Origin of the sequence: Croceicoccus bisphenolivorans, assembly GCF_001634625.1 — a bacterium.
GTDB lineage: Bacteria > Pseudomonadota > Alphaproteobacteria > Sphingomonadales > Sphingomonadaceae > Croceicoccus > Croceicoccus bisphenolivorans.
The window spans coordinates 281,947-330,541 of sequence record NZ_LRSE01000002.1; the positions used below are offsets into that span (position 1 = coordinate 281,947).

41 protein-coding genes (1 of these 41 cut by a window edge) are annotated in these 48,595 nt (G+C 64.2%); 26 read left to right on the forward strand and 15 right to left on the reverse strand.

Annotated elements, in window-relative coordinates; all coding sequences use genetic code 11:
- The 9 genes from A7A77_RS02975 to A7A77_RS03015 all read right to left on the reverse strand — a co-directional run.
- Nucleotides 1–638 carry the 5' end (the start) of a hybrid sensor histidine kinase/response regulator gene (locus A7A77_RS02975; RefSeq protein ID WP_066553260.1) on the reverse strand. It extends 1,240 nt beyond the left edge of the window, so 638 of the gene's 1,878 nt are visible here — the first part of the coding sequence; its start codon is at nt 636–638; its stop codon lies beyond the left edge, outside the window.
- Nucleotide 639: 1 nt separating this feature from the next.
- Nucleotides 640–1,686, reverse strand: coding sequence for an adenylate/guanylate cyclase domain-containing protein (locus A7A77_RS02980; RefSeq protein WP_066553263.1), 1,047 nt, complete (start codon nt 1,684–1,686; stop codon nt 640–642).
- Entirely contained in the window at nt 1,686–2,045 is a 360-nt protein-coding gene (locus A7A77_RS02985; protein WP_216635536.1) for a truncated hemoglobin, read from the reverse strand. The genes A7A77_RS02980 and A7A77_RS02985 overlap by 1 nt, the downstream gene beginning before the upstream one ends.
- Before the next feature lie 80 nt (nt 2,046–2,125).
- A complete protein-coding gene (locus A7A77_RS02990) occupies nt 2,126–3,289 on the reverse strand; it encodes an NAD(P)/FAD-dependent oxidoreductase (protein ID WP_066553267.1) in 1,164 nt (387 codons plus the stop codon).
- 15 nt (nt 3,290–3,304) lie between these two features.
- Nucleotides 3,305–4,558: a flavin-containing monooxygenase gene (locus A7A77_RS02995; RefSeq protein ID WP_066553270.1), complete on the reverse strand. Its 1,254-nt coding sequence runs from the start codon at nt 4,556–4,558 to the stop codon at nt 3,305–3,307.
- Nucleotides 4,559–4,751: 193 nt separating this feature from the next.
- A complete protein-coding gene (locus tag A7A77_RS03000; protein WP_066553281.1) occupies nt 4,752–5,342 on the reverse strand; it encodes an OsmC family protein in 591 nt (196 codons plus the stop codon).
- Nucleotides 5,343–5,494: 152 nt separating this feature from the next.
- Nucleotides 5,495–6,367, reverse strand: a complete 873-nt coding sequence (locus A7A77_RS03005; protein WP_066553550.1) for a transglutaminase family protein — start codon at nt 6,365–6,367, stop codon at nt 5,495–5,497.
- 4 nt (nt 6,368–6,371) lie between these two features.
- A complete protein-coding gene (locus A7A77_RS03010) occupies nt 6,372–8,870 on the reverse strand; it encodes a circularly permuted type 2 ATP-grasp protein (protein ID WP_066553283.1) in 2,499 nt (832 codons plus the stop codon).
- Between the two features lie 14 nt (nt 8,871–8,884).
- Nucleotides 8,885–12,250: a transglutaminase family protein gene (locus A7A77_RS03015; protein WP_066553285.1), complete on the reverse strand. Its 3,366-nt coding sequence runs from the start codon at nt 12,248–12,250 to the stop codon at nt 8,885–8,887.
- A gap of 85 nt (nt 12,251–12,335) precedes the next feature.
- Between A7A77_RS03015 and A7A77_RS03020 the strand changes: the two genes are divergently transcribed.
- Nucleotides 12,336–15,923 (forward strand): hydantoinase B/oxoprolinase family protein, encoded by a 3,588-nt coding sequence (locus tag A7A77_RS03020; protein ID WP_066553287.1) that lies wholly within the window; start codon nt 12,336–12,338, stop codon nt 15,921–15,923.
- On the opposite strand, the gene A7A77_RS03025 is transcribed toward A7A77_RS03020, so the two are convergent.
- Nucleotides 15,915–16,796 (reverse strand): LysR family transcriptional regulator, encoded by an 882-nt coding sequence (locus A7A77_RS03025; RefSeq protein WP_156500345.1) that lies wholly within the window; start codon nt 16,794–16,796, stop codon nt 15,915–15,917. The two genes, A7A77_RS03020 and A7A77_RS03025, sit on opposite strands and share 9 nt — an antisense overlap.
- A 79-nt stretch (nt 16,797–16,875) precedes the next feature.
- Here A7A77_RS03025 and A7A77_RS03030 point away from each other — a divergent pair, with 79 nt between their 5' ends.
- Genes A7A77_RS03030 through A7A77_RS03040 form a run of 3 tightly spaced genes read left to right on the forward strand, consistent with a single transcriptional unit; the run spans nt 16,876 to nt 21,505 of the window.
- Nucleotides 16,876–18,039, forward strand: a complete 1,164-nt coding sequence (locus A7A77_RS03030; protein ID WP_066553294.1) for an isovaleryl-CoA dehydrogenase — start codon at nt 16,876–16,878, stop codon at nt 18,037–18,039.
- Complete coding sequence (locus tag A7A77_RS03035; protein WP_066553297.1) at nt 18,036–19,637, forward strand: carboxyl transferase domain-containing protein; 1,602 nt, start codon at nt 18,036–18,038, stop codon at nt 19,635–19,637. The genes A7A77_RS03030 and A7A77_RS03035 overlap by 4 nt, the downstream gene beginning before the upstream one ends.
- A gap of 5 nt (nt 19,638–19,642) precedes the next feature.
- Entirely contained in the window at nt 19,643–21,505 is a 1,863-nt protein-coding gene (locus tag A7A77_RS03040; protein WP_066553553.1) for an acetyl/propionyl/methylcrotonyl-CoA carboxylase subunit alpha, read from the forward strand.
- Nucleotides 21,506–21,568: 63 nt separating this feature from the next.
- On the opposite strand, the gene A7A77_RS03045 is transcribed toward A7A77_RS03040, so the two are convergent.
- Nucleotides 21,569–22,228, reverse strand: a complete 660-nt coding sequence (locus A7A77_RS03045) for a TetR/AcrR family transcriptional regulator (protein WP_066553299.1) — start codon at nt 22,226–22,228, stop codon at nt 21,569–21,571.
- 124 nt (nt 22,229–22,352) lie between these two features.
- Here A7A77_RS03045 and A7A77_RS03050 point away from each other — a divergent pair, with 124 nt between their 5' ends.
- From A7A77_RS03050 to A7A77_RS03065, 4 genes are read left to right on the forward strand one after another with little or no spacing between them, the layout of a single operon-like run.
- On the forward strand, nt 22,353–24,716 hold the full coding sequence (locus A7A77_RS03050; protein ID WP_066553556.1) for a TonB-dependent receptor: 2,364 nt from the start codon (nt 22,353–22,355) through the stop codon (nt 24,714–24,716).
- 34 nt (nt 24,717–24,750) lie between these two features.
- Complete coding sequence (locus A7A77_RS03055) at nt 24,751–25,638, forward strand: alpha/beta fold hydrolase (RefSeq protein ID WP_066553302.1); 888 nt, start codon at nt 24,751–24,753, stop codon at nt 25,636–25,638.
- A complete protein-coding gene (locus A7A77_RS03060; protein WP_066553304.1) occupies nt 25,635–26,918 on the forward strand; it encodes a spinster family MFS transporter in 1,284 nt (427 codons plus the stop codon). The genes A7A77_RS03055 and A7A77_RS03060 overlap by 4 nt, the downstream gene beginning before the upstream one ends.
- Before the next feature lie 42 nt (nt 26,919–26,960).
- Complete coding sequence (locus A7A77_RS03065; RefSeq protein WP_066553311.1) at nt 26,961–27,539, forward strand: nucleotidyltransferase family protein; 579 nt, start codon at nt 26,961–26,963, stop codon at nt 27,537–27,539.
- Nucleotides 27,540–28,075: 536 nt separating this feature from the next.
- On the opposite strand, the gene A7A77_RS03070 is transcribed toward A7A77_RS03065, so the two are convergent.
- Entirely contained in the window at nt 28,076–28,726 is a 651-nt protein-coding gene (locus A7A77_RS03070) for a hypothetical protein (RefSeq protein ID WP_216635537.1), read from the reverse strand.
- 48 nt (nt 28,727–28,774) lie between these two features.
- Here A7A77_RS03070 and A7A77_RS03075 point away from each other — a divergent pair, with 48 nt between their 5' ends.
- The 3 genes from A7A77_RS03075 to A7A77_RS03085 are packed head-to-tail and all read left to right on the forward strand — an operon-like array spanning nt 28,775 to nt 30,394.
- Nucleotides 28,775–29,521 (forward strand): TlyA family RNA methyltransferase, encoded by a 747-nt coding sequence (locus A7A77_RS03075; RefSeq protein ID WP_066553314.1) that lies wholly within the window; start codon nt 28,775–28,777, stop codon nt 29,519–29,521.
- Nucleotides 29,522–29,570: 49 nt separating this feature from the next.
- On the forward strand, nt 29,571–30,074 hold the full coding sequence (locus A7A77_RS03080; RefSeq protein WP_066553317.1) for a TspO/MBR family protein: 504 nt from the start codon (nt 29,571–29,573) through the stop codon (nt 30,072–30,074).
- A gap of 26 nt (nt 30,075–30,100) precedes the next feature.
- A complete protein-coding gene (locus A7A77_RS03085) occupies nt 30,101–30,394 on the forward strand; it encodes an accessory factor UbiK family protein (protein WP_066553320.1) in 294 nt (97 codons plus the stop codon).
- 18 nt (nt 30,395–30,412) lie between these two features.
- On the opposite strand, the gene A7A77_RS03090 is transcribed toward A7A77_RS03085, so the two are convergent.
- Nucleotides 30,413–32,065, reverse strand: coding sequence for an FAD-binding protein (locus tag A7A77_RS03090; RefSeq protein ID WP_066553563.1), 1,653 nt, complete (start codon nt 32,063–32,065; stop codon nt 30,413–30,415).
- A 309-nt stretch (nt 32,066–32,374) separates the two neighbouring features.
- On the opposite strand from A7A77_RS03090, the gene A7A77_RS03095 reads away from it, so the two are divergent.
- The 4 genes from A7A77_RS03095 (at nt 32,375) to A7A77_RS03110 (ending at nt 36,622) form a co-directional block, all read left to right on the forward strand.
- Nucleotides 32,375–34,858: a TonB-dependent receptor gene (locus A7A77_RS03095; RefSeq protein WP_066553323.1), complete on the forward strand. Its 2,484-nt coding sequence runs from the start codon at nt 32,375–32,377 to the stop codon at nt 34,856–34,858.
- Between the two features lie 127 nt (nt 34,859–34,985).
- Nucleotides 34,986–35,510, forward strand: coding sequence for a nuclear transport factor 2 family protein (locus A7A77_RS03100; protein WP_066553326.1), 525 nt, complete (start codon nt 34,986–34,988; stop codon nt 35,508–35,510).
- A 16-nt stretch (nt 35,511–35,526) separates the two neighbouring features.
- On the forward strand, nt 35,527–36,279 hold the full coding sequence (locus A7A77_RS03105) for an SDR family NAD(P)-dependent oxidoreductase (RefSeq protein WP_066553329.1): 753 nt from the start codon (nt 35,527–35,529) through the stop codon (nt 36,277–36,279).
- Nucleotides 36,280–36,286: 7 nt separating this feature from the next.
- Entirely contained in the window at nt 36,287–36,622 is a 336-nt protein-coding gene (locus A7A77_RS03110; protein ID WP_066553332.1) for a DMT family transporter, read from the forward strand.
- A 44-nt stretch (nt 36,623–36,666) separates the two neighbouring features.
- Here A7A77_RS03110 and A7A77_RS03115 read toward each other — a convergent pair whose 3' ends face one another.
- A complete protein-coding gene (locus A7A77_RS03115) occupies nt 36,667–37,752 on the reverse strand; it encodes an acyl-CoA dehydrogenase family protein (RefSeq protein ID WP_066553335.1) in 1,086 nt (361 codons plus the stop codon).
- Between the two features lie 140 nt (nt 37,753–37,892).
- Here A7A77_RS03115 and A7A77_RS03120 point away from each other — a divergent pair, with 140 nt between their 5' ends.
- The 4 genes from A7A77_RS03120 to A7A77_RS03135 are packed head-to-tail and all read left to right on the forward strand — an operon-like array spanning nt 37,893 to nt 40,743.
- Nucleotides 37,893–38,663 carry a helix-turn-helix transcriptional regulator gene (locus A7A77_RS03120; protein WP_066553336.1) on the forward strand — a complete coding sequence of 257 codons (771 nt, stop codon included), beginning with the start codon at nt 37,893–37,895 and terminating at the stop codon, nt 38,661–38,663.
- 38 nt (nt 38,664–38,701) lie between these two features.
- Complete coding sequence (locus A7A77_RS03125) at nt 38,702–39,064, forward strand: poly(R)-hydroxyalkanoic acid synthase subunit PhaE (protein ID WP_066553337.1); 363 nt, start codon at nt 38,702–38,704, stop codon at nt 39,062–39,064.
- A 6-nt stretch (nt 39,065–39,070) separates the two neighbouring features.
- Nucleotides 39,071–40,162: an alpha/beta fold hydrolase gene (locus A7A77_RS03130; RefSeq protein ID WP_066553340.1), complete on the forward strand. Its 1,092-nt coding sequence runs from the start codon at nt 39,071–39,073 to the stop codon at nt 40,160–40,162.
- Nucleotides 40,162–40,743 carry a GNAT family N-acetyltransferase gene (locus tag A7A77_RS03135; RefSeq protein ID WP_066553343.1) on the forward strand — a complete coding sequence of 194 codons (582 nt, stop codon included), beginning with the start codon at nt 40,162–40,164 and terminating at the stop codon, nt 40,741–40,743. Before A7A77_RS03130 ends, A7A77_RS03135 begins: the two co-directional genes overlap by 1 nt.
- Before the next feature lie 30 nt (nt 40,744–40,773).
- On the opposite strand, the gene A7A77_RS03140 is transcribed toward A7A77_RS03135, so the two are convergent.
- A complete protein-coding gene (locus A7A77_RS03140; protein ID WP_245638372.1) occupies nt 40,774–41,625 on the reverse strand; it encodes an esterase/lipase family protein in 852 nt (283 codons plus the stop codon).
- 151 nt (nt 41,626–41,776) lie between these two features.
- Here A7A77_RS03140 and A7A77_RS03145 point away from each other — a divergent pair, with 151 nt between their 5' ends.
- Genes A7A77_RS03145 through A7A77_RS03175 form a run of 7 tightly spaced genes read left to right on the forward strand, consistent with a single transcriptional unit; the run spans nt 41,777 to nt 48,546 of the window.
- Entirely contained in the window at nt 41,777–42,169 is a 393-nt protein-coding gene (locus A7A77_RS03145; protein WP_066553347.1) for a Zn-ribbon domain-containing OB-fold protein, read from the forward strand.
- The gene (locus tag A7A77_RS03150; protein WP_156500349.1) at nt 42,166–43,314 is read left to right on the forward strand and encodes a thiolase family protein; all 1,149 of its coding nucleotides are present in this window, start codon (nt 42,166–42,168) and stop codon (nt 43,312–43,314) included. Before A7A77_RS03145 ends, A7A77_RS03150 begins: the two co-directional genes overlap by 4 nt.
- A gap of 1 nt (nt 43,315) precedes the next feature.
- Nucleotides 43,316–44,524 (forward strand): acyl-CoA dehydrogenase family protein, encoded by a 1,209-nt coding sequence (locus tag A7A77_RS03155; protein WP_066553355.1) that lies wholly within the window; start codon nt 43,316–43,318, stop codon nt 44,522–44,524.
- A gap of 21 nt (nt 44,525–44,545) precedes the next feature.
- Nucleotides 44,546–45,517, forward strand: coding sequence for a thiamine pyrophosphate-dependent dehydrogenase E1 component subunit alpha (locus A7A77_RS03160; protein WP_066553358.1), 972 nt, complete (start codon nt 44,546–44,548; stop codon nt 45,515–45,517).
- A gap of 17 nt (nt 45,518–45,534) precedes the next feature.
- On the forward strand, nt 45,535–46,548 hold the full coding sequence (locus A7A77_RS03165; RefSeq protein WP_066553567.1) for an alpha-ketoacid dehydrogenase subunit beta: 1,014 nt from the start codon (nt 45,535–45,537) through the stop codon (nt 46,546–46,548).
- Nucleotides 46,549–46,561: 13 nt separating this feature from the next.
- Entirely contained in the window at nt 46,562–47,998 is a 1,437-nt protein-coding gene (locus tag A7A77_RS03170; protein WP_066553361.1) for a 2-oxo acid dehydrogenase subunit E2, read from the forward strand.
- An 11-nt stretch (nt 47,999–48,009) separates the two neighbouring features.
- Nucleotides 48,010–48,546, forward strand: a complete 537-nt coding sequence (locus tag A7A77_RS03175) for a VOC family protein (protein ID WP_066553364.1) — start codon at nt 48,010–48,012, stop codon at nt 48,544–48,546.
- The last annotated feature ends 49 nt before the right edge of the window (nt 48,547–48,595 follow it).

Genomic DNA, 48,595 nt, shown 5'->3' on the forward strand with positions numbered 1-48,595 from the left:
GGGCGTACGCCATCGACCACCATCTCGTCCACGCGCCCCTGCGGCAGCAGCGCGGTGATGAAATCGGCGCGTTCGGCGCGGCTGGCAAAGTGCGCGGCTGCGTCGCGGCCCGAACCGAACAGTTCGCGCGCGGCGGGGGAGCGGTAGATGACCTGCGCATCGTCCACCCTGCTCATCACGAGGTTTGCGGGGCACGAATCGAGCACGTGGCGCAGCACGGCGTCCGCCTCCCGCTCGTTCTCCTCCGCGCGGCGGCTGTCGGTTACGTCGGCCTGCGTCAGGATGAAGCCGCCGGTGGCCGTCTGGCGCAGGGCGACTTCGTGAAGACCGCCCCCTCTCATCTCGAAGGTGAAGGGCGGGGCGGGGCGTTCGCCATCGCCAAGCCGGCCTTCCATCCACTGCAACCGTTCCCTGATGGAAGGCGCGACGCAGCCGCGCGCGACGAGTTCGACGAGGAAACGGTCCCACTCCAGCCCCGGTACGATCAGATCCCCGAGTGCCGAGTTCAGCGTACGGAAGGTGGCATTGGCGCGCAGCAGGCGTGCATCGGCATCGAAGATCGCAAGACCGCCCGGCAGCGCGTCGATCACTTCGGCCAGCAGGTCCCCGCTCTGCGCGGCAGGATCGGCCCCGGCCATGTCAGGCCCCCGAACCGGCATCCATCGTGGCCGAAAGCGCGAAGATCGGCACCGGTCCATCGCCCAGATCCGCCTCGCCATTGGCGGTCAGTGCGAACTTGTCGCCCAGTGCCTCTGCCACATGCGCGTCGCAGGCGATGCCCATCGGCGCGGCGTGCTGGCGCAGGCGGCTGGCGTCGATGACTGCGGGGCCGAAGACGTCGTAGATGTATTTCTGCACGCCGACGACAGAACCGATGACTGAGCCGGACGAAACGCCGATCCGGCATTTCCAGTCGAGCGGGTGGCTGCGGTTCCTCTGTTCGAGATAGCGCACGAAGCGCATGGCGGTGCTGGCGATGGCGGCCACGGCATTTTCCGCCGGATCGGGCATGCCCGCGACGGTGATGTATGTGTCGCCCACGGTCTTGATCCGCTCGCACCCGAACTGGTCGCCGATGCGGTCGAACGCGGTGTAGATGTCGTTTAGTTCGGATACGACGACACCGGGGTCCTGCCCGCCGACGATCTCTGCAAACCCTGCGAAATCGAGTGCAAGCACCGCGACTTCGCCATAGTGGCGCGGGGTCACGACACCGAAGGTCTTGTACTCCTCGTAAACGGAGCGCGGCATCATGTTGAGCAGCAGCTTTTCGACCTGCTCCTTCTCTCGCTTGATCTCGCGCGTGTTGCGCTCGACCATCATGGAGTAGGAATCGATCATCGATTCCAGTTCCTTGATCCGGCTGACGTTCTGGCACACCAACACCGCGATTTCCTGCCCGTTGTCGAGCGCGCGGTTGGCGGTCATCGCGACAGACATCGTGCGGCGCTTCAGCCGGAAGCTGTTTTCCGTGGAATAGCGGCCCTCACCATCCAGCGCGGTGCGCATCGCATCGGTGTCGAGCGTTGGGAACAGCTCTGCAATCTGTTGGCCAACCGCGATGTCGCCGAACCATTCCTTGAACGTGTCGTTGAAGAAGCGGAAACGCAGTTCGCCAAGGTCGAGCAGCGCCACGCCGACGCCGATGGCGCGCAGCAGCTGTTCGTTGATCGCCTCGATCGACATCAGCCGTTCACCACCAGATCGCGCCGCGCGGCAAATTCGCCGACGACGGCATCGGCGTGTTCTTCGGCCACGCCGTGATCGGTCAGCGTTTCGCGCAGGATCACGGCCAGTTTCGCAAAATGGTCGCCGGTGATCGGCAAGTGATCGTGCATCTTGCGGATCTGGTCGTCGGTGTACGATGCCGGCCCGCCCATCAGGGAGGATACGAACTTGGTCTGGTGGTCGATCACGCGGGGCATGGCGACATCGTCGAAGAACGGGCCGATGTCGTCATCGTCCAGCAGGCGGTCGTACAGGTCCATGACGATGCGGCTGACCGCCGAGAATCCGCCGTACTGTTCGTAAAGCGTCTTTTCCAAAATGAAGTCTCCCCAACGCGCCCCGATGGCGACAATGCGCAAGCGCGATTGCACTGGCAAGTCCCGATGGCGCGCGACCGTCATGCGGCGATGGCCATCGCGTGAAGATTCTCGGCGATCCAGGCATGGTTTGCCTTCATCGTGCGGTTGAGCTTGTCGTGCAGCGCCATCAACTCGTCCAGCGTCCATTCGAACGATCCGATCCGGTCGCTGATCGTCAGCATGTCGCCCGAAATCGCATCGCGCGTTGCGGCGTAGTGATCGGTGCAGCCCATGACTATGGCATCGGCAAGGACCTGCGCATCGCGCAGCGCATCGGATATGCCGTGGGCCGTCAACGGATCCTTGAAATATCCCGCATCGCCGACAAGCGCCCAGCCGTCGCCGCAGGCGCGGCGCAAGTAGCCGGGTTCGCCGGGGAAGCCGACGGGGCGGGTGGCCATGGCGGCTTCTGCTGTCTCGGCAGCAAGGCCGGGCATCTTCGTAGACAGCGCATCGCGAAAGCCTTCACGGCTGAGCGCGGTGCGGAACGTGCGCGTTTCTGTGCGGGGGAGCGACAGGAAGACGCAGGAATGCCCCTCGTTCGTGGGGATGATCCCGCCCGCAGCACCTTCGGCCCAGAACCAGCGGAAGCCGCGATTGGGCAGGCCGTCTGCATAGGCGTAGACGCACATGGAGGCATGGTGCGCACGCTTGATCGTGGCCGCGCCAGTCAGCTTCGCGACTGTGGAGTGGCGTCCGTCTGCGCCGATCACGATGCCGGCGGCAACTTCGTGGGTGCTGCCCGTCCGGTCGCGTAGCACCGCGCCGGTCACCCCGCCGTGCGGGCCGCGTAGCAGATCGACCAGTTGCGCGCCGTAGTGCAGGTCCACACCCGCCTCCACCGCGGCATCGGACAGGATTGCGTCCAGCGCATAACGGCGCGGGGCATAGAGCGCACTGGTGCCGTGGCCGGGCTTGATCGCGATGTCGATCGGTTCCTCTCCTTCATAGAGGAAGCTGGTGGTGGTGACGGGTTGCGCGCCGCTGGCGACGACTTTGCCGATCAGGCCCCAGTGCGAAAGCTGCATGACGGCAGCGCGCATCAGGGCGTGGGTTGACATCGTATCGGTGCCGTGTGCGCCGCGATCGATCAGGAGCACTTTCGCTCCCTGCCGCGCAAGCAGCATGGCAGTGGCGGCTCCGGCGCAGCGGGCACCGACAACGATGGCATCGTAGCGGTTCTGGATGGGTGTGGCGAACATCGTGGTTTCCTTCGATCAGGCCGCAACCGGCAGGGTCGCGCCAAGGTGGCGGGCAACGTGCGGGGCAAGCGCTTCGGCATCGCGGCCCACACCGTCGATGAAGGTGGAGGCGCGGTGGCGCATGAACGGCAGGCCGAGCGCGTAGACGCCGGGCACGCGGGTCACGCCGCCGTGATGGACGATCTCTCCCGCGCGGCTGAGAACGGGGACATGGAGCCACGGGTAGTTGCGGCGAAAGCCCGTGGCCCAGAGGACGGAAGCGATGCCATGTGCGCGCAAGTTCATGGCCTCTGGCGTTTGCGGCAGCGGGGCGGGCGTGTTCCATGCCTGCGGTTCGACGGGAGCGTTGGTGCGCGTGGCGGCGATATGCGCGTCGATCCGGGCCAGCAGCGTGTAGCGACGGCGTTCGGCGGCGGCGCATTCATCCGCCAGCGTATCGGCGAAACCGACGGTGGTGTCATGCGCGGCGATGGCGCGGCCGGTGACAGTCACGCCCTCTGCGGAAAGGCGGTAGAGATCGATATCGCGGCCCGAACCGTCGCCCACCAGTTGCAGCGAGGGTTGCGAGGCGAGCGAACGGGCGCTGCGGCCCAACGGGCGCGGATCGTGCAGGAACCCGCTGGCATCCAGCCAGTCGAACAGGTCGCGCCCGCGATAGTTTCGCGGTGTGCGCACATGGCTTCCGGCAGACAGCACGACGCGACGGCCGGAACGGGCAATCTCGCGCGCCAGCTGCACGCCGGTGGCCGATGCGCCAACGACGAGGACGCCGCCCTGCGGCAGTTCGTCGGGCGTGATGTAGCGGTCCGGCGTCAGCTGGAAGATCGAGCGGCCCAGCTTCGCGCCCGAGGCAGGCACCGATGCCCTGTCGCAGGCGCCGGTCGCGATCACGACCGAACGGGCCAGCCAGGTGCCCGTTGTCGTCGCGACGCGAAACAGGCCCACGATGCGTTCGACCGCAAGGACCGAAGTGCCGGTCACCAGCGGAACGGTGCTCGCCTTCGCATAGGTTTCGAGGCGGGTTACCAGATCGGAAGCAGAAAGGAACCCGTCCGACCGGCTCGCCAGCGAACGGCCCGGCATGCGGGTCATCCAGCCCGGCGTCAGCAGGCGTAGCGAAGGCCAGCGTTCGGACCGCCAGCGCTCGCCGATGCGGCCGCGTTCGATCACGACATGGTCGATACCCGCCTGCGACAGGCAATAGCTCATTGCGAGGCCGGCCTGGCCGCCGCCGATGATCAGACAGTCGATATTGCAGGTGCGGGTCATTGGTCGTGTCCTTCGTAAGGTTCGCCAAAGGGATCTACGCATGCCCTGTATCGGGAATGTGCCGCGCGAAGCGGTTTTGCGTTTCAATTGTTTCCGGCTGTGGGAAGGGAGCCACCAAGGAAAATGCCCGCCAGTCCGTGGGGGACCGGCGGGCATCCTTACCCCGACTTGTTCAGGGGCGGGGGTAGAGGGCTCAGGCGGCAATCGCCTCGACAGTGACCGGAACGCCGTTGGTCAGCACGTCGAACACGGCGGATCGGGCGACCGACTGGTGCACGATCTTTTCCAGCGTGGCGGCATCGGCGTCACCGTCGATGCGGAAGGTGGCACGCACGCCGGCAAAGCCGTTGCGCACGTTCGGATCGAGGCCGAGAATGCCGCATAGGTCGATGTCGCCTTCGATCGTGCAGTCGACCGCGTTCAGCTTCACCTGGCGCATGGCGGCGATGTTGCCGATGCCGGCGGTCAGGCAGCTGGCGAGCGCGGCCAGCAGCAGCTCGACCGGGGTCGCGGCATTGTCCTTGCCGCACAGGACGGCGGGGTGGTCGCCTTCGACCGTGTGGTCGCCCTCGCGTTCCTGTTCGCCGCAGGCACCGTAGAAGCCGTTCATGGTAACGCGGCTGTGGGTGCCTGCCAGCCACTGGCCGTTGGCGCGGAAAGTGAACTGCGCGATGTCGCGGTTGTCGTCGACAGCGCCGAGCGTTGCGGTGAAGGTCGGCACGTCGACGCCGTTCATGGCGATGCGTTCGGCTTTCGGGGCGGTCTTTTCGATGGTCTGGGTCATTGCATTTACTCCGGGTGAAACAGGGTTGAGAGTTTCGGCGCGAGAGCCTCTTGCCCTTGCGATGACCGGTTTCTGGTCTTCCCGTGTTTCACCCGGATGCCGCGAAGCGCCCGATCATGTTTCAATTGTTGCGGCCCGCGCGCGGGCGGGTTTCAGCCTTCCTCGGCAACGTCGACGGAGAAGGCCATCGTCTGGAACCCCGATCCGGTGAACACACCGTCGATCGGGGCGACATCGGCATAGTCGCGCCCCATCGCGACCACGACATGGCTTTCGCGGGCAAGGCAGTCGTTCGTGGGGTCAAGCCCGATCCAGCCGATCTGCGGCCCGCACCACACCGCGACCCATGCGTGCATAGCATCGGCGCCGACCAGCCGTTCCTGTCCCGGCGGGGGCAGGGTGCGCAGGTATCCGCTGATGTAGGACGCCGGAATGCCATTGCCGCGCAGGGCGACGATCATGACATGGGCGAAATCCTGACACACGCCCGACTTGCTTGCGAATGCCTCTGCCGGGGCGGTCTGGCTGTCGGTCGCGGTGGTGTCATAGGCGAATTCCGCGTGGACCTTGCTGCACAGCGCCTGTGCCGCTTCCAGTACCGGCCGGTTGCCATCGAGCAGCGGCGCGGCCCAGTCGGCGATGGCCGTGTCGGGCACCGCGATGCGCGAACCGAACAGGTAGGGTGCGGGCGATTGCGGCCCCAGCTCCCGCGCCAGCATCGCCGCATCGCGGGTTTCGGCGATCGTGGGGCTGGTTTCTGGCACGGGCGGGGGCGTGACCGCGACGTGCATGGTGTTGTCGACCGTCACTTCCTGCACGCCGCCGCGAAACGACATGGTGGTGACATTGACGACATAGGGGCCAAAGGCATCGGTCCGCTCTGTCGGCAGGGGCGTGATCTGCAGGTTCTGGTCAACCAGTTCCTGCCCCGGCCAGATCACCGGCGTCAGGCGCACGTTCAGGCGGGCAAGCGGCACGCCATTGCCATAGGACAGGCGTGTCTGGTGATGGATGCGATAGATCATCGGTTCAACCGAGGAACGGCGCTCCATCGGCATCGGGCAGCATCTCGCCCAGGAAATAGCGGTTGCCGATCTCGTCCGACAGGTGGTTCAGCCCCTTCATCCACTGGTCCAGCGTGGCCGGTTCCAGCGTGGGGGCGTCGGCCGCCTCCAGCCATGCGCGCAGCGAACGGGCAAGGCGCATCGGCGTTTCGGTCATGCCATCATCCCGCGTGTTCGGCAGCTGCTCCAGATGGGCGATGATCTGGTCGATCTGGAAAGCCAGCCCGCGCGGTTGGGCCGGATCGAGCAGGACCATGTCCAGCACTGGCGCGATAAACGGCATGGCGAGATAGCGGCTACGATAGGCGGCGTGCGCGTCAACGAGATCCAGCAGGGCGGCAAGGTCCTCTGCGCTGGCCTCTCCCGGCACCAGTGCCCGGGTTGCCTGAATGATCATGGATGCCCGCTCTATCCGCAGGCCCATCTGCTGGAAGTGCCATGCCGGGCCGCGGCTCATCGTATCGGCCAGCAACCGGCCCAGCGCGGCAAACCGCTCGACCAGAAGATCGCATGCCGCGCCCAGCGAATCGGCATCGGACCCGCAGGCGGGCAGCGGGCGGTTGACGATGCGCCAGATGTCGTGGGTCAGCCTGTCGCGCAGCAGCAGCGACAGCTTGCGACCCGATGCCAGCAGCGAAGCGACGGAGCCGGGCATGGCCAAGTCGCTCAGTGCGGTTTGCGCGATGTCGGGCGTCAGGCGCTGTTTGCCGGCCTCTGCCGGATAGGCCGCACCCAGCCTTTCGAGCAGTGCCGTGATGCGGTTGGCCGAGGTAGTCGTTCCGGTCGGCTGCGTTGCATGGCCCGTCGCGTGGCCGGTATCGAGCAGGACGCGCACCAGTCGGGTCGTCTGGTTGCCGCGTTCGGCATAGCGGCCGAGCCAGAAGAGGTTGTCGGCGGCCTGGCTGGGCAACACGCCAAGTTGCCGGCTGATCGTCGGCGGATCGAGCGAGGGGGGGTGGGAGTGCCGGTCTGCCCGTACCGGATCGATCACGCAGATGTCGGCGGAGCGTTCGTTTTCGCCAATGAGGGGCGCGCGCAAGTTGCCGTGTTCGGAAATGCGGGCAAAGCCGCCGGGCAGCACGGTCCATTCGCCGGATCCGTCGCGGGCAAGGAAGACACGCATGGTGAAGCCGCGCGCTTCCAGCCGCTGCCCCTCGACCACCGGCGTGGTGGAAATGCGCACGATTTCCTGACCGACATAGTCCATCGGGCGGCGTTCGATGGATCTGACTAGCATCTCCCGCTCTGCAGGGGCCATTTGCGACACGACGCGGGAACGCCCGTCCTCCAGCCCGCCGACCGGCAGGCGAAAGGCGGGGCTGACCACCAGATTGTCGAGATTGCCGAGGACGGAGCCTCGTTCCTTCGGCTGTCCGCACCACCATGTCGCCGCGTTGGGCAGCTTCAGCGGCTCGCCAAGCAACTTGCGGCACAGGGCCGGCAGGAAGGCGGACATGACCCGCGCCTCCACCACGCCCGCGCCGGGCCAGTTCGCCATCACGAGATCGCCGCTGGCACAGGCCTTCAGCAAGTTGGGAACACCGATGCGCGAGCGGGCGTCGAAGGCCAGCGGATCGATGTCGCGCGCGTTGATCCAGCGCCACAGGGCATCAATACGCTTCAGCCCCGCGATGGTGCGGACATAGAGCCGCCCTTCGTTTTCGACGAGGTCGCGCCCTTCCACCAGCGAGAAGCCGAGATGGCGGGCAAGGTGTGCCTGTTCGGGGTAGGACTGGTTGAACCGGCCCGGTGTCAGCAGCCCGATGCGCGGATCGGCACGCTTGCAACTGGAAGCGATACCGTCGCGAAGGCCGTTGAAGAAATCGATGATCCGGCGTGAATTGATGTCGGCCAGCAGGCTGCCGGTCGCGCGGCCCAGCGCTATGCGGTTTTCCAGCGTATAGCCGATGCCAAGCGGCAGGCGAACGCGGTCTGACAGGACACGCCATTCGCCATTGGGACCGCGGGCAAGGTCGATCGCGCAGATTTTCAGATACCGCCCGCCCGTCGGCGGCAGGCCGACCATGCGGCGCGCGAAATCCGCGCTGCCCGATACGGCTGCGGCGGGCAGGTGCCCCTCTGCGATCAGGTTCTGCGCGCCGTAGATATCGGCAACCACCGCTTCGAGCAGGCTTGCACGCTGGATCAGGCCCGCCTCTATCCCGGACCATTCCTGTGCCCCGATCATCACCGGCAACGGAGAGAGCGGCCACGGGCGTTCGTCGACATCGCCCGTCAGGCGGAAGGCAAGGCCGAGGTCGCCGACTTGCCGGTCCATCCATTCCTGTGCCTGCGCGATGCCGCCGGGAAGCCGGGCAATCCCCGCGGCAAAACGCCGCCATGCCTGCGCCACGTCTTCCGGCGCGGAGGCATAGATGTCCGCCGCGCGGCTTTCCGGCGCGTAATAGGCCATCGGATCCGTCGCCGGATCGGGGCCGAATAGATCCTGGTCCACTGTGGCCATCAGGCCGGTTTCCCTTAGTGCAGCCCTGCCGGGCGGCGCAGATCCAGTGTCATCGGAAATTCCCCTCCATGTTCTTCTGCCGGGATATCGACCCGGCCCGGCGTATGCCCGTGGTCCTGAAAGCGCGCCTTGCGGCGGCTCTCGGCCTCGTAACTGTTGACCGGAACATCATCATACGCGCGTCCACCCGGGTGTGCCACATGATAGACACAACCCCCCAGCGAGCGATTGTTCCACGTATCGAAGACATCGAAGGTGAGTGGTGCATCCGCCCCGAGCAATGGATGAAGGCACGACGGCGGCGCCCATGCCTTGTAACGCACGCCGCCCACGGCCTCTCCGGGACGGCCCGTGGGGTGCATGGGTACGCGCCTGCCGTTGCAGCCGATGACGTGGCGGCCGGGAACCAGACCCTTGGCCCGCACCTGCAACCGTTCGGTGCTGGAATCGACGTAGCGTACCGTGCCGCCGATCGCGCCGGTTTCGCCCAGCACGTTCCACGGTTCAAGCGCATGACCCACTTCCAGCACCACGCCGCCGGCTTCGATCGCGCCGTGGGTGGGAAAGCGGAACTGGCGCTGGGCTTCGAACCATTGCGGGTCGAAGTCGTAGCCCGCGTGCCGCAGGTCCGACAGCACTTCGAGGAAATCTGTCCAGCAATGGTGTTCGAGCAGAAACCGGTCATGCAGCGCAGTGCCCCAGCGTACGAGGCTGCCGTCCTGCGGTTCACGCCAGAACCATGCGAGCAATGCGCGGAGCAGGAGTTGCTGCGCCACGCTCATCTTCGCGTCCGGCGGCATTTCGAACCCGCGAAACTCGACAAGGCCGAGGCGCCCCGTCGGACCGTCGGGCGAATAGAGCTTGTCGATGCAGATCTCGGTACGGTGGGTGTTGCCCGTCACGTCGACCAGCATGTTGCGGAACAGGAGGTCCACGACCCACGGGAACCTAGGCGGTTCGCCCGGCGGCGGCACTTGCGCCAGCGCGATTTCCAGCTCGTAAAGACTGTCGTGCCGCGCCTCGTCAATGCGCGGGGCCTGGCTGGTCGGGCCGATGAACAGGCCTGAGAATAGGTAGGACAGCGAGGGGTGCCGCTGCCAGTAGAGCACGAATGACTTCAAGAGGTCCGGACGGCGGATGAAGGGGCTGTCGGGGAAAGTCGCCCCGCCCATGACGAGGTGGTTGCCCCCGCCAGTGCCGACCGAACGCCCGTCGACCATGAACTTGTCCGCCGTGAGCCCGACTTCGCGGGCGTCTTCGTAAAGGCCCTCGGTCACGTCGACCAGTTCGCGCCACGAACCGGTGGGGTGGATGTTCACCTCGATTACGCCGGGATCGGGCGTGACTTTCAGCACTTGCACGCGCGGGTCGGGCGGGGGCGGATAGCCCTCGATCCGCACCGGCATCTGCAGCTTTTCGGCCACGGCCTCGATCTCGGCCACGAGTTCGAGGAAATCCTCCATCGATTCGAGCGGGGGCACGAAGACGGAAAGGTAGGTTCCGCGCGGTTCCACGGTCATCGCGGTGCGAACCGCGCCCGCGATGATTTCCTGTTCCACGCGATCCTGCTGCGCCGCGCCTGCGGTTTCGACCCGTTCGAACCGCTGGTCGCCGCCGCCCGCGGTCATACGCTCCGCATCGTCGCTGCCCTTCCGCGACGCCTGCTGGCGATAGTCGGCCAGCGGGGCTTGCACGTCGGTTTCAACACGCGGGTGGGTATAGGGATAGTCGGACTTGGAAACGTGGGGCAGCGAGCCCAGCGGCAGGCGATAGCCCAGCGCGGAATCGCCGGGCACGGCAGTCAGCTTGCCCTTGCGCACGGTCCACTGTTCGGACTTCCAGCGGGGGCCTTTCGCGGGCTCGGCCTGCCATTTCTGGATCGGCAGGACATAGCCGACGGGCTTCGACAACCCGCGTGTGAAAGTGCGGACGATGCGTTCGCGTTCTTCGGGATCGTCGATCTTGGGGTCGCCCGGTTCGACGTTGATTGGCAGTTCGCCCTCACGCTCGATCCACTTTTCGGGGTCTTCGAACACCGGCTGGACGTAATCGCCCTCGACGCCGAGCTGGCTGGCCGCCTCGGCAAGGAACTGGCCCGCCGATGCGGCGTCCAGCGTCGCTTCGGCATCCTCGTCCGGGTCCATCGCGATCAGGTCGGGATTGGACCAGAGCGGCTTGCCGTCTTTCCGCCAGTAGAGCGTATAGCCCCAGCGCGGCAGGCTTTCGCCCGGGTACCACTTGCCTTGTCCGTGGTGCAGCAGCGCGCCGGGTGCGAACCGCGTGCGCAGCTTGCGGATCAGCTTGTCGGCATATTTCGCCTTCGTCGGTCCGACGGCGTCGCCGTTCCATTCGCCAGCCTCCGGATCGTCGGCGGCGACGAAGGTCGGTTCGCCGCCCATCGTCAACCGGCAGTCCTGCGCGACCAGATCCTCGTCCACCTTGTCGCCCAGCGCCAGCAGCGCTTCCCAGCGGTTGTCGGTGAACGGCTTGGTGATGCGAACCGCTTCGTGCACGCGGTCGACATTCATGGCGAAGCTGAAATCGACCTCGGCCGGTTCGGCCATGCCCGTGATCGGCGCGGCGGAACGGTAGTGCGGCGCGGCGGCGAGCGGAATATGCCCTTCGCCAGCGAAAAGCCCCGATGTCGGGTCCAGCCCGATCCAGCCTGCGCCGGGCACATAGACCTCGCACCATGCGTGAAGGTCGGTGAAGTCGGCTTCCGGTCCCTTCGGTCCTTCCACAGGCTCCACGTCCGCCTTCATCTGGATCAGGTAGCCGGACACGAACCGCGCGGCATAGCCAAGGCGGCGCAGCAGGTTGACCATAAGCCAGCCGGTATCGCGGCACGATCCGGTGCCCAGTGTGAGCGTTTCTTCCGGCGTCTGCACGCCGGCTTCCATGCGCACGACATATCCGATCTTCTGTTCCAGCGCCTGGTTCACCGCGACGAAGAAGTCGATCGTACGGCCCTTCCAGCCGGAAAACTCGTTTACCAGCGTTTCGAACTTGTCGCCCGCCGGTTCGGCGTCGAAATAGGAGGACAGTTCCTCCTTCAGGTCCGCGTCGTAGGAGAAGGGGACTTCCTCTGCGCTTTCCTCTACGAAGCAGTCGAAGGGATTGATCACCGTCAGGTCCGCGATCAGGTCGACCTCTATCGAGAAATGCGTGACGCGTTCGGGAAAGACGATGCGCGCCAGCCAGTTGCCGTGCGGGTCCTGTTGCCAGTTCAGGAAGTGGCCCGCCGGTTCGATCTTCAGCGAATAGTTCGGGATCGCGGTGCGGCTGTGCGGTGCAGGTCGCAATCGTACGACTTGGGCCCCCAGCTGGACCGGGCGGTCGTAGTTGTACCGGGTGGCGTGGTGCAGCGCGGCGCGGATCATGAAACGGAGTAACGCACGAACCGTGCTGCAATGCAACAAATCTCGCGTTTGCGAACGTCACGCCGGTTGTGCCAAGGGGGCAGGCATGGAACGGACAGGCTGGCACTTCTGGATCGACCGGGGCGGGACGTTCACCGATGTGGTGGCGCTGTCGCCCGACGGGGTGATCGAGACGCGCAAGCTCTTGTCCGAACATCCCGAACGCTATCGCGACGCCGCGATACAGGGCATCCGTGACGTATTGGGCGTGGAGGCGGGGGCGGACCTGCCGTCCGGCCGGATCGCGGCGGTGAAGATGGGCACGACGGTGGCCACCAACGCCCTGCTGGAGCGCAAGGGCGAAAAGGTGGCGCTGGTCGTGACGCGCGGGTTTCGCGATGTCCTGCGCATCGGATACCAGAATCGCCCGCGCCTGTTCGACATGCATATCGTCTTGCCCGAAAGGCTTGAGGCCTGTGTGATCGAGGCGGAAGAGCGCGTGGATGCGCAGGGCAATGTCCTGACCGCACTGGATGACGACGCGGTTCGTGCCGATTTGCATGCCGCGCGCGATGCGGGCTGTACCGCAGCGGCAGTCGTGCTGATGCACGGCTATCGTCACACGGCGCACGAGGCGCGCATTGCCGAAATCGCGGGCGAAGTCGGCTTTGCGCAAGTGTCGGCCAGCCACATGGTCAGCCCGGTGATGAAGATCGTCGGGCGCGGGGATACGACACTGGTCGATGCCTACCTCTCGCCGGTGCTGGACCGATACGTTGCCCAGGTCACCGATGCATTGGGGGAGCAGGTTCCGCTGGCGTTCATGCAGTCGAACGGCGGGCTGGCGGGCGCGGCGCAGTTTCGTGGGCGCGATGCAATCCTGTCGGGGCCGGCGGGCGGCATCGTCGGCATGGTCGAGACGGGACGCGAGGCAGGTTTTGACCGGCTGATCGGCTTCGACATGGGCGGCACCAGCACCGACGTGTCGCACTTTGCCGGAGAGCTTGAGCGCGTGAACGAGACAGTGGTCGCGGGCGTGCGGCTGCGCGTGCCGATGCTGTCCATCGACACCATCGCGGCGGGTGGCGGGTCGATCTGCCGCTTCGACGGCACGCGCCTGCGCGTCGGGCCGGAATCGGCAGGCGCGGACCCGGGACCTGCCTGCTATCGCCGGGGCGGGCCGCTGACGGTGACGGACTGCAACGTCATGCTGGGCAAGCTGCGCCCCGATTGCTTCCCCGCGCTGTTCGGGGACGATGGCGACCAGCCGCTCGACGCTGAAGTCGTGCGCGAAAAATTCGCAGAGCTTGCCGAAGAAGTCGCCGCCGCAGGCCTGCCGCGCAAGACGGGCGAGGAACTGGCCGAAGGTTTCCTCGCCATCGCGGTCGACGCCATGGCCAATGCGATCAAGAAGATCTCGGTCGCGCAGGGACACGATGTGTCAACTTACGCGCTGTCGTGCTTCGGCGGGGCAGGCGGGCAGCATGCGTGCCTCGTCGCCGATGCGCTGGGCATGGATACGGTGCTGCTCCACCCGCTGGCGGGGCTGTTGTCGGCCTACGGCATCGGCCTTGCCGACCAGCGGATCGTGAAACAGCAGGCCATCGAACAGCACGTCGACCTTGGCGGACTGGAAGCTGCGGGCGAGGCGATGGCGACCTTGCGCGCAGAGGCCGAAGGCGAGGTCGAAAGCCACGGCTTCGACACCGGCGCGATGCAGGTCAGGCGCAGGCTCATGGTCCGCTATCTCGGCACCGACACCGCGCTGGAGGTCGCATACGGCAGCGAGGCCGAAGTGCGCGCCGAGTTCGAGGCGCTCTACCGCCAGCGCTTCACTTTCGTCTCGAACGCGCCGCTTGTGGTCGAGGCCGCGCAAGTCGAACTGGTCGTGCCGTCCAACCGCCCATCGGCCAGCGTCGGGGCAGAGCACGTGCCGCAAGACGCGCGTAGCGTTCCGGTCTTCGCAGGCGGCGAAGAGCGCGAGGCGAGCCTCATGCCGCGCACGGCGCTTGGCATCGAACAGCCGCTGACCAGCCCCGCGATACTTTACGACGACACTGCAACCATCCTCGTCGAATCCGGCTGGCAGGCCCTGCGCCGCGCATCGGGCGATATCGTGCTGACCCGCGTGACCCCGCGAGAAAACGCCAGTATCGGTACAGCACTCGACCCTGTGCGGCTGGAGATTTTCAACAACCTGTTCATGGCGATTGCCGAACAGATGGGGCAGGCGCTGCAGAACACGGCGCTGTCGGTGAACATCAAGGAGCGGCTCGATTTTTCCTGCGCGCTGTTCGATGGCGAAGGCGCGCTTATCGCCAATGCGCCGCACATGCCGGTGCACCTTGGCTCGATGGGCGACAGCGTCCGCGCGGTGCGGGACAAGGCGCTGGAAACGGGCCGGCTGGCCGACGGCAATGCGTGGCTGGTCAACAACCCCTATTGCGGCGGGACGCACTTGCCCGACCTCACCGTCGTCATGCCGGTGTTTGAGGATGGCGAATGCCGCTTCTGGGTCGCGGCGCGCGGTCACCACGCCGACATCGGCGGCACCACGCCCGGATCGATGCCCCCCGACAGCCGCACGCTGGACGAGGAAGGCGTGCTGTTCGACAGCTTCCTGTTGGTCGAACGCGGCGAGTTGCGCGAGGACGCCTTGCGCGCCGAACTGGCCAAGGGGCCATATCCCGCCCGCGACCCCGACCGCAATGTCGGCGACCTCACCGCCCAGATCGCGGCCTGCGCGCGCGGGGCGGCGGACATTCACCGCATGGTGGGTGAGTTCGGGTTGGACGTGGTCGAGGCATACATGCACCACGTTCAGGCCAATGCAGCCGAAGCGGTGCGACGCGTGCTCGACCGCTTGCCCGACGGCAGCTTCACCTATCCGCTGGACGACGGCACTCAGATCACCGCGACTATCGCCATCGACCGCAGTGCGCGCAGTGCCCGCATCGACTTCACCGGCACCAGCGCGCAGCAGCCCAACAACTTCAACGCGCCACCTGCGATCTGCCGCGCCGCGACGCTTTACGTCATGCGCACGCTCATCGACGAGGATATCCCGATGAACGACGGGTGCCTCTGGCCGGTCGATCTGGTCATTCCCGAAGGCTCGATGCTCGCCCCGCACCATCCCGCAGCGGTAGTCGCGGGCAATGTGGAGACCAGCCAGGTCATCACCGATGCGCTATACGGCGCCTGCGGGGCGCTGGCGGGCGCGCAAGGGACGATGAACAACTTCACTTTTGGCAATGCGCGCTACCAGTATTACGAGACGATCTGCGGCGGATCGGGCGCGGGGCCGGACTTCGACGGAACCAGCGCCGTGCAGACGCACATGACGAACTCTCGCCTGACCGATCCCGAGGTGCTGGAATGGCGCTTTCCCGTGCTTCTGGAGGCGTTCTCTATACGCGAAGGTTCGGGCGGAGCAGGGCGGCAGAGGGGCGGCGACGGCGTCGTGCGGCGCATCCGCTTCCTCGAGGACATGACCGCGACGATCCTGTCGAACCGCCGCGTCGTGCCTCCCTTCGGGCTGAACGGCGGAGCGTCTGGCGCACCCGGCCTCAACCGCGTGGAGCGGGCTGACGGAAGCATGATCGCGGTCCCCTCGACTGGCAGTGTCGAGATGAGGCCCGGCGACGTTTTCGTGATCGAGACACCGGGCGGCGGCGGGTTCGGATCAGCCTGACAGGACTTCCCTCAGCCTGTCGCAGAGCGCGGTAAGAGCTGGCGACCTGCCGATCCGCGCCATCGCCTCGGCATCGCTGATGAGGCCGATGGTCCGCTCCGCCTCGAACGCTTCCAGCCGCGCCAGTGCAATGCCCTCGCGCGCATAGCATCGCGGCACGAGCGTGATGGCCAGTCCGGCCGCGACCAGTTGCAGCGCCCGTTCTTCGTCATCGGTGCGCGATGCCATGAAGGGGCGCACGCCGTGTCCGGTGAAGAACCGGCTCGTTTCGGCCAGCACCTCGCACTGGCGGCGCACCAGCATCGTTTCGCCGGAAAGTTCGGCGGGCGCGACACTGCTGCGCCCCGCAAGATGATGGGTGGCAGGCAGCGCCATGGCATAGTCCTCGTGCCCGATTTCGCGCTCCATCTCTCGCGACGGGGGCACGGGGCCGATCACCGCGTCCAGCCTGCCGCGGTCCAGCCTTTGGAGCAGATCGCGCATGCGCCCGTCCAGCACCTCGATCCGCGCGTCGGGATCGGCCTGTCGGGCTGCCGCTATGCCTGCGCCGACCATTGCGGATGGCAGGGTGGAGGCGATGCCGATCCGCAGCAGCTGCGCCGCCACGTCTCCGCTGCCCACCCGCTCTGCTTCTGCAAAGGCGCGTTCGATGGCGCGGGCATGTTCCACCAGATGCGCGCCCGCGCCGGTCAGTTCCACACGGCGGTTGTCGCGATTGAACAGGGGCGTGCCCATCAGCCGCTCCAGCTTTGCAATTCCGGCGGAAAGCGTGGGCTGGGAAACGTGCATCGTGGTCGCCGCGCGCGAGAAGCTGCCTTGATCGACTACGGCGATGAAATAGCGGACGAGATAGCGTTCTATCATAGATGCCATCTATCATGTGGCCAGCGTCGATTCAATTTTGCCGGATCGCTAGGCTGAATTAGGTGTTGCCCGCCAAGAGAGGATTGCCATGCGAGCTACCCCTGATTTCGATTTCGCCCTGGGCGAAAGCGCTGACATGATTCGCGAAACCGTCGCGCGTTTTGCTGACGAACAGATCATGCCCCTTGCCGAACGCATCGACCGGGACGACTGGTTTCCGCGCGAAGAGCTGTGGCAGCAGATGGGCGAACTGGGCCTGCACGGCGTTACCGTGTCGGAAGATTACGGCGGGCTTGGCCTCGGCTATCTCGATCACCTGATCGCGGTGGAGGAAGTTTCCCGCGCCAGCGCCTCGCTCGGCCTATCCTATGGCGCGCACTCCAACCTGTGCGTCAACCAGATCCATCGCTGGGGCAACGATGCGCAGAAAGCGAAGTACCTGCCCAAGTTGGTGAGCGGCGAACATGTCGGCTCGCTCGCGATGAGCGAGGCGGGTGCCGGCTCCGACGTCGTGTCGATGAAGATGCGTGCCCCGAGGGCCGATGGCGGCTGGGTGCTGAACGGCACGAAGTTCTGGATCACCAACGCACCCTATGCCGATACGCTGGTCGTCTATGCCAAGACCGACCCTGACGCAGGGCCGCGCGGCATCACGACCTTCCTGATCGAGAAGGACTTTGAAGGTTTCTCCATCGGTCAGAAGATCGAGAAGATGGGCATGCGCGGATCGCCCACGTCCGAACTGGTTTTCGACGACTGCTTCGTACCGGATGAAAACGTTATGGCCGGCGTCGGCGAAGGCGTGAAAGTCCTGATGAGCGGGCTGGATTACGAGCGTGTCGTGCTCTCGGGCGTGCAGCTTGGCATCATTCAGGCCTGCCTCGATGTCGTCATCCCCTACTTGCGCGAACGCAAGCAGTTCGGCCGCCCCATCGGCGAATTCCAGCTGATGCAGGCCAAGGTTGCCGACATGTACGTCGGCCTGCAATCGGCGCGCGCCTATTCCTACGCCGTCGCCAAGGCATGCGATGCGGGCCAGACCACGCGGTTCGACGCGGCGGGCGCGATCCTGCTGGCATCGGAGAACGCCTTCCGCGCTGCGGGCGAAGCGGTGCAGGCGCTGGGCGGGGCGGGTTACACCACAGACTGGCCGGTCGAACGCTTTCTGCGTGATGCGAAGCTGCTGGATATCGGTGCGGGTACAAACGAGATCAGGCGGATGCTGATCGGTCGGGAGTTGATGAAAGGATGAGCGCGCCAGTACTGACATCGAAAGTCGACCTGTTCTCGCCAGAGGCGCAGGCCCGGGCGAAGCACAACCGCGCGCTGGCAGAAGAGCTGCGGTCAAAGGTGGCCGAGGCCGCGCATGGCGGGGCGGAGCGGCACCGCGAACGCCATGTCGCGCGCGGCAAGCTGCTGGCCCGCGACAGGGTGGAGCGCCTGCTCGATCCCGGTGCGCCGTTTCTTGAAATCGGCCAGCTGGCCGCGAACGGCATGTACGAAGGCGACGTTCACGGCGCCAGCATCGTTGCGGGGATCGGGCAGGTTTCCGGACGGCAGGTGATGATCGCCGCCAACGATCCCACCGTGAAGGGCGGATCATACTATCCGATGACGGTGAAGAAGCATCTTCGCGCGCAGGAAATCGCGCGGGAGAACCGGCTGCCGTGCATATACCTCGTCGACAGCGGCGGTGCGAACCTGCCCTATCAGGCGGAAGTCTTCCCCGATCGCGAACATTTCGGTCGCATCTTCTATAACCAGGCGCAGATGAGCGGTATGGGCATTCCCCAGATCGCCTGCGTCATGGGCAGCTGCACCGCGGGCGGCGCATACGTTCCGGCGATGAGCGACGAGACGGTGATCGTGCGCGAACAGGGCACCATCTTCCTTGCCGGCCCCCCGCTGGTAAAGGCCGCGACGGGCGAGGAAATCAGCGCCGAGGACCTGGGCGGCGGCGACCTGCACACCCGCAAGTCGGGCGTGGCCGACCATCTGGCCGAAAACGACGAACACGCACTTGCCATCGTGCGCGACATCGTCAGCCACCTTGGCCGGAACGAAGGCGCCGCGATCGACCTGAAAGAGGTGACCCCGCCCAAGTACGACGCGGAAGATCTCTACGCCCTCATCCCAGAGGATGTTCGCGCACCCTATGACGTGCACGAGGTGATCGCGCGCATCGTGGACGGTTCGGAATTCCACGAGTTCAAGCCGCTTTACGGCAATACGCTCGTCACCGGCTTTGCCCATATCCACGGCATGCCGGTCGCCATTCTTGCCAACAACGGCGTGCTGTTTTCGGAAAGCGCGCAAAAGGGTGCGCACTTCATTGAACTGGCCTGCCAGCGCCGCATTCCGCTGCTGTTCCTTCAGAACATCTCCGGTTTCATGGTCGGCGGCAAGTACGAGGCAGAGGGCATCGCCAAGCACGGCGCGAAGCTGGTGACGGCGGTTGCCACGGCGCAAGTGCCGAAAGTGACCGTGCTGATCGGCGGAAGCTTCGGCGCGGGCAACTACGGCATGTGCGGCAGGGCCTATCAGCCCCGCTTCCTGTTCAGCTGGCCCAACAGTCGGATTTCGGTGATGGGCGGGGAACAGGCGGCCAGCGTTCTCGCCACCGTCCACCGCGATGCCGACAAGTGGAGCGATGCGGATGCCGAGGCATTCAAGGCTCCCGTCCGCCAGAAGTATGAGGACGAGGGCAACCCATACTACGCCACGGCGCGACTGTGGGATGACGGGGTGATCGATCCGGCCCAGACGCGCGATGTGCTGGGCCTTGCCTTCCGCGCCGCGCTCGAAGCTCCAATCCCCGATCGTGCGCCCTTCGGCGTGTTCAGGATGTAATGGCCATGATCAAGTCCCTCCTCATCGCGAACCGCGGCGAAATCGCCTGCCGCGTCATCCGCACGGCGCAGGCCATGGGTGTCCGCACGGTGGCGGTCTATTCCGATGCCGATGCGAAATCGCTGCATGTCCGCATGGCGGATGAAGCCGTACACATCGGCCCGTCGCCAGCGGCGGAAAGCTACCTCATCGGCGAAAAGATCATCGCCGCGGCAAAGCAGACCGGGGCGGAGGCGATCCATCCCGGATACGGCTTCCTGTCCGAAAACGCCGCTTTTGCGCAGGCCGTGCTGGATGCCGACCTCGTCTGGGTCGGGCCGAAGCCCGCCAGCATCAACGCCATGGGCCTGAAAGACGCGGCAAAGGCGCTGATGGCAAAGGCCGGCGTTCCGGTTACGCCAGGCTACATGGGTGAAGACCAGTCGGACGAGCGGTTGAAGGCAGAAGCCGATGCCATCGGCTATCCCGTGTTGATCAAAGCGGTCGCCGGCGGCGGCGGCAAGGGTATGCGCAAGGTGGATGCGGAAGGCGATTTCCTCGCCTCGCTCGAATCCTGCCGCCGCGAAGCGCGGGCGAGTTTCGGCAACGATGTTGTCTTGATCGAGAAGTTCATCCTCTCGCCCCGCCATATCGAGGTGCAGGTCTTCGGCGACAGCCACGGCAACGTCGTCCACCTGTTCGAGCGTGACTGCTCGCTCCAGCGCCGCCACCAGAAAGTGATCGAGGAAGCGCCCGCTCCGGGCATGGACCCCGCCACGCGCGAGGCGATCTGCGCCGCTGCGGTAAAGGCCGCGCAGGCTGTCGACTACGAAGGCGCGGGCACGATCGAGTTCATTGCGGATGCGAGCGAGGGGCTGCGCGCCGATCGCACGTGGTTCATGGAAATGAACACCCGCCTGCAGGTCGAACATCCGGTGACAGAGGAAATCACCGGCGTCGATCTTGTCGAATGGCAGCTGCGCGTTGCCAGTGGCGAACCGATCCCGATGAAGCAGGACGAGCTTTCGATTCAGGGGCACGCGATCGAAGTGCGGCTCTATGCCGAAGATCCGGCCAGCGGGTTCCTGCCCAGCACGGGCAGGCTGGATCATCTGTCGTTCGGCGCGGCCGATCGCGTCGAAACCGGTGTGGAGCAGGGCGGGCAGGTCTCGCCGTTCTACGATCCGATGATCGCCAAGGTCATCTGCCACGGCGCCACCCGTGAAGAGGCTATCGACGACCTGATCCTGTCGCTGGACGATACCGAGGTCTGGCCGGTTCGCACGAATGCCGGTTTCCTTGTCCGCGCGCTCGATGCCGCGGATTTCCGCGCTGCCAATCTCGATACCGGCTTCATCGCCCGCCATGGCGACGAACTGGTGCCCGACGGTGTGGCTGGCGAGGCGATCTGGGATACGGCGGCGCAGATTGCCTACGATGGCTATGACGGCAGCGAACTGGACGGTTTCCGCCTCAATGCGCCGGGACGCCACTCGGTCTGGCTGTCGCATCGCGGCGAAGCGCGCAACGTGGACGTCGCCGCGACCGATGAAACCGATGCGACCGGCTATGCCGACGGTGACCATGTCATCGTCTTTGCCAAAGGTGTCGGTTACAGCTTCGACACGGTGATCCGCGGGTCCGGCCACCATTCGGCGCACGACGGCGATATCGTCGCCCCGATGCCCGGCAAGGTTATCGCGGTCGATGTCGTCGAAGGGCAGCAGGTCGAGGAAGGCCAGCGCCTGATGGTGCTCGAAGCCATGAAGATGGAACACGCCCTTCTTGCTCCGTTCGCGGGAACGGTCACGGACCTTTCTGCCACGACCGGCGGTCAGGTCGAAGTGGAATCGCTGCTGGCCCGTATCGAGCCTGCCGAAGAGGGCTGACGCAAGGCAACAGGCGGGTCGAGTCGGGCGAAGGGCGCGCGATTCGTCCCGGTTCGTCCGGCGTCAGGCGATGCCCCGGCGCAGCAATTCGCCCGCCACTTCGACCACTTCGTCCAGCGGGCGATCTTCGTCCAGCACCGCAAACCGCATGCCCAGAAACACGTACATGCCCATGATCGCCCAGGCATGCGCTTCGTCCAAATCCTTGCGGAAGGCCCCGATCTCTCCGCCGCGCGCAAGGCGTTCGGCGATGCGCTCAGCCGTCGATTGGTAATGTTCCATGTAGCTTGCATGGTCGACGAATTCGGCTTCGTCGATAATGCGGTAGACTTCCTTGTGCTCGCGCGCGAAGCGCAGAAAGCCCCGTAGCGCCGCCGTTTCGATCTCCAGCGGCTTCATGTCCGGCTGCACTTCGCGGGCGGAGTGTGTGCGGACCATTTCGCTCATGTCCGATACCAGAGCGCGGAATATCTCGTCCTTGGAATCGAAGTAGGTGTAGAAGCTGCCCAGCGCGATTCCCGCGCGGCGGGTGATGCCGCTGATCGATGCTTCGTGAAAACCCCTGTCACCGAATTCCGCGGCTGCCGCATCGAGCAGCTTGCGCAAAGTGCGCCTGCCGCGTTCGGTGCGCGGTTCCTTGCCCGGATTGGCGGCTCCGGGGCTGGAACCACCGGGTTCCTTTGCGCCTTTTCTGGCCGGACCTGCCGGTGGGGATGTGCTCATGAAGCCACAGCTACCTGCGAAAAACGCGAATGGCAATGAATTGGAACTTGAAAGGTGGTTCATGTTTCAATATTGACTGCGCCGACAGGTCCCGTCAGGGGGCCGAGTTGTGGAGGATGACCTGATGAAATTCGCGCTTTTCGCTTGCGCTGCCAGCCCCGTTGCCATTGCCGCTCTGACAGTTGCGGCCCCTGCCATGGCGCAGAGCACGACCGACGTTGCAGAAGCTGCAGTCGATGTGAATGAGGCTGCGATCATTGTTACCGCACGTCGCCGCGAAGAGCGCCTCGTTGATGTGCCGGTCGCAGTCACCACGCTTAGCGGTGCGCAGCTGGAACAGCGCGGTGCGATTGATCTTACCGACATCGCGCAGTCGACCCCGAATACGACTCTCGAGTCCTCGCGCGGTACCAACTCTACGCTTTCGGCCTTCATCCGTGGTGTTGGTCAGCAGGACCCGGTTTCGGGCTTTGAGCAGGGTGTCGGCATCTACCTCGACGACGTATATCTCAACCGTCCGCAGGGCGCTGTGCTGGATATCTACGACGTGGAGCGCGTCGAAGTGCTTCGCGGCCCGCAGGGCACGCTTTATGGTCGCAACACGATCGGTGGTGCGGTCAAGTACGTCACCAAGCGCCTGCCGGACGAGTTCGCTCTCAAGGCCAAGGCTACTTATGGCAGTTACAATCAGCTTGATGGTGTGCTGACCGCCTCGGCTCCGATAAACGATCTGCTGCGCGTTGGCGCCTCTGTTGCCAAGCTTACTCGTGACGGGTTCGGCAAGAATATCACGACCGGTAAGGAAAACTACGACAAGGACGTCTTCGGTGCGCGCGGCACGATCGAGCTGGGTGGATATGGCCAGCCGGTCCTCCTGCGCATCAGCGGCGACTATACCCATGACAAGAGCAACCCGCGTGGTGGTCATCGCCTGATCCAGGGCACATCACCAGACGGCGACATCCTGCCCGACGTTTTCGACACTGCCGGTGCGATCGACGATCCGGAACAGGACGTCGAGGCATGGGGTCTTGCCATGCACGCCTCGATCGACTTGTCGGACGCGCTGACCTTCAAATCGATCACCGCATGGCGCGTTGACCACAGCGCAACGCCGATCGATTTCGATGCAAGCCCGATTGTCGACCTCGACGTTCCGGCCTTTTACGACAACGAGCAGCTGAGCCAGGAATTCCAGCTCGCTTATGACAACGGCGGTGCGCTTCAGGGTATCGTCGGCTTCTACTGGCTGGATGCCAACGCCGACACCTACTTCGACAGCCGCCTCTATACCTATCTGCCCGACACCATGCTGACCGGCCACACGAATGCACAGGTAGACACCAAGACCTATGCGATCTTCGCCGATCTGACCTACGACCTGACCGAGCAGCTCTCGCTGTCGCTGGGTGGACGCTACACGTGGGACAAGCGCATCGCCGACATCTACAAGGCGAACTATGTCTTCGGCGGTTCGGGTGCATTCAGTGACCCGGAAGGCGATCTGTTCAGCGTCGACACCGATTTTGCCGGTAGCGCGGAATTCAAGAAGTTTACCCCGCGCGTTTCGCTGAGCTATCAGCCGAACCCTGATCATAACGTCTATGCTTCGTACTCGCAGGGCTTCAAGGGCGGTGGCTTCGATCCGCGCGGTGCCGGCTCCAAGGCGAACGATCTCGACGAGGACGACGTTCTGAGCGACGCGGAAATCGCGACCTATCTCGGCTTCGATCCCGAAGTCGTCGACAGCTACGAAGTCGGCTACAAGGGCAACCTGGCAGGCGGCGCACTCTACCTTGCCACCGCGCTGTTCCGCATGGACTACTCGGACATCCAGATCCCCGGCTCCGTGCCCTGCACGGGCACTGGCGGTGTGCAGACTTTCTGCGGCGTCGTCTCGAACGCTGGCAAGGCACGCTTGCAGGGTGTGGAAGTCGAAGCCAATGCCCGCCTTGGCCGCGACCTGATGGCCTCGGGCGACCGCCTGAACCTGTCCGGCGCGCTTGGCTACATTGATGCCAAGTTCAAAAAGTACGAGACGCTGATCGGCGGCAAGACCGTGGACGTGGCCAAATACCGCTATATCCAGAACACCCCCGAATGGACCGGCAGCGCCACGCTTGCTTACTCCACTCCGGCCGGTGCCGGCGATCTCGCCATGTCGACGACGTGGTCATACCGCTCCAAGACCCACCAGTTCGAGTATCCCAACCCCTACATCGACCAGGACGGCTATGGCCTGTGGGATGCCAGCATCGTTTACTCCGCCCCCGGCGATCGCTGGTCGATCGGCCTGCACGGCAAGAACCTGCTGGACAAGGAGTACATTACCTCTGGCTACAGCTACATCGCGCAGGACGCCACGACCGGCCAGCCGGTCCTGAACGACGACGGAAATCCGATCCCGACGCTTGGGCAGGAAGGTACGCTCACCGCGTTCTATGGCAACCCGCGTCAGGTCTTTGTCACAGCCACTTTGCGGTTCTGATCCCTTGCGGGGATCAGGACAAGAGACCGCGGGCATGAGGAAATACGAACAACACCGCTTCCGCTCTGCGGATAACAGGCTGGAATTGTTCGCGCGGGATTATCTCCCGGTGGGGGAGCCGGGGTGTGACGGAGGAGCGGAGGGACTGCCGCTCCTCCTCATGCACGGTCTCACGCGCAACAGCGCCGATTTCGAACCGTTGGTCGCGCATCTGCCGGAATTCCGGCTGATCGTTCCGGACCAGCGGGGCAGGGGTCTGTCGGATTACGATGACGATGCAGCCAACTACCGCGTCGATGTCTATGCTGCGGACATGTTCGCACTGATGGACGGCCTCGGCATCGAACGCTTCGGTGTGATCGGCAACTCGATGGGCGGGCTGATCGGCATGGCGATGGCAGCCATGGCGCCCGGGCGTGTCGCAATGCTCGCCCTGAACGACATCGGGCCTATCGTGGACGACGCGGGTTTGGACCGCATCCGTGGTTATGTCGGCCCCTCGCGTCCTGCGGCGGACTGGACCGAGATGGCAGAGCGTTTCGCGGCCGTGAATGCCTGCGCTTTCCCTGACTTTACCGATGCGGACTGGCTCGCATTCGCCCGGCGCACCTGTCACAAAGTCGGCGACGGGGTCGTCACGGCTTATGACCCCGCCATCGCGATGGGCATGGAACCCGATGCCGATGCTGTCGTGCCTGTCGATCCTTGGCCACTGTGGGACGCGTTGCGCAGCATTCCCGTGTTTGTGATCCGCGGTGCGATCAGCGATTTGCTGTCGGCTGCCACGGTCGCGGAGATGAAGCGGCGGCACAATGGTCCGTTTGCCGCAGTGGAGGTGGCCTTGCGCGGCCACCACCCGTTGCTGGACGAACCGGAAGTGCTTGCAGCGCTTCCCACCTTTCTGCAAGTCCACGCCGTATGACCGAGTTCGCCGAAAGCACAGCAACCGCTCCTGCAAGGGCGCTTCCCGCAAAGCCGGGGCCCGTCCTTGCAATGCTGCTGCTCGTCTACGTCTTCAATTTTCTCGACCGGCAGATTCTCTCGATCCTTGCTGCGCCGATCCAGGCCGATCTTGGCTTGTCGGATACGCAGATGGGCCTGCTTGGCGGCATCGCGTTCGCGTTGCTCTATTCGACATTGGCGGTACCTCTGGCATGGCTGGCGGACCGGACGAGCCGCAGCTGGGTCATCACCGTCAGCCTGATCGGGTGGAGCGCGTTCACCGCCATATGCGGTTTTGCCCAGAATTTCTGGTCCATCTTCCTCGCTCGGCTTGGTGTCGGCGTGGGCGAAGCGGGCGGGGTCGCGCCCTCCTATGCGATCATCGGAGATTATTTCCCCTCGTCGAAGCGGGCATTCGCGCTATCGATCTATTCGCTGGGCATTCCGATCGGATCGGCGGCAGGGGTGCTGACCGGCGGATATATCGCGGCGACGGTGGACTGGCGCACGGCGTTTCTGGTCGTCGGCCTGTGCGGTGTCGCGATCGCGGTGCCATTCCGCCTTGTCGTGAAGGATGTGCCGCGGGCGCAAACGCAAAAATCCGAACGGCAGGGTTTCGGTGCGATTGCGCGCATCCTTGCCGCAAAGCCTTCGTTCTGGTTCCTCTCCTTTGGCGCGGCGTCCAGTTCGATGCTGGGGTACGGTGTCGCGTTCTGGCTGCCCAGCCTGCTTCAGCGCAGCTTCGGGCTGGACCTTGTCCAGACATCGCATTTCTTCGGCGCGGTCCTGCTGTTTGGCGGCACGGTCGGCGTATTGCTGGGCGGATGGGCTGCGGACCGGTTGGGTGGCCATGACCGGGCGTGGTATGCGTGGCTGCCCGCTCTGGCCTTTGTCGCGGCGCTGCCATTCTACGGTTTCGGCATCGTGTCGCAAAGCGTGACGGTCGCCTTCGTGCTGTTCCTTGTGCCGCAGGCGTTTGCCTATATCTGGCTTGGCCCCGTGCTTACCGCCGTGCAGCACCTTGTCGCGCCCGATGCGCGGGCGACGGCATCGGCGCTGTTCCTGCTCATCAACAACCTGATCGGTCTGGGCGGCGGCATCTATGCGCTGGGCGCGTTGTCCGACATCCTGAAGCCCGTCTACGGGGACGAGGCGCTGCGTTATTCCATGCTCTACGCATTGGTGCTCTATGCCGTCGCGGCGATCCTGATGGGCCTTGCGGGAAGACGCCTGCGCCGGGACTGGGTGGCAGAAGGCTGACGCCTTGCCCTGCGCTTGCCGGCGGTCTAGCCACTAACGGGCATGACCAACGCACCGCCCCTGCCTCCCTCGATCGCTTTCGTCCTGCTTGCGGCGGGGCGGGGTGAGCGGTTCGGTGGGCGCAAGACGACGGCCTTGCTGGGCGATATCCCCCTGTGGCGTCACGCGGCGAGTGCGGCGGACGCTGCCGGATTTTCGAACAGGATCGTGGTGATGCGCGAAGAAGGCGCATTCGGCCCGCTGGACGAGTGGAATGCCTGTATCAACGCCGATGCCAACGCAGGGATCGCCTCCACCATCCGCGCTGGTATCGCGGCGGCAGGTGAGGCGGAGCGTATTGTCTTCGCACTGGCCGATATGCCGTTCGTGGAACCTGCGCACTTGCGCGCGCTCGCCATCGGGGACGGGGTGATCTTCACGGCGCAGGCCGATGGCGGAAAGGGTATCCCCGCCGCATTCCCGCGCGCGTCATTCGCACGGCTCTGTCAGCTATCGGGCGATCGCGGCGCGGGGGCGATCACATGGCCGGCCTTCACCCTGCTTGAACCCGCCGATCCGTCCAGCCTGCGCGATATCGATACACTGGCCGATCTGCAGGCGGCACGATCCGGCATGGTTTGAAGGCAGCTACCGGATCAGCGAAATGAGAAAGCCCGCAAGCGCCTGAACGCCTGCGGGCTTTCGCATGGTCAGCGGCCGGAAGTGCCGCCCAAACGTAGCCTTTATCGCCTCACGCTAGCGATAATGCCTCGTGGTGGACTTCACCGACCTCTCTGCTGAACCATGAGACATCGGATCACCTCCTTTCGCGCCGGGGCCAAGAATTCCCGCGATCGCAAGCCCCCTTGAAGCCTTGCGTGCGGCAGGCCGGATCGGTGCGAAGCTGTCGATGATCTGCCGGTCTGTCGGCCATCGATGGCACCGCTCCGTCCTTGATTCGCAGAGTGCGTTTTTTGCGCTGCAACGACAAGTCTTGCGTTCAATTTATTCACTGTCATAATCGGGCACTTGGAGTGTTGACGGCGCGCGGCAAGCCACTGAAAAAACATGGTTTGTCGAACGCGGATCGTTTGTGCCAAGCCCATCCCGAACAGCCCGAAGAACCCGATTTGCGACCAGTCGTGGCCGCGAATCCGGCGCTATCCACAGCCAAGATTCTAGCGGCAATCCTCGACCACGCGTGCGATCTCCGGCCAGCTTGGCAGATAGAGCGTTTCGGTGCCCGGAACCTGCACGGCAAACCGCCCGCGCGTGAAGATCATCGCGTCGAGAATCGGGTCGTGCGGTGCAAGCGTGGCCACGACCTGTCCGCTCGCCGGTGCGGCTGAAACGGTCTTGACCGCCTCCGTCGTGGTGATGGTCATCGTCGTTGCGCCGCTCGCAGCCGCAGGGCGCCACAGCTTCACTTGCCGGTTGCCCGGTTCGCAGGCGACGGTGAACAGCGTCTGCGCGGGCGTCGGTCCGAACAGCGTGTGCGTGGCGGCGGCGCTGGAAACGTAAGTCCAGTCGCCTTGTGCCAGCGGTTCGCCCAGCCAGTCCGTCGGTGCCTGCACGACCGGCGGCGATGTTGGCGTCGAGGCGGGGGCAGGGGCGGGCGCGGGTGGCGGCGCGGGCACGGGGTTTGCCGGAACGCAGGAGGCAAGGCCGATCCCCGTCGCCGCGATCATCGCGCCGGTCAGCAGCCAGCAGCGCCGCATGGCAGAGCGTGCCTGGCCGGTTTGGGCATCGATCGTGATCTGGTTGTCGGGAAGGGCGGGTGCATCGTCGCTTGGCGTCATGCCCTTGTTATGCGAAGGGCTGTGCCGCATCTCAAGTCCCATCCGTTCAACCGGTTATCGTTTTCGCCGATCCGTATCATGGCCAAGAGCAAGAAACAGCGCATCGACCAGATGCTCGTGGAGCGCGGGCTTGCCGAAAGCCGTTCGCGTGCGCAGGCGCTCGTCATGGCGGGGCTGGTGTTTTCGGGCGAGACGAAAATCGCCAAGCCCGGCCAGCAGTTGCCCGAAGACGCCCCGCTGGAAGTGCGCGGGCGCGATCACCCGTGGGTCAGCCGCGGCGGCATCAAGCTGGCCCACGCCATCGAAGAATTCGGGCTGGACCCGGCGGGCGCGACCGCGATGGACATCGGCAGTTCTACGGGCGGTTTCACCGATGTCCTGCTGCAAAAGGGCGCGGACCATGTGTTCGCCGTCGATTCGGGCACGAACCAGCTGGCATGGAAGCTGCGGCAGGATGAACGCGTCACGGTTCTGGAACAGACCAGCGCCCGCATCCTGACGGCCGACCACATCAACCGCGCCTGCACCTGGGTGGTGTGCGATGCCAGCTTCATCGGCCTTGCCAAGGTTCTTGAAGTGCCGCTCTCACTCGCTGCGCCGGATGCGACTCTGGTGGCACTGATCAAGCCGCAGTTCGAAGTCGGGCGCGGCGAAGTGGGCAAGGGCGGGGTGGTGCGCGATCCGGCGCTCCACGAACGGGTCTGCGACGAGGTGACCGAATGGCTCACCGCTTCCGGTTGGCAGGTGCGCGGCTTGACGCAAAGCCCGATCACCGGGCCGGAAGGCAATGTCGAGTTCCTTGTCTGGGCGCATCGCGGGAATTGAACGTGATCTAATGCGTGGAACGCGTGCGGGCTGGAATCGTTTTGCAGGCATGAACCAGATCGCATCCCGGCCGGACAGCACCGGCTCCGTCCTCAAATGGGCGCTTCTTGCCGTACCCGTTGTCGTCGTCATCGGCCTGTTTTCGGGCTGGGCATCGGGATCGGGCGGGGACGGGGCGTGGTTTTCCGCACTGGTAAAGCCGTCGATCTATCCGCCCGCATTCCTGTTCGGGATCGTCTGGACGATCCTCTATGTCCTGATGGGCTTTGCGCTCGCCTTCGTGCTCGCCGCGCCCAAAACGGCATTCCGGCGCTTTGCACTGGGCATTTTCGCGGTCCAGCTGAGCGTGAACGCGCTGTGGTCGCCGATATTCTTTTCGGCACACCTGATCGGCTTCGCCTTTTTCTGGATCGTGCTGCTGATCATCCTCGTGATCGCGACAATGGCCTATTTCGCGCGGGTCAGCCGCACTGCCATGCTGCTGCTCGTGCCCTATCTCGCGTGGATCTGCTTTGCCGCAGTGCTTAACCTGCGTTTCTGGCAGTTGAACTGAACAGGGTTCGGGGCCAAATAGAAACGATGCAAAGCGACAATCCCCGTATCTCGGACCTCACCCGCATGTTCACCGCTGCCGCCGGCACTTTTGCCGGCATGGCGCAGGAATCGGCCGAAGCCGCGCGCGAACGTTTCAAGGAAGCGCTGGGCGGGCTGGATTTCGTCAGCCGCGAGGAATTCGAGGCGGTGAAGGAAATGGCCGTGAAAGCGCGCGAGGAGAACGAGAAGCTCGCCGCGCGCATTGCGGAACTGGAAGCTGCGGCGAAACCCGCCACCGTCAAGAAGGCGACGGCGAAGAAGGACTCCGCCGTCGGCTAAGTACCGCCAAGCCTCCGGTCAGTTGCTCTCCACTTCCGTGCCGAGGTGGCGGCCCGCGATGTAGCCGAAGGTCATGCCCGGCCCCAGCGTTCCGCCCGCGCCGCCATATACTTCGCCCAGCACTGCCGCCATGGCATTGCCCGCGGCATAGAGGCCGGGGATCGGTTCGCCGTTCCAGTCCAGCACCTGTGCGTCGGCGTTGGTCTTCGGGCCGCCCGCCGTTCCCAGCGCGCCCGCTTCCATCTTCACGGCAAAGAACGGGCCCCGATCAATGACGCCAAGGGTGCGGTACGGCGGTTCGAATTCGGTGTCGCCCCACATGTAGAAATTGTCGTAGGTATTGTCGCCGCGATTGAAATCGTCGTCGTGGCCATTGCGGACCATGTCGTTGAAGCGCGCAACGGTGGCGGCCAGGCCTGCTGGGTCGATGCCCGCGATTTCGGCCAGTTCTTCCAGCGTGTCGGCCTGCATCATGAACGAAGGGACCGGCCCGCCCGGCGGCGTGTTGAACGTCTGGTACTTGTTCCGGTAACGCTGGTCGATGATCAGCCAGTAGGGCAGGTTGGCATAGGCGTGGCTGCCCGCATCGAAGGCGTGTAGAGACTTGCCGAGCGCGTTGTAGTTCGCCGCCTCGTTCACGAAGCGCTTGCCCTTGCGGTTGACGAGGATCGCGCCGGGGCGTGCCCGTTCGTCCGATCCCAGCAGGTAGTTCGGCTTGGCGTCGCGGTGCTGCGGCTTGAATTCCAGCACGCTCTGCATCCAGAATGCGTTCTGCATGTTGGCCAGCTGCGCGCCTGCCTCGATCGCCATCATCAGGCCGTCGCCTTCGTTTTCGGGGACGCTGACGGGTCCGGTCAGCGGCCCGCGCAGGAATGTCTTTACCAGCTGTTCGTTCCATTCGAACCCGCCGGTGGCGATCACCACGCCGCGGCGCGCACGCACGCGCCAGGTCTTGCCGTTGGCGTCTTCCGCCTCCACCCCGATCACGCGGTTGCCGTCCTTCACCAGCTTGCGGGCGCGCTTTTCGAATTCCACCGGAATGTCGCGATCCAGCACGGCAAGGTAGAGCGAACCCGCCAGCGCCTGACCCAGCCCGCGATAATCGCCGGCTTCGCGTTCGGCGAGGGTCGCTTCGTCCAGCGATCCGCGGATCGCTTCCATAAGGCTGCCGCGCAGGGGGTAGGCCATCTTGCTGGGATTGACCCGCGTTGCCCGGTTGCCCAGCCGCACGAAGGCGAACGCCTCGTTATCCAGCGAACGCCCGCCGTCCGGCTTCGCGCCGGGCATATAGGGCTGATAGTCGGGAAAATCGCTGAAGGCGAGGAAGCGAACGGGCGTCTTGTCCGCGAAATAGCGGATCATTTCCGGCCCGCTTTCCATGAACGCCCAAAGCGTATCGGGATCGAGCGCGCCGGGCGCCAGCGCGTCGAGGTATGCGACGACATCCTCGTCCGCTTCATCGATTCCCGCCTCGATCTGGTGATGATTGCCCGGAACCCACAGCATCCCGCCTGACATCGCGGTCGTACCGCCGACCATTCCGGTCTTTTCGAGAATGACGACATCGCCCGCGCCGAAATCGTGTGCCGAAATCGCCGCGGTCATCGCCGCTCCGCCAGAGCCGAGGACGACGACGTCTGCCGTTTGATCCCAAGTGTCTTGTCCGGTCATCATCCTGCTCCCGATCCATCGGTTATTGCAGGCGCATCATGCGATTGCGATGCCCTGCTTTTATTTATGACATTTGTCATAATAAAAAGCGGCAGGGAAAAAGACACTCTGAAAAGTCATAGGGTGAATAGGCGTTGAAGCTGAAAAATCGGCAGAAACGCCTGCGATTTCATTCGAAGCGACCACCTGACACTTGGGCTAGCTATCGAGACCGGCGGCGCGACGACTAAAACGTTCCCATCAAGAAGGACACATGCGGGCAGCCGGCAATCGCGGGGTTCGCCATGTCGCATCAGGGGAGAGAATGTCATGCGTTCACGCCATAAATTCGCGTTGCTGATGGGCACTGCCGTAACGGCTTTCGCCGTTCAGCCCGCATTCGCGCAGGACGAGGCACCGGCGACCACGCAGGCACAGACCGGCGGCCTTTCCGAAATCGTCGTCACCGCACGTAAGCGCGAGGAAAGCGTTCAGGACGTTCCCGTCGCGGTTACCGCGATGTCGGAAGAAATGATCCAGAACCGCGACATCACCAGCATCGAAAAAATCGCATCTGCCACGCCGAACCTCAACGTCGGCCGCGCATCCAACGGTTCGGCGGCGCAGATCACCCTGCGCGGCATCGGTTCGTCTTCCACCTCGATCGGTATCGAACAGTCGGTCGCGATCGTCGTCGACGGCGCATACTATGGCCAAGGCCGCGTGATCGAGGAAGGTTTCTTCGACCTTGCCCGTGTCGAAGTTCTGAAGGGTCCGCAGGCCCTGTTCTTCGGCAAGAACGCGACCGCCGGCGTGATTTCGCTGACCACCAACGACCCGACCTACGAATGGACCGGTTCGGTCAAGGCCGGCTACGAGTTCAAGGCCGAGCAGTACAGCCTCGAGGGTATCCTTTCCGGCCCGCTGACCGAAACGCTGGGTATCCGTCTGGCGGCCCGTTATTCGAAGATGGACGGCGGTTACTACCGCAACGTCCAGACCGATCAGAACTACGACACGATCGATATCGCGACAGACGATGGCACCGGCAACACGTTCGAGCGACTGATCTCGACCCCGGTCGAAAGCCCGATGCCGCAGCAGGAAGAATTCCTCGCTCGCCTGACACTGAAGTTCGAACCGACCGACAACCTTACCAGCACGCTGAAGGTCACGCGTGACCAGAACGACACGCTGAACAACAGCTGGAACTATGTCGCTTATTCGTGTGGCGACGGTACCGGCAACAGCCAGCTGACCGATTATGCCTGCGCCCGGGATTTCGTGACGCACCAGAACAATCTGCCGGTCGAGCTGTCGCGCATTTCGCCCTATGGCCGCGACGATGGCGCACCGTACAACCGCTATCGCAGCTGGGGCATCAACAACAACCTAGAGTACGATCTGGGTTCCATGTCGCTTGCTTCCGTCACCAACTGGCAGCGCAACAACAACTCTTGGGCCTGCGCCTGCAACTTCCAGACCGCAGACGATGCTCCCAATCTCGACGGCATGATCTTCGCCACAGAGAATTCGACATGGCGCGCATGGTCGCAGGAACTGCGTCTGACTTCCCAGTTCGACGGCATGTTCAACTTCATGATCGGCGGCCTGTACCAGAACACCAAGCGCGATTTCGGCCAGTGGGGGTATTACGGCGGCGTGCGCGACACGGATGCTCCGCGTCCCGACTTGCTTTACGCTGCGGGTGAGAAGATCAGCTGGACCAAGGGGGAAACCATCGCGATCTTCGGTCAGGTCCGTGCGGAGCTGGTAGAGAATCTCGAACTGGCGGCCGGTGGCCGCTACACCGACGAGAAGAAGGACAGCTACTTCGCCAACGAGTACGTCAATCCGGCCTATCTCGTGGTTTATCGCACCGCCGATGAAGAGCTGGGCACGATTACCGCGAACCAGAAGTTCAAGGACTTCGCGCCGGAAGTCACCCTGACCTACAAGCCCACGCGGGACCTCCTCGTCTATGGTGCATACAAGACGGCCTACAAGTCGGGCGGCTTCTCGAACGGCGGTATCAACTCTGCCCTTTCGACCGATCCATACAGCGACCTTACCTTCAACCCGGAAGAGGCCGAAGGGTTTGAGGTCGGCATCAAGTCGACGCTTATGGGGAACCAGCTGCGCGCGAACATCACGGCCTTTACCTACAAGGTGAACGACTTTCAGGTCGACTTCTTCAACTCGCCGGTCTTCGCCTTCAATACGCTGACCGCCGATGCGAAGACGCAGGGCGTGGAGCTTGAACTGGAATATGCGCCCTATGCGGTGCCGGGCCTGAACCTGACGGCGGCGATCAACTATAATGATGCCAAGTACGACAGCTTCCCCGAAGGTCCGTGCTATTCCGGCCAGACCCAGGCCGAGGGCTGCAACGTCATCACCGAAGATGGCCAGATCCGTCAGGACCTGACAGGCAAGCCGCTGTCGGTCGCGCCGAAGTGGACCGGTGCATTCGGTGTCAACTACGAAACCGACATCACCAACGACCTGATGTTCGGCCTGACCGCTAATGCCCGTTACAGCGACAGCTACAACCCGTCGGCATTCGACAACCCGATCGCCGTTCAGGACAGCTACTGGACGCTGGACGCAGGTCTGCGCTTCGGTGCGGCCGACGGCAACTGGCAGCTGGCCGTGATCGGCAAGAACCTGACCAATGAGTTCTACGTCACCGGCGTGGTCGACGGGCCCAGCACCGGCACGTCTTCGGGCGGGGTTACGGGAACGAAGGCCGACCAGCTCGGCTTCGGCACCCTGCCGCGCACGGTGAAGGTCGAACTTACCAAGCGTTTCTGATCCGAAGCGTCCACCGGAGCAATCGCAACCCGGCACCTCCCTCGGGCCGGCGCGCGATCCGGGTAAAGGGCCGGCAGGGTATCCATCCGCCTGCCGGCCCCCTTTTTTTACGAGGCGGGACGAGCCGATGACCGATCTCGACAAGCTCTTGGCCAAGGATGCCATCCGCGATCTTGCCGCACACTACATGCGGGGGCAGGACCGGCTGGACGCCGAACTGCAGATGGCGACGTTCTGGCCGGATTCGACGACCGATTACGGCATCTTCGAGGGCAGCGGCCCCGATTTCGTCCGCTTTGCGCAGGCCCTGCTGGTCGAACACATCGCCAACCAGCACCTGATCGGCCAGCACCTGATCGAATTCGATGGCGACGATCCCGATGTCGCTTATGGCGAAGTCTATTTCTACGCCTTCCACCGCATTATCGACGATGGCGTGCCTACCGACATGACGATCTGCGGCCGCTACATCGACAGATATGAACGCCGGGCCGGCGAATGGCGTTTCGCCCACCGCAGCGAAGTGAACGACTGGGCCCGCAAGGAACCTGCCGCCGACGCCTTCATGCAGACCGATCTCGCCGCTGCACTGATCGGTCGCCACGACATGCAGGACCGTTCCTACGACCGGACCTGGCTCAAGAACGCCTGACAAACGGAGCACACCGATGACCAAGAAGACCATGATCGTGACCGGCGCCGCATCGGAGGCGGGACTTGGTTTTGCCACCGCCCGCATGCTCGCCCGCGAGGGGCACGCGGTGTACCTTACCGACATCGACGGCGAAGGCGTCGCCGCCCGTGCTGCACAACTGTGCGGGGAAGGGCTGTCGGCAACGGGGCTGGCACAGGACGTGACCGACGCGGCCGCGTGGGACTCTCTTGTCGAGCAGGTGAAGGGCGAGACGGGACGCATCGACGGGCTGGTCAACAATGCGGGGATCGCCGTGCTGCGCTGGATGGCGGACCTCGATGAAGCAAGCTGGGACCGGCAGATCGCCGTCAACCTGAAGAGTGTCTACCTTGGCTGCCACGCGGTTCTTCCGGTGATGGAGGCGCAGGAAGGCGGATCGATCGTCAACCTCTCCTCAGTTGCCGGTCTTGTCGGCATACCCGGCACGACGGCCTATTCCGCAAGCAAGGGCGGGGTGCGGCTAATGAGCAAGTCCATCGCGATGGAAGTCGCGCCCAAGGGCATTCGCGTCAACTCGGTCCATCCCGGCGTGATCTGGACCGACATGCAGAAAGTCGCGATCGAGGATAATCCGGACCAGTACGACGCGATCAACGCCTCCATCCCGATGAAGCACATGGGCGAGCCGGACGATATCGCCAACATGATCACGTTCCTGCTGTCCGAACGGGCCAAGTACATCACCGGCGGCGAATTCGTCGTCGATGGCGGCCTGACCGCGCAGTAACCCGGCCATGCCCGCCGAACTGACCGCCCGTGCCGTCGCGCTGTTCGCCGTCGTTGTCGGCGGGCAGATCGGCGGCAGTATCCTGCTTGCCTATACTGCCGGCTTCACCCGTCCCGGCTGGTCGGTGCTTTGCGCGCTCGTCTATGCGATGTCGCTCTATTCACTGGCGGTATTGCTGAAGGAAGGCGCGCCGCTCAGCCTGATGATGCCGCTGCTAGCCGCTGTCGTGCCGTTGGGTTCGATGTTGCTTGCGCTGACACTGCTGGGAGAGCCCGCCTCGCTGTTGCGCGTGGGGCTGCTCGTGCTGGCCTGCGTAGTGATCGGTATCGCCAGCTCTGTGTGACCCCGGTCCGGCACCAGCCGGACGGGGTCAACGGCATGGGGGCGTCAGGCTGCCGCGGCGTAGCGGTCCAGCGTCGCCATCGGCATTTCGGGCCAGCGGGACAGGACCAGCAGTCGTTTGTGCCCTTGTCCGACCGACAGTTCGTCCGTCACGCCCATGCCGCCGTGGAACTGGATCATTTCGTGGCCCAGCGCGATCGAGGCTTCCGCGATGAAGGCGCGGGCGCCGTCGACATGGTCCGAAAACTCTGCGCTTCCGTCTTTGACCGTCGCCAGTTTCACCAGCGCGCGTGACTGTTCCAGCGCGGTATATTGCGTGGCCATGCGGTGCTGGATGGCCTGGAAAGAGCCGATCGGCGCTCCGAACTGTTCGCGCGTGCGCAGGTAGTCCAGCGTTTCGGCAAAGATCTTTTCCATCACGCCAAGCGCTTCGGCGCATCGCGCCAGCGACGCGAGCGCAAACACGCGGTCCAATGCTTGGGGATCATGTTCGATACGGGCATCGGCCCTGACCTGCACCGCTTCCAGCCGCAGCGAGGCGGTGTCGGTACCGTCGGCAAGGCGCCATGACGACGCGGTCAGCCCCGCAGCTCCGGCCTCGACCAGCAACCAAGCGGTCGTGCCATCGGGCAGGGTGGCTGCAATGACGAATCCTTCCGCGCCGGCCCCGGCGATGACATGCGGCACTTCGCCATCAAGCACGAAACCGCCATCGGCCGGTCGTGCCTGCACGCCGTTTGCACTGCGCGCTGCGGGATGGCCGACGCCGAGGCGCGCTTCGCCGCTCAGTATCCGGGGGATCCACGCTTCGGCCAGATCCGTGTTGTTGCCCGTTTGCATCAGCAGGCCCGGCAGAATTGCCGATTCCAGCACCGGTTCGACGACAATGCCGCGTCCCAGCGCCTCGAACGTGACGGCAAGCGCCGTGGCATCAAGGCCAAGGCCCCCGCACTCTTCCGCGAAAGGCACGGCCATGACGCCAAGCTCTGCCAGCAGTTCCCAGTTTTTGCGGCTAAAGCCATGGGGAAGCGAGAGAAATTCGCGCCGCCGCTCCACGTCGTAGCGATCGGTGACGAAGCGGTCGACGACCGCTTTCAGCATTTCTTCGTCTTCGTTGAGTTCGAAATTCACGACCCCCCTCCTTTCCCCTTTGGTTAGCAGCAAAATGTCGTGCCGCATCGCTCTGCAAAAGGTTAGGGCTCTGCAAAAGGTCAGGGTTGCCATTGTCGTGTCATTTGCGTCTGACTACAGTTCGCCGCAGAGAGGAAGCTATGGCTCGACTTATAATCGACAAGCTGGACGCCGTTCGCGTTCTTAAGCCGGAGGACATCCGTCCCGCAGCAATGGCACTTGCCGAGATTTCGGCCGCGCACGGCATGCGCGCCGCGCCCGCACACGACATCGCGGACAAGCGCACGCCCGTCGATGTGGATGGCAATATTCTTGCGATGGACGTTTTTGGGTGGCCGGACGACGAAAACGCGTGGTGGCGCAATCCGCGCATTGCGCTGGAATCGCCGATCACGCTGGCCTGCCGTTTTGAAACCGATGTCTTCTGGGTCAATGCGGATGGCTTTCACCCGCGTTCGCCCAACAGCTATCTTGAAGATATCGACATCAGCAATTTCGAAGGACGCGCCCGCACGCGTGCGGCCATTGTCGTCCCGGTGCACATGGCCTTCGGCATGATCGGTGCGGTCAGTTTCAATCCGGTGGACGAAACGAAGCTCGATCTGGCCGATGATTTTCGCGAAAGCGGCGATCTCCTCGCGATCTATGCGCGGGCCTTCATCGAAAGCTACACCCACGTCATGGGCGCGATACAGGCATTGCCGCCGGGATCGCGCCTGTCGAAGCGGGAGGTGGAGTGCCTGCGATGGGCCGCGATCGGCAAGACCGACATGGAAATCAGCATGATCATGTCGCGCAGCCGCGCCACCGTGCGTTTCCACATCCACAACGCGGCGACGAAGCTGAACGCGGTCAACCGCAGCCAGACCGTCTTCAAGGCGGCGCAGTTGGGATATATCTCGCTTAATTGACAGTTGGCAGGCGCCTTTCCCTGCGCGATCACGCAGGGATGAGCGAGAAATCCTTCGATCCCGTCGCCGAATGGCAATCCTTCGTCCAGCGCTGGGAACAAGAGATCAACGCCTGGTCCGGCCAGCTGACCGGAAGCGAGGAATTCAGCGCGCTGATGGGGCAGGCAACGAAGATGACCGTGCTGGGCCAGAAGGCGATGGCCGAGCAGACGGAGGCTATCCTCAAAACGCTGAACCTGCCGACGAAAAGCCAGCTGGAGGAACTGGGCACGCGGCTTGACGCGATCGAGGACCAGATCGTGCAGATCCGCCTGCTTATCGAAGGGGGCAAGGCCACACCGGTCAAACCGGCAAGGGCGGAACCGACACGCACACGCCAGCCGCCGGCAAAGGCAAGATAGCCGCAAATGGCGGACTTGCCGGAACAGCTCGACCCCGAAGTCATTTCGCGGCAGGTGAGGCGCGAGGTCGACCGCGCGTTGAAGCGCAATATCAAGGGGCTGGATTTCCTGACCGCCGGGCGAGAGCCGGTGGGCCACATGCCGCGCGACGTGCTCTACCGCGACGGGACGGCGGTGCTCTACCGCTATCGCCCGCTGCTGGACGATGTCTATCGCGTGCCGCTGCTAGTCGTTTCTCCGCCCAGCAACAGGGGCTATATCTTCGATCTGGCCGCAGGGCAGAGCTTCTTCGAATTCCTGCTGCAACGCGGCTACGACGTCTACAACCTCGACTGGAACCCGCCGCGCCGGGACGAGGGCGGACTGTCGCTCGACGACTATGTCGCCCGCTTCATTCCCGAAGCGCTCGATAAGGTGCAGCGCATGTCCGGCCAGGGTGAAGTGTCGCTGGCGGGGTACTGTGCCGGCGGGACGCTGGCGACGATGTACGCGGCGATCGACGGGGCAGGGGACGCGCGAATTGCGAACCTTCTCGCCATCGCGACGCCGGTCGATTTCGACCACATGCCGCTGTTCCAGACTTGGGCCGACAAGCGCTATTTCGATGTCGACCTGCTGGTGCGGGAGCTCGAGATCATCCCGCCCGAAGTGATGCTGGGCGCATTCGATTTGGCCCGACCCGCCAACCGCACGGCAGGTCGCATGCAACTGTGGACCAACATGTGGAACGACGAATTCGTGAAGTCATACCGCATGTTCGACCGCTGGGCGGCGGAAACGCTGCCGGTGCCGGGACGCTATTTCGAACAGCTCGTCAAATCGCTGATGTGGGAAAATGCGCTGGTAAAGGGCACGCTGGAAATCGCGGGCCGGCCGCTTGCCTTGTCCGACATCCGCGCATCGATCCTCAACATCGTGGCGCAGCACGATCACGTCGTCAGCCTTGAGGCGACCGCGCCGCTGATGACGATGACCGGCAGTAAGGACCGCGAACAGATCATCGCCAAGGGCGGCCATGTCAGCCTTGTCGCCGGGCCGTCTGCCCTGCGGCGGCTGTGGCCGCTGATCGATGAATGGCTTTGCAGGAGATCCACCTGATGACCACCCAGTCCCTTGCGCCTGTCACGCACGACCTTTCGGGAACGACCGTGACCTTGCGCCCCATCGCCCCGGACGACGCGGATGCGATCCTCGTCTTTGCCAACAGCCTGCCGGTCCACGACCTGCTGTTCCTGCAACGCGATATCCGCAATCCGCGTGTCGTGGCCGCATGGCTGGACGAGATCGCCGCCGGAACCATCCGTTCCATGCTGGCGATCGACGGCGACACTGTGCTTGGCTGCACCGCACTGGTGCGCGACGACCTCAGCTGGTCCTCCCACGTCGCGGAAATCCGCATTCTGGTCGATCCGGCCAGCCGCGGCATGGGCCTTGGCCGGTTGCTGGCCATGCACTGCCTTGACGCGGCGGCGGTGGACGGGATCGACAAGATCCTCGTGCGCATGACGCCGGATCAGGACGGCGCGCGGCGCATGTTCGAGGAAATGGGCTTCGTGCCCGAAGCCTTGCTGCGCGATCACGTGCGCGATGCGGAAGGGACGACGAGCGACATCCTCGTCATGGCGCTGGACACGCAGCGCCATGCGGCAAGGCAGGCGACTTACGGGCTTTCCGGTTAGGTGACGGGGCCGGAGACTATGCAGGGCGGGCTAGCGCCGGTCCTGTTCGGCAGGCTTGCGGTAGCAGGCGGCGAACGGCCCGCCATAGTCGAAGGGCTGCCATTCGCCTTCCGCCTGGGCCAGCCGGTGGGCGACAAGGTGGAACACCGCCGGATTGGTGACGAAGCCGAAATGGCTGGAAATCACCTCGATATTCTCGGTCTGGGCGTCGGTCTCGCTCACGCAGTTCTGCCATGCGGTGATGCCGTCGCTGCGCGAATAGACCGCGCTTGAGGGGACGGGCAGAACCGCGTGCCCGTCGGCATAGCGGCGGTGATGGCGCATGTCGGCCACGCGATTGCCGGTCAGCAGTTCGTAAAGCGTGTTGAGATTGGTGGCCGACGGATCGCCGGTAAACGGGCTGCCCAGCGTGATGACCTGCCGCACGTCGGCCGGATCGCGCCGCGCGGCCTCTCTTGCGATGACGCCGCCAAGGCTCCACCCGACAAGGCTGACCTTGCTGCCGCTCTTGTCGCGGATTTCGCGGATGCGCCGCGCGATATGCTCGCCGTTTTCGCCGGTGGTATGTTGGTCGAGATTCCAGCCGAGATCCCATGCGTGGACGGCATAGCCCAGCCGCGACAGGAACTGGCGCAGGATCGCGGTCATCTGGTCGTTTGTGGCAAAACCGGGAAGAACCATGACGGGGTGCCCGTCGCCGCGCGGGGCCGATGTCAGCACCGGATAGGACATCGCCAGCATCGAAAGCTCCAGCAGCGAACGCGGCGCTTCGGCAATGGTCCAGCCGGCGAACGGCCTGACGATATCCTGTTTCTTGCTCATCACCTGCCCTGATGGGGTGTCGATGCGGCATGCGCCATGCTTCATTTGGACAGGTGCCATATGAATTTAGCCCCCTTGCGCCCTGAAATCGGGCGCAGGTGAACCGATCCCTATCGTTTTGGGCAGCCTGCGCGTGTGTCCGGAATGCGCTTTAACCGTTCGAGAAGATGACGAATCGTGCCCGCGCCGCGGGGTCTTTTGAGGATGTTTGATGCGACCGATTGCCCAAGGCCTGTTCACTGATGAAGCGTCGCCGCGCCTTGTCGGCGGACGTGACCGTGACAGCGGGCGCATCGTGTTCCCGTGCCCTGCGAACGACCGTTTCGAACCGGTGCCCCTGTCGCGCAGCGGAACGCTGTGGAGCTATACCATCCAGCGCTTCCGCCCCAAGTCGCCACCCTATGCCGGGCCGGAGGCGTTCAGCCCGTTCCCCGTCGCCTATGTCGAGCTTCCGGGGGAAACCATCGTCGAGGCGCGGCTGGTCGATGTCGATTTCGCTGACATCGCGATCGGCATGGCGCTGGAATTCGTGACCGTTCCGCTCGATCCCGATGCCGCCGATCCTGTCGCGATCCCCGCGTTCCGCCCGGCGGAGGCGGCGTGATGGGCGACGTTTGCATTATCGGCATCGGCATCCACCCGTTCGGCCGGACCGAAGGGGCCAGCGGTGTCGACCAGGGCGTTTTCGCCGTGCGAGAGGCATTGCGCGATGCGGGTCTGGAATGGAGCGATGTCCAGTTCGCCTATGGCGCATCGGAAGCGGCGGGCAACCCCGACACGATGGTCGACCAGCTCGGCCTGACGGGGATGCAGTTCATCAACGTGCGCAACGGCTGTGCGGCGGGCGGATCGGCGCTGTTTTCGGCGCAGATGGCGATCAAGTCGGGCGAATGCGATGTCGGCCTTGCCGTCGGTTTCGACAAGCATCCGCGCGGTGCGTTCGATGCCAAGCCTGCCGAATACAACCTGCCCGAATGGTACGGCGATGCCGGCTACATGGTCACCACGCAGTTCTTCGCGAACAAGATCATGCGCTACATGCACGTGAACGGCATCAGCCGCGAAACGCTGGGCCGCGTGTCCGAAAAGGCGTTCCGCAATGGTGAGAAGGCACCGCACGCATGGCGCCGTCAGCCGGTCGCGCTGGACGAGATTCTCGATGCGCCGATGGTGTCCGATCCCTATTCCAAATACATGTTCTGTTCGCCCGCCGAAGGGGGCGTGGCCCTGATCCTTGCCAGCGAGAAGAAGGCCCGCGAACTGGGCATTGCCCCCATCCGGCTGAAGGCGGCGACGATGCGCACCCGACCGCCGGGCAGTTTCGAGGTTTTCGCACCTTCCATCGATATCGAACGCGGCGGCAGCGCCACGAACATCGCCAGCCGCGATGCGTTCGAGATTGCGGGGATGGGGCCGAAGGACATCGCCGTCGCCCAGCTTCAGGATACCGAGGCAGGGGCCGAGGTCATGCACATGGCCGAAAACGGCTTCTGCGCCGATGGCGATCAGGAACAGTGGCTGGCCGAAGGGCGCACGGAAATCGGCGGGGCCCTGCCGGTCAATACCGACGGCGGCTGCCTTGCCTGCGGCGAACCCATCGGTGCATCGGGGCTGCGGCAGGTTTACGAAAATGTCGTCCAGTTGCGCGGGGCCGGCGGTGCGCGGCAAGTGCCCGGCAATCCCAGAGCGGCCTACAGCCATGTCTATGGCGCGCCGGGCGTTTCCGCCGTGACGATCCTGGAGCGCTGAGATGGATATCGACCTCAGTCCCGCCGAAGAAGCCTTCCGCGACGAAGTGCGGGCATTCCTTGCCGAGAACCTGACCGACACGATCAGGGAAGGCGCGGCCGGTTCGCCGACCGTGTTCGTCGAACCGGAAATCGGGCAGGAATGGAACGCGATCCTGAACGCGCGCGGCTGGCTTGCCTATCAATGGCCGAAGGAAGTGGGCGGCACGGGCTGGAGCCCGGTGCAGCGCTATATCTTCGAAAAGGAATGTGCGCTGGCAGGCGCGCCGAACCTCACCGTGCTGGGCCTGAAGCTCGTCGCGCCGGTGATCTATACCTTCGGCACCGAGGAGCAGAAGGCGCACTACCTGCCGCGCATCCTGTCCGGAGAGGATTACTGGTGTCAGGGCTTTTCCGAACCCAATGCCGGTTCGGACCTTGCCTCTTTGCAGACCCGCGCGGTGAAGCAGGGCGACAAGTACGTTCTCAACGGCTCCAAGATCTGGACCACGCATGCGCACTGGGCGAACAGGATGTTCGTGCTGGCCCGTACCGATGCCACGGTGAAGAAGCAGGCCGGCATCAGCTTCTTCCTTGTCGACATGGACCAGCCTGGCATTTCGGTGCGCCCGATCCTGACGATGGCGGGCGACCATGAAGTCAATCAGGTCTTCATGGAAGATGTCGTGGTTCCCGCAGAAGACCTCGTCGGGGAAGAGGGGCAGGGCTGGACGATCGCCAAGTTCCTGCTGGAAAACGAACGCGGCGGATCGTGCCATGCGCCCAAGCTGATCCACGATCTGGGCGAGATAGAGCGCCTTGCGATGGACGTCGACGACGGCAACGGCGGGGTGATAGGCGAAGATCGCGACTGGCGCCGCCGTGTTGCGAAGCTGAAACTGGGCATCCAGTCGCTGGAAGTCATTGAGCTGAAGATCCTGTCGCGCATCGCGAAGGGTCAGCAGCCTGGGCCGCAGACATCGCTGACCAAGTTGCTCGCCTCCGATCTTCGGCAGGATGTCGACCTGCTGGCCGTGGACTTGTTCGGAGTGGCCGGCCTGCAACTGCCGACAGCGCGCCCGCTTTATGGCGAAAACGCGCCGGCCCCGTTCCGGAACGCGCACGCACAGGTGGCGACCGCCCGTTATCTCAACAGCCGCGCGTGGACGATATTCGGCGGCACAAACGAAGTGCAGCGCACCATCATCGCCAAGACCGTGCTGGGCCTGTAGAATTCCCTTCGGGAGAGAGAAATGCAGCTAAACCGTACCGACCTGCTGGAAGCCTATCGCCGGATGAAGATCATCCGCGATTTCGAGGATTTCCTCCATGACGAGATCGCGAAAGGCGAGATTGCCGGCTTCACCCACCTCTATGCGGGTCAGGAAGCCGTTGCCGTCGGAGTGTGCGAGCACCTGTCGGACGATGACAAGATCGTTTCCACCCACCGCGGCCACGGCCACTGCCTTGCCAAGGGTTGTGACGTGGAAGGCATGATGAAGGAAATCTGGGGCAGCCGCGAAGGCCTTTGCAAGGGCAAGGGCGGTTCGATGCATATCGCCGATGTCGACAAGGGCATGCTGGGCGCGAACGGCATCGTAGGCGCGGGCGCACCCATCGCGGTGGGCGCGGCGCTGGCGGCGAAGCTGGACGGAAAGGGCAATGTCGCAATCGCCTTTTCGGGCGACGGGGCCTGCAACCAGGGCACCACGTTCGAGGCCATGAACATGGCCGTCGTGACCAAGGCACCGGCCATCTTCGTGTTCGAGAACAACCACTATTCCGAACACACCGGCTTCGAATACGCAGTCGGCACCGACAAGGATATCGCCAGCCGCGCCGAAGCGTTCGGCATGAAGGTCTGGCGCGCCGATGGCACCGATTTCAGTTCCGTTCACGATACCATGAGGGAAGTGCTGGAATATGTCCGCGCGGGCAACGGCCCGGCGGCTGTCGAGTTCGATACCGAGCGTTTCTACGGCCACTTCGAAGGGGACCCGCAGCGTTATCGCGGCAAGGGAGAGCTGGACCGCATCCGCGCAGAGCGCGACTGCATCAAGAAGTTCCGTGAGACCGTGACCGAGGCGAAGCTGCTGGAAGGTTCCGATCTGGACAAGATCGATGCCGAAGTCGCCAGCCAGATCGAGCAGGCGGTTGCCGCCGCGCGCGCCGCGGACCGCCCCACCGCAGAAGACGTCCTTGCCGACGTCTACATCGACTATTGATTGGCAGGAGCGATCCCGTGACGAAAATGATGTATCGCGATGCCGTTCGCAACACGATCTTTCAGGAAATGCAGCGCGACCCCAACGTCGTCGTCCTTGGCGAGGATGTCGTCGGCGGCATGGGCACTGCCGGCGGGCCGGAAGCCATTGGCGGCATCTGGTCCACCAGCGGCGGGTTCTACGAAGCGTTCGGCCCCGACCGCGTGATCGACACGCCGATTTCGGAAAGCGCCATCGTCGGTGCGGCGGGCGGGCTTGCGCTGTCGGGCAAGCGTCCGATCGCCGAGCTGATGTTCGCCGACTTCATCGGTGTCAGCCTTGACCAGATCTGGAACCAGATCGCCAAGTTCCGCTACATGTTCGGCGGCAAGACCAAGTGCCCCGCGATCATCCGCCTGATCTATGGCGCAGGCTACAACGCGGCGGCACAGCACAGCCAGAGCCCGCACGCGATCCTGACCGGGATGCCGGGTCTAAAGGTCGTGATGCCGTCGACGCCCGCCGATGTCGCGGGCATGATGCGGCAGGCGATCCGCGATGACGATCCGGTGATCTTCATGGAGCACAAGGCGCTTTACGGCGTGCAGGGCGAAGTGCCCGACGATCCGGACTTTGTCGTGCCCTTCGGCCATGCGCGCCTGACCCGCGCCGGACAGGACGTGACGATCCTTGCCACCGGCATGATGGTCGGCATGGCGGAAGCCGCCGCCGATACGCTGGCGGAAGACGGTATCGGCGCCGACGTGATCGATTTGCGTTCGACCAGTCCGCTGGACGAGGAGGCGATCCTCGATTCCGTTGAAGTAACGGGCCGTCTGGTGATCGTGGACGAGGCTCCGCCGCGTTGCAGCCTTGCGACCGACCTTGCCGCGCTTGTCGCCAACAAGGCTTTCGCCAGCCTTCGGGCGCCGATCGAAATGGTCACTGCGCCGCACACGCCGATCCCCTTCGCACGGGAACTGGAAAGCGCATACCTGCCCAATCCCGACAAGATCGAGGCCGCCGTGCGCAAGGCGCTGGCCTACAATTGAGGAGGCACGGATAATGTCGAAGATACGTGCCTTTACGATGCCGAAGTGGGGCATCGAAATGACGGAAGGAACCATCGCCGAATGGATGTTCGGCGAAGGTGACAGTTTCAAGCGCGGCGACCTCATCTGCCTGATCGAAACGGACAAGATCACCAACGAGGTCGAGGCCGAATACGACGCGACCGTTCGCAAGATCCTTGTGCCCGGCGGCGGCGATGCCGAACCTGTCGGTGCGCTGCTGGCGGTGTTCGATGACGGTTCGGCAAGCGACGAGGAAATCGCGCAGTTCGCCGATGCTTTCGTGCCCGCGCAGGGCGGCGTTGCCGAAGGCAAGCAGAAGAAGAAAGAGGGCAAGCCGAAGGAAGCCGACATCGTCGGAGAAGCGGACAAGCCGCGCGCGATCACGATCGACACGAACCGTCCGATCAGCCCCGAAGCGCTGAAACTGGCCGAGGCGGAAGGCGTCGACATTTCCGGCATCGAAGGTTCGGGCCGTGGTGGCCGCATCACCTATCAGGACGTGCAGCAGGCCCTGCGCGGGCCTTCGATCGCTTCGCCCAAGGGTACGGCTGTCCTGCCGGAAGAAACCGACGTCTTCGCATCGCCGCTGGCGCGCCGCATTGCTGCGATCCACGGCATCGATCTCGGCTCGATCAAGGGCACGGGTGCGCGTGGGCGTATCTCGAAAAAGGACGTGCTGGCCAAAGTTCCGCAGGGGACGGGTTCTGCCGCCGCAGCGTTCGGCGCGCCGTTCCAGGCCGTGCCGAACGAGGCGAAGGTGATTCGCTTCGACAAGATCCGCAAGGTCGTTGCTAAGCGGCTTACCACCGCCAAGCAGAACATCCCGCATTTCTACCTGCGCGTCAGCGTCAGGGCGGACAAGATGCTGGAACTGCGCAAGACGGCGAACCTCGTGCTGGGCACAAAGGCATCGGTCAACGACTACATCGTCATGGCCGCCGCCAGGGCGCTTGCCGCGCATCCCGACGTCAACGTGCAGCTGCATGGCGAGGAGATCCATTCCTTCCCGCACGCCGACATCGCGGTTGCCGTGGCCAGCCCCAAGGGTCTCGTCACGCCGATCGTGCGACAGGCCAACCGCATGCGGATCGACCAGATCGCTCACCGGACCAAGGAACTGATCGCCAAGGCCGGCGAGGGCAAGCTGGGCTTCGAGGAAATGGACGGCGGCACGTTCACCGTCTCCAACCTCGGCATGTTCGGGATCGAGAATTTCGATGCCATCATCAATCCGCCGCAGGGCGCGATCCTCGCCGTCGGCGGGGCGGAGCGTCGCGCGGTCGAGACCGATGACGGCGGGATCGAGTTCGCAACCGTGATTTCGTTCACCCTGTCGGTCGATCACCGCGCCATCGACGGTGCGCTGGGTGCGCAATTCCTTGCCACGTTCAAGGGGCTGATTGAAAACCCCGAACAGCTTTTCGCCTAGGGGAGGCAGCCATGCCGACAGCAAATTCGATCGCCGACCTCGGCCCGATCATGCAGCAGGCCTACCTGCCGGAGGATTTCGACGCCGCGCTCAAGTACTGGACCGAAACGATCGGCGTCGGCCCGTTCTACATGCTGGAAAACATCCGGCTGGGGGACATGACCTGCCTTGGCGAACCGACCGACGCGGTATTCAGCGTCGCCATCGCATACTGGGGCGACATGCAGGTGGAACTGGTGCGTCCCGAAAACGACGCACCGGCCCACTACACAGGCAAGTACAAGGTGCACGACAGGCTGCACCACGTCTGCCAGCTGGTTGACGATATAGAGGACGCGCGCAGGGCTGTTGAAGCGGCGGGCGCGACCATCGTGGTCGAAGGCAAGGTGGGCGATGACGGCTACGTCATCTACGCCGATCCGGGCTTCGGCGCGGGCGGGATCGTGGAATTCGTCCAGCTTGGCACCGGAGGCCCGGAACTGTTCGCGATGATCAAGGATGCGTCGGTCAACTGGGACGGCAGCGATCCGATTCGCAAGCTGGGCTGATCAATCCGCCTGCGCGTGCCGCCATTCGCGCTTGATCTTCTTGGCCAGC

Coding starts and splice junctions, on each gene's coding strand:
- A7A77_RS03020 (WP_066553287.1), top strand. CDS start 12,336: ATGGAACGGACAGGCTGGCACTTCTGGATCGACCGGGGCGGGACGTTC.
- A7A77_RS03135 (WP_066553343.1), top strand. CDS start 40,162: ATGACCACCCAGTCCCTTGCGCCTGTCACGCACGACCTTTCGGGAACG.
- A7A77_RS03170 (WP_066553361.1), top strand. CDS start 46,562: ATGTCGAAGATACGTGCCTTTACGATGCCGAAGTGGGGCATCGAAATG.
- A7A77_RS03160 (WP_066553358.1), top strand. CDS start 44,546: ATGCAGCTAAACCGTACCGACCTGCTGGAAGCCTATCGCCGGATGAAG.
- A7A77_RS03000 (WP_066553281.1), bottom strand. CDS start 5,342: ATGACCCAGACCATCGAAAAGACCGCCCCGAAAGCCGAACGCATCGCC.
- A7A77_RS03090 (WP_066553563.1), bottom strand. CDS start 32,065: ATGACCGGACAAGACACTTGGGATCAAACGGCAGACGTCGTCGTCCTC.
- A7A77_RS03015 (WP_066553285.1), bottom strand. CDS start 12,250: ATGATCCGCGCCGCGCTGCACCACGCCACCCGGTACAACTACGACCGC.
- A7A77_RS03095 (WP_066553323.1), top strand. CDS start 32,375: ATGCGTTCACGCCATAAATTCGCGTTGCTGATGGGCACTGCCGTAACG.
- A7A77_RS03075 (WP_066553314.1), top strand. CDS start 28,775: ATGGCCAAGAGCAAGAAACAGCGCATCGACCAGATGCTCGTGGAGCGC.
- A7A77_RS03040 (WP_066553553.1), top strand. CDS start 19,643: ATGATCAAGTCCCTCCTCATCGCGAACCGCGGCGAAATCGCCTGCCGC.
- A7A77_RS03110 (WP_066553332.1), top strand. CDS start 36,287: ATGCCCGCCGAACTGACCGCCCGTGCCGTCGCGCTGTTCGCCGTCGTT.
- A7A77_RS03030 (WP_066553294.1), top strand. CDS start 16,876: ATGCGAGCTACCCCTGATTTCGATTTCGCCCTGGGCGAAAGCGCTGAC.
- A7A77_RS03175 (WP_066553364.1), top strand. CDS start 48,010: ATGCCGACAGCAAATTCGATCGCCGACCTCGGCCCGATCATGCAGCAG.
- A7A77_RS03070 (WP_216635537.1), bottom strand. CDS start 28,726: ATGCGGCACAGCCCTTCGCATAACAAGGGCATGACGCCAAGCGACGAT.
- A7A77_RS03025 (WP_156500345.1), bottom strand. CDS start 16,796: ATGGCATCTATGATAGAACGCTATCTCGTCCGCTATTTCATCGCCGTA.
- A7A77_RS02995 (WP_066553270.1), bottom strand. CDS start 4,558: ATGACCCGCACCTGCAATATCGACTGTCTGATCATCGGCGGCGGCCAG.
- A7A77_RS03105 (WP_066553329.1), top strand. CDS start 35,527: ATGACCAAGAAGACCATGATCGTGACCGGCGCCGCATCGGAGGCGGGA.
- A7A77_RS03010 (WP_066553283.1), bottom strand. CDS start 8,870: ATGGCCACAGTGGACCAGGATCTATTCGGCCCCGATCCGGCGACGGAT.
- A7A77_RS03045 (WP_066553299.1), bottom strand. CDS start 22,228: ATGAGCACATCCCCACCGGCAGGTCCGGCCAGAAAAGGCGCAAAGGAA.
- A7A77_RS03035 (WP_066553297.1), top strand. CDS start 18,036: ATGAGCGCGCCAGTACTGACATCGAAAGTCGACCTGTTCTCGCCAGAG.
- A7A77_RS03145 (WP_066553347.1), top strand. CDS start 41,777: ATGCGACCGATTGCCCAAGGCCTGTTCACTGATGAAGCGTCGCCGCGC.
- A7A77_RS03100 (WP_066553326.1), top strand. CDS start 34,986: ATGACCGATCTCGACAAGCTCTTGGCCAAGGATGCCATCCGCGATCTT.
- A7A77_RS03120 (WP_066553336.1), top strand. CDS start 37,893: ATGGCTCGACTTATAATCGACAAGCTGGACGCCGTTCGCGTTCTTAAG.
- A7A77_RS03140 (WP_245638372.1), bottom strand. CDS start 41,625: ATGGCACCTGTCCAAATGAAGCATGGCGCATGCCGCATCGACACCCCA.
- A7A77_RS03065 (WP_066553311.1), top strand. CDS start 26,961: ATGACCAACGCACCGCCCCTGCCTCCCTCGATCGCTTTCGTCCTGCTT.
- A7A77_RS03055 (WP_066553302.1), top strand. CDS start 24,751: ATGAGGAAATACGAACAACACCGCTTCCGCTCTGCGGATAACAGGCTG.
- A7A77_RS02980 (WP_066553263.1), bottom strand. CDS start 1,686: ATGTCGATCGAGGCGATCAACGAACAGCTGCTGCGCGCCATCGGCGTC.
- A7A77_RS03080 (WP_066553317.1), top strand. CDS start 29,571: ATGAACCAGATCGCATCCCGGCCGGACAGCACCGGCTCCGTCCTCAAA.
- A7A77_RS03130 (WP_066553340.1), top strand. CDS start 39,071: ATGGCGGACTTGCCGGAACAGCTCGACCCCGAAGTCATTTCGCGGCAG.
- A7A77_RS03050 (WP_066553556.1), top strand. CDS start 22,353: ATGAAATTCGCGCTTTTCGCTTGCGCTGCCAGCCCCGTTGCCATTGCC.
- A7A77_RS03125 (WP_066553337.1), top strand. CDS start 38,702: ATGAGCGAGAAATCCTTCGATCCCGTCGCCGAATGGCAATCCTTCGTC.
- A7A77_RS03060 (WP_066553304.1), top strand. CDS start 25,635: ATGACCGAGTTCGCCGAAAGCACAGCAACCGCTCCTGCAAGGGCGCTT.
- A7A77_RS03085 (WP_066553320.1), top strand. CDS start 30,101: ATGCAAAGCGACAATCCCCGTATCTCGGACCTCACCCGCATGTTCACC.
- A7A77_RS02990 (WP_066553267.1), bottom strand. CDS start 3,289: ATGTTCGCCACACCCATCCAGAACCGCTACGATGCCATCGTTGTCGGT.
- A7A77_RS03155 (WP_066553355.1), top strand. CDS start 43,316: ATGGATATCGACCTCAGTCCCGCCGAAGAAGCCTTCCGCGACGAAGTG.
- A7A77_RS03005 (WP_066553550.1), bottom strand. CDS start 6,367: ATGATCTATCGCATCCATCACCAGACACGCCTGTCCTATGGCAATGGC.